Source organism: Rhodococcus jostii RHA1, from assembly GCF_000014565.1.
GTDB classification, from domain to species: domain Bacteria; phylum Actinomycetota; class Actinomycetes; order Mycobacteriales; family Mycobacteriaceae; genus Rhodococcus_F; species Rhodococcus_F jostii_A.
Map to the genome: position 1 here is coordinate 2,120,515 of NC_008268.1, position 55,029 is coordinate 2,175,543.

The window sequence follows — 55,029 nt, forward strand, 5'->3', positions numbered from 1 at the left end:
CGCGGCGCCGTTGCCGCCGAGGTGGTAGCGCCGGAACATGCCCGCGCTGCGCACCCCCTCGGGCCCGAACTTCTCGATATTCCACGGCGGCATGAGGAGACTCCCCCGGCCCGGCAACTCGATCGTGCGGCCCGCCGGCGACCGCCCCTCGGGAACGACGTACGGTCCGAGCAGTTCGGCCAGCTTCTCCACCTGGTCCGCGGCCTGCGTGAGCACGTCGTCCGGGGCGTCGACCGACACCGCGAGGTCCTGCAACGTGCGCATTCCCTCGACGAACCGCGGCCAGTCCGGGCCGGGTGTCACCGGCTCGTACTTGGGGAACCCGCCGTGGTGCTCGTACTGGTCGTCGCCTTTGCCGTCGAGACGGGTGACGTCGGCAGCCTGTTCGCTCATACCTGCACGGTAAACCCGGGCAAACTCGTGCGCGCGCGGACACCCACCAACGGCACCCGATAACCTCGGAGCCGTGACTTTCAACCCGCAGCACTGGCGACCGGTTCCCGGTTTCGAGAACCTGACCGACATCACCTACCACCGGCATGTCACCCAGGGAATCGTCCGGGTGGCGTTCGACCGTCCCGAAGTGCGCAACGCCTTCCGCCCGCACACCGTCGACGAGTTGTACAAGGCGCTCGACCACGCCCGGATGACGTCCGACGTGGGCGCCGTGCTGCTCACCGGCAACGGTCCGAGCCCCAAGGACGAGGGCTGGGCGTTCTGCTCCGGCGGCGACCAGCGCATCCGCGGACGCAGCGGATACCAGTACGCGGAAGGCGAAACCGCGGACACCGTCGACAAGGCCCGCGCCGGACGTCTCCACATCCTCGAGGTCCAGCGACTGATCCGGTTCATGCCGAAGGTGGTCATCTGCCTCGTCAACGGCTGGGCCGCAGGCGGCGGTCACAGCCTGCACGTGGTCTGCGACCTGACCCTCGCCAGCCGCGAACACGCCCGTTTCAAGCAGACCGACGCCGACGTCGGCAGCTTCGACGGCGGCTACGGCAGCGCCTACCTCGCCAAGATGGTCGGCCAGAAGTTCGCCCGCGAGATCTTCTTCCTCGGTGAGACGTACACCGCGGAGGAGATGCACCAGATGGGCGCCGTCAACAAGGTCGTCGACCACGCCGAACTCGAGGACGTGGCCATCGACTGGGCCACCAAGATCAACGGCAAGTCCCCGCAGGCCCAGCGCATGCTCAAATACGCATTCAACCTGCAGGACGACGGCCTCGTCGGTCAGCAACTGTTCGCCGGCGAGGCGACCCGCATGGCGTACATGACGGACGAGGCCGTCGAGGGCCGCGATTCCTTCCTCGAAAAGCGCGAACCCGACTGGAAGCCCTACCCCTGGTATTTCTGACGCGACCCGCATCCCGTATTTCTGAGCGCCTACGTGTACTCGACCGCCATCCGGTCGATGGTGCCGTTGAACGGGAACGGCGCCTTGTCGTAGTAGTCCAGCGACACCGGGGAACCGAGGCAGGTGCCGACGTCGAGACAGTCGTTGGCTGTGAACAGCAACGGCACGCTCACCGGCACCTGCCCCTCCCCGACGACATCGCCGTCGACACAGAGCTTCACGTTCAGCGGTCCACCGGGCCGCGCCTCGACGAACTCCGTGACCACCTGCACCGTGCGGGTGCCCGGCGGGATCGGCACCGTCGAACGAATCTTGGTGCGCATCAGGATGAACAGGTTGTACTCGTAACAGAGGTAGCCGTCGTCGACGAAACACGTGAGTCCGCCGGCGTTGCTCCCCAGCGCGTAGAGCACTCCGCTCGGATTGTCCGGCGCGGAGAGGTCGAGGGTGACCCGGTTGTTCTTGTTCCCCAGCGCGGGAGCGCAGAACTCGGGCATGCGGATCGTGTCGCCGGAGAACTCCCAGCTCGTGTACGGCGTCGTGATCCGCTGCTCGGGATGCAGCGCGATGACCCACAGCCCGCCGCCGACGGGGAGCGCGTTGTTCTTCGCAGCCTCGATCGCGAACAGTTCCCGCAATTGCGCCAGCTTCTGCGGATACTGCTCGGCGAGATCCCGGTTCTGGGTCCAGTCCTCGTCCAGGTTGTAGAGCTCCCACACGTCGTCGTCCGGGCTCCAGTCGCGGATGCCGCCCGGCACACCCGCCGCCCAGGGTGCGCGTGGCCCGAACGCGGACGCCATCCAACCGTCGTGGTAAATCGCCCGGCTGCCCATGATCTCGAAGTACTGGGTGAGCTTTCCCCCGGTGGCGTCGCGTTCGACGAGCGTCTGCGCGAAGCTGGTGCCGTCCACCGGGTCCTGCGGAACACCGTTCACCGTCCGCGGCGGGGTGATTCCGACGATGTCGTACAGCGTCGGTACCACGTCGTTGCAGTGCAGGAAATGCGTGCGAGGCGTCGGGTCCGGTGTCACCTTCGCCGGCCACCGCACGACCATCGGGTTGCGGGTGCCACCGAGATGGGACGCCAGCAGCTTCATCCCCTTGTACGGCGCGCTGCCCGCCCACGCCCAGCCCGCGTGATACATGTTGTCGGTCTTCGGCGACCCCAGGACGTCGAGGCCACCGAGTTCCTCGAGGGCCGCGATGTGCTGGGCCGTTGTGGTGGGAATGCCGTTCTGCGCCAACAGTTCACTGATCGTTCCGTTCTGACCCTCACCCGACGAGCCGTTGTCGCCCCAGATGTACAGGACCAGTGTGTCGTCCCTGTAGCCCAGACGGTCGAGCTCGTCGAACAACCTGCCCACCTGGACGTCGCAGTGCTCGGCATACCCGGCCGCGACCTCCATCAGCCGGCGCTGGAAGGGTTTCTCGTCCTCGGGAATGTCGTCCCATGCGGCCATCGTCGGGTCCCGGTCGGTCAGCTCCGCTTCGGGGGGAATCCAGCCCTTCTCCTTCGCCCTCGTGAAGACCCGCTCCCGGTAGGCATCCCAGCCGTCGTCGAACTTCCCGGCGTACTTGTCGGCCCACGGCTTCATGATGTGGTGCGGTCCGTGCAGACAGCCGCTGGCCCAGTACATGAAGAACGGTTTGTCGGCGTCGAACGCCTTGTGCCTGCGCAGCCAGCCGATGGCATCGTCGGCGAGATCCTCACTGAGGTGGTATCCCTGCTCCGGGGTCTTCGGAGGCAGCACCACCGTCGTGTTCCGCACCAGGTTCGGCTCGTACTGCGACGCCTCGCCGGCGAGGAAGCCGTAGAAGTACTCGAACCCGAGACCCGTCGGCCAGTTGTCGAACGGGCCCGCGGCAGTGGTCTCCTCGGCCGGTGTGTTGTGCCATTTCCCGAAAGCGGCAGTGCTGTACCCGTAGTGGCGCAGCACCTCGGGCCCCGTCGCACTCGACCTCGGGATGCGGCCGGAGTAGCCGTCCCAGTCGTTGGCCAGTTCGGCGATCTGCCCGTTGCCGACGCGATGGTGGTTGCGTCCGGTCAGCAGCGACGCCCGGGTCGGCGAACACATTGCGGTCGTATGGAATCGGTTGTACCCGAGACCGTCCTGCAACATCGCGTCGAGCGTCGGGGTGTTCACCTCACCGCCGAGGCCGCTCGGCAGGCCCGGCCCGGCGTCGTCGATGAGGACGATCAGAATGTTCGGGGCGTCGTCGGGAAGCCGCCGCTCCTTCGGACGAGGGCTGTACACCGACTCCTGCATGGTCCGGCCGGCGATGCTTCCCGACGGTGTCGGCGGGAACGGTAACGATTCGCCGCCCGCTATCGGCTTGCCTGTCACGCTCGATGTCATGGCCCGGTCCCCTCGTCGTCCGATGCTGTCGATCCAGTCCAACATCGGGCGGTCGCGCACGAGTAGACCCACGGAGGGTGAAATACGCGGGCCGATTCGTCGCCTCGGCAGGAGAGGACACGCGGGGTCTCCGATTCGGGCACACTGACCCACATGAGCATCGACCGCGAGCTCCCCGCACCGGAACATCGCCGTCCCCCCGGAGTGAGCGACGACACCGTCGCCGCGCTCGGGAAGTTGTCGGAGGCCCTCGAAACGGTCGAGCGTGCCCGCGGGCACCTCTACTCGTTCCATCAGCTGATCGGACACGCCGATCTTCAGCTCGGCGAAGCCGTCGAAGCGCTCCGCGCCGCGGGACACGCGGCCGTCGCGGACCGGGTGGAGACCGAACTCGTGGGACGCAACGTCGTCGAGGGCCGGTGGACGTTCCAGATCGTCGAGGAGTTCGACGATCACTACTGGTCGCCGCTGCGCGAGCACGAGCGTGACGCACGTCACGAACTCGCCGACGGACGGCGGCACCTGTTCGAGGCGGAGATGAAGGAAGATCGACGGACACACGGCCGGACGGGGCACGAAGCCCGTCCCGGCGAAGGAGGGTGAGGCGTGGAGATCCTCAGCAGCAGGACGATTCTGCGGCCCCGCGACTACACGACGACGCTGAGCTTCTACCGCGACATCCTCGGACTCGCGACCGCCCGCGAATACCCCGGCGGCACGGTGTTCTTCGCCGGTCAGGGCCTGATCGAGGTTGCCGCGCACGGGGGAACCGGCGAGTCGTCCTCCTTCGACGGCGCCCTGTGGCTGCAGGTTCGCGATCTCACGGCGGTGCAGACCGAGCTGGTTCTGGCCGGGGTGAAGATCGACCGCGAAGCCCGGCAGGAACCGTGGGGGCTGTTCGAGATGTGGATCGCGGACCCCGACGGAATCCCGATCGTTCTGGTGCAGATCCCAGAGGATCACCCCATCCGCCGCGACACCCGTCCGAAGGGTGAGAACTGACGGAAGGCCATACGCAGGAGTGATCCTGTACACCGGACGTCAGCTGTACATTCTCGGTTGAAATCCGCACAATCTGGGTGTGACCGCAGAGCTCGTAGTTCTCCTGGTGGTGGTCGTCACCGCCCTCGCTTTCGATTTCACGAACGGCTTTCACGACACCGGCAATGCAATGGCCACCTCGATCGCGACGGGAGCTCTGCGACCCAAGGCCGCTGTCGCGCTCTCCGCATCGTTGAATCTGGTCGGCGCGTTCCTGTCCGTGGAGGTTGCGGCGACCGTCGCCAAGGGCGTGGTGAACCTGGGAGAAGTCGGCGGCGAGGATCTGCTGCTCATCGTGTTCGCCGGGCTGGTCGGCGGGATCATCTGGAATCTGGCGACGTGGCTGCTGGGCCTGCCGTCGAGCTCGTCCCACGCACTGTTCGGCGGACTGATCGGTGCGGCCATCGCGTCCATCGGCATGAGCGGTGTCGAGTGGGGCGGCGTGCTCAGCAAGGTCGTCGTTCCCGCCGTCCTCGCCCCCGTGGTCGCAGCGCTGGTCGCCACCGCGGGCACCAAGCTGGTCTACCGGATCACCTCCGGCGTGCCGGAGGACACCAAGGAGCACGGGTTCCGCATCGGCCAGATCGGTTCCGCATCCCTGGTATCGCTTGCCCACGGAACCAACGACGCCCAGAAGACGATGGGCGTGATCTTCCTCGCACTCGTCGCGCACGGAAGCCTGTCAGCAGACGACGAGATGCCGTTCTGGGTGAAGCTCAGTTGCGCCATCGCCATCGCGCTCGGCACCTACCTCGGCGGCTGGCGCATCATCCGCACGCTCGGCAAGGGACTCGTCGAGATCGCCGCTCCCCAGGGCATGGCCGCGGAGTCGTCGTCCGCCGCAATCATCCTGACGTCCAGCCACCTCGGACTGCCGCTGTCCACCACGCACGTCGCGACCGGCTCCATCCTCGGCACCGGCCTCGGCCGCAAGGGCGCCGAGGTCCGCTGGGGCATCGCCGGACGTATGGCCGTCGCGTGGCTCGTCACGCTGCCGTCCGCGGCGATCGTGGGAGCCGTGTGCTGGGTCATCGCCCACATGATCGGCGGCCTGCCCGGTGTTCTCGTCGTGTTCGCCGCCCTGATCGTGCTCGCCGGGTTCATGTACCTGCGCTCCCGCCTGCAGCCGGTGACGTCCGGCAACGTCAACGCGGAGTGGGAGTCGGGCGGTGCCGACGTTCCCGCCGAACCCACCGAGCCGGGTGTGGCCGAGACCGCGGACTCCGCCGGTCCCGCCACGAGCCGCTGAGGGGCTCGCCATGACACTGCTGACCACCACCGTCAACTCGCTCTGGCAGGTCATCCTCGTCGGTCTGCTGTTCGGTGCCGGCCTACCCGCGATCTTCGCGCTCGGACTGCGCTCGCTCGGCGGCACGGACACCGGCGAGGGCGTCTCGCAGCCGACCGCCGCAGGCCGGATCGGCGCCTGGGCCTGCTTCGCCGTGGTGCTGATCGCGATCATCACTGGGATACTTCTCTTGATGCAGGGCTTTTTGGCCAGCAGCTTCGGTATCCACATCTTCTGAGCGGCGACCACGAGTCCCGTTCCATCGACGAAAGAAGCCGAACGCGTGCCCAAGAATTCACTTCGCTCCGTGCTCGACTGGCTACGCGCCGGGTACCCCGAGGGAATCCCGGCGAAGGACCATTTCGCGTTGCTGGCCGTGCTGCGTCGCCGTCTCACCGACGAGGAAATCGAACAGGTCGTCGCACTGTCCATCGAGACGGCCCACGAGACACCCGAACGCCACGTCGACTACGACAACATCCGCCGCCTCATCAGCGAGATCACCCACGAGGAACCCTCCGAGGAGGACGTCGCCCGGGTGACGGAGAACCTCGAGGCCGGAGGGTGGCCGGTCGGAACCGACGCCGAATGCGGCGAAGGCTCCGGCGACGGGGAAGAAACCCGCGACGCAGGCTAGCCATGAGCCTTCCACCGTTTCTCTCCTCCATCATCGGCTGGCTGCGAGCCGGCTACCCCAACGGCGTGCCCGAGCAGGACTACATTCCGTTGTTCGCGCTGCTCACCCGCCGCCTGTCGGAAGACGAGGTGGACGCCGTCGCCGACGCGCTCGTCGAGGAGGGTGACATTCCCATCGAGAAGACCGACATCCAGGTGCTCATCACCAAGGTCACCGACGAGTTGCCGCTGGAATCGGACGTCGACCGGGTGCGCAGCAACCTCGCCGCCGGCGGCTGGCCGCTGGCCGGGCCCGCCCAGTGAGCGAACTGCAGGTCCTGCCCGTCCCGTCGGGCGTCGGGGTTCTCGGCATCCTGCCGCAGCTGTCGGCGATCCTCGACGGAACCGCCCCCGCCACGCTCCCCGTCCCCGCCTCGGACGAGCGGGAGACCCGCCGACTGACGGACGCACTGCGCCCCGGGGAGCCGATCGACGACGGTGTCGCCCTCGTGGTCGCGACGTCCGGGACGACGGGAGTGCCGAAGGGGGCCATGCTGTCCGCGTCCGCCCTCCGCGCCAGCGGTGACGCGACACACGCGCGGCTCGGCGGTCCGGGCTCCTGGCTGCTGACCCTTCCCGCCCACCACATCGCGGGCATGCAGGTATTGCTGCGCAGTGTCCTCGCGGGCACCGAGCCGGTGGTGATCGACGTGACCGACGGCTTCGACCCCGGTGCGCTGCCTGCCGCAGTCGCGTCGATGAGCGGCCCCCGCCGCTACACCTCGCTCGTTCCGACCCAGCTGGTCAAGGCCCTCGACCACCCCGGCGCCGTCGGGTCGCTGGCCGCACTCGACGCCGTCCTCCTCGGCGGAGCCGCCACCCCCGCTCCGGTTCTCCGGCGCGCCGTCGACGCCGGCATCACCGTCGTCCGTACGTATGGCATGAGCGAGACGTGCGGTGGATGCGTGTACGACGGGGTGCCCCTCGACGGCGCCCGCGTGCGGATCGACGGTGGCGGCCGCGTCCTCCTCGGCGGGCCCATGCTCGCGTCCGGTTACCGCGGACTCCCCGACCATCCCGCGTTCGCCGAACCCGGCTGGTTCCGCACCGACGACGCCGGCGCCGTCACCGACGGCGTCCTCGGCATCTCCGGCAGACTCGACGAAGCCATCTCCACCGGCGGTCTCACCGTCGTCCCGCAAGTGGTCGAGGCGGCTCTCGTCGCGCACCCCGCCGTCCGGGAATGCGCGGTGATCGGCCTCCCCGACGAGCGACTGGGACGCCGCGTCACCGCTGTCGTCGTCGCCGAGCCCGGCACCGCACCGACACTCGCCGAACTCCGCTCCTTCGTCGAACGCACCCTCGACCCCACCGCCGCACCCCGCGAACTGCACCTCGTCGACACCCTCCCCCTCAGAGGCCCGGGAAAGGTCGACCGGCGCGCCCTGGAATCGCGGTTCGGCTAGCAGGTCCGCCTGTCCGCGGAGACATTGGCCAGATGCGCCCGCAATTTCCGCGCGTCTGGCCAAAATCCACGCGGATGCTGTTGTCCACAAGCCGACCTCTATCCACAGGCTCCGCGAAAGCCCAGGTGAGCGAACCGATCACCGCTGTGGGGTGGGGCACGATGTCGCCATGAGCGACCACGTGATCTTCCGACGCCAAGCCCTGGCCGACGGTTTCACCGACTCCGAGATCCGGCGTGCACGCGATTCCGGGCGTCTCGTGCGAATCGCGGCGGGTGCGTACGTTCCCGACGAGCACTTCGCCGCACTCGATGCGCCTGCGCTGCACCGGGCCCGCATTGCGGCGGCCGTGCAGTCGCGCCCACCCGGCGTCGTGGTGAGCCACACCTCTGCGGCACTGCTGCACGGCATGGACCTCGGCGACCTCCCATTGGAACGGGTGCATCTGACGAGGAACCACGCCTCCGGCGGTGGCCGAACCACGGGAGTCCACGTCCACGCCACACCGTTGGACGCGCCCGACGTCGTCACCCTGGGCGGGCTGGCGGTCACCTCCCCCGCCCGGACCGTGGTCGACACCGCACGCATCTCGACGTTCGACCAGGCCGTCGTCGTCGGCGATTCGGCCCTGCACCGTCGACTCGTCGCGCTCGACGAGATTCTGGACGAGGTCGGCCGAGCGGGACCTCGCAAGGGCCTCGCGACGGCGCGGCGGGCGGCGAGCTTCCTCGACGGTCGCAGCGAGAGCCCTGGGGAATCGCTGAGCCGCATCCGGATCCGCCAGCACGACCTGCCGTCTCCCGAACTCCAGAACGTGCTCCACGACGGCACCGGTACCTTCCTCGGCCGAGTCGATTTCTTCTGGAGAGAATTCGGCGCGGTCGGGGAGTTCGATGGCCTGGGAAAATACGGCGTCGACGGTGGCCAGGCGGCAGTCGCGGTCCACCGCGAGAAGCTCCGGGAGGACGCGATTCGCGACGCGAGGTCGTCCGGTGGACGTGGCGGGACCTGTTCGACTTCGCTGCCGTCAAGGTGCGCTTCGACAGGGCTTGCGCGCGTGCCGAGCACCGGCGCTGACAGACGTTTGGCGAGACATTCGCCAGATTCCGGCGCAATCGCCCCTGATTCAGGACGACGGTGTCCGCAAGCCCGTGCAAGAGGCGTGCAAGCCCGCTGCAAGGGGTGGGCTGCATCGTCTACGGCATGAACCTCACTGCAACTCCCCCAGCTATCGAGGCCGACGGGCTCGTGAAGCTCTTCGGCCGTCAGCGCGCCGTCGACGGCGTGAGCCTGTCCGTTCCGACCGGGTCGGTGTACGGAGTGCTCGGCCCGAACGGCGCCGGCAAGACCACGACGGTGCGGATGCTTGCGACGCTGTTGCGTCCGGACGGCGGCGAGGCCCGCATCTTCGGTCACGATGTGGTGCGCGAACCGAACGCGGTGCGCTCGCTGGTCGGGGTCACGGGCCAGTATGCGTCCGTCGACGAGGACCTGTCGGCGGTCGAGAATCTGGTGATCTTCGCCCGGTTGCTGGGCCTGAGCCGGGGTGATGCCCGCCGGAAGTGCACGGCACTGCTCGAGGAGTTCGACCTCACCGAGGCGGCGACGAAGCCGCTCAAGAATTTCTCGGGCGGCATGCGTCGACGTCTGGACCTGGCGGCCAGCCTGATCGCCCACCCTCCGCTGTTGTTCCTGGACGAGCCGACGACGGGTCTGGACCCTCGGACGCGCGCCCAGATGTGGGACACCATCCGCAGGCTGGTCGCGGACGGGTCGACGGTGCTGCTCACCACGCAGTATCTCGACGAGGCGGATCAGCTGGCCGATCGGATCGCCGTCATCGACCGCGGGAAGGTGATCGCGGACGGCACGGCCGACGAGTTGAAGGCGTCCGTCGGCGTCTCCTCGCTGCAGTTGACCCTGGTCGATCGCGGGCAGACCGACGACGCGCGGTCGGTGATCGCACACACTCTCGGTGTGGAGGTGGCGATCACCCCGGAGATCGGCCGCCTCACCGCACCGATGACCGATCCGTCGCTCACCGTGGAACTGTTGATCCGACTGCGCGACCACGGGATCGCCGTCGACGAGATCACCGTCCAGAAGCCGAGTCTCGACGAGGTCTTCCTCACCATCACCGGCCACGGCGCAGACGCCACCGAGGCCGACACCGAACGGAGCGTCGCATGACCACCACCCTCGAATCCCGCACTCACGCGGGTCCCCAACCGATTCCGGAGGCCCGGAACCGGATCAGCCTCGAGCAGTCCGTCGCGAACACGCTGACGATGGCGTACCGGGGACTGCTCAAGATCAAGCACAACCCCGAGCAGCTGTTCGACGTCGTCGTCCAGCCGATCATCTTCACGTTGATGTTCACATACATCTTCGGTGGCGCCATCTCCGGCGACGTGGCGTCGTATCTGCCGATCATCATCCCGGGCATCCTGGTCCAGACGGTGATCACCACGTCGATCGTGACGGGCACCCAGTTGCGGGAAGACATGGACAAGGGCGTCTTCGACCGCTTCAAGTCCCTGCCGATCGCCCGCATCGCGCCGCTGTCCGGTGCGCTCCTCGCCGACGTCGTGCGGTACGGCATCGCCACGACCATCACGTTCGCCGTCGGTATAGCGATGGGTTACCGGCCCGGCGGCGGTGTCGTCGGGGTGGTGTCGGCCGGCGCGCTCGTCATCGTCTGCGCCTTCTCGATCAGCTGGATCTTCGCCCTGATGGGTGTCCTGATGAGCAAAGCGTCTTCGGTGCAGGGCATTTCGATGCTCATTCTGTTCCCGCTGACGTTCATGTCGACCGCGTTCGTGCCCGCCGACACGATGCCGGGCTGGATGCAGGCGTTCGTGAACGTCAACCCCGTGTCGCACGTCGTGACCGCGGTGCGTGAACTCGTCAACGACGGCCACTTCGGTGTCCACGTCGTGTGGTCGCTGCTCGGCGCCGCCGTGATCGTCGCGATCATGGCTCCGCTGACGGTCCGGACGTACATGCGTAAGGCCTGACAACCGAAGAAGGAGCGAGCCGGTGGACGCGGGGTCCACCGGCTCGCTTCGTCTATTTCTCCAGTTCGGGGGCGTCCGCCTGCAACTCCCCCACCTCGGTCTTGAGGATCCGCATGGAGCGGCCCAGGCCGCGGGCGGCGTCAGGGAGTTTCTTCGACCCGAACAGCACCACGAGCACGATCGCGATGATCGCCCAGTGGCTCGGGCTCAGCGCCCCCACTACTGGGGCTCCTCACCGTCGGGGTACACGGCGTCCACCTCGACCTCGACGAGCCAGCCCGCGGCGGGCAGGCTCGCGACCTCGAGCGCGAACCGGCTGGGACGCGCGGAGTTCCGTTCCATCGGCGCGGCCGGTTCCGCGGTGCCGAGCGGGACCAGTTCGGTGTCCCCGGTGTCGAGGTTGGTGTTCGCGAAGAACTGCCGGTAGGCGCGGTTCCAGCCGGCGTAGTCGGCGCGGTCGGTGCCGGGGGCGTTGTCGAGGAACACCCGCATGGTCACGACGTCCTCGAGCGTCAGTCCCTGTGCCTCGAGATTGTCGCGAATCCGCTTCAGCGCGTTGATGCCCTGCGCCTCGGTGATCGTGACTCCGGCCGGGAGTGCGCCGCCCGCGAACACGTCGGTGTCGATGTACGACTCGGGGGTGCCCTCGGGTGCGGTCTTGTTCGACGCGCCCGGGCCGATGCCGCTCGACTTGTAGACGGCGGTGCCGCCGCCGATGGCCACACCCTGCGCGATCATCGGATTCGCCTCGCCGGCTTCGAGAACGGACTTCGACACGAAGGTGCTGCCGGGCGCCTCCGCCGCCGCCTCCTCGGAGGAGCACGATGTCGCCCCGGCGATCAGAGCGGATGCTGCGAGCGCGGCGGTCACGGCCTTGGTACGAAAAGACTTCACAGTTCACAACTCCTTGTTCGAGGGGAAGGTCAGGCTTCCTGGGCCACGCGCTCGTGGATGTGGGTGACGACGTCGCGGGCGGACGTCAGGGCGCCGTGCTGCCACGCGATCGCGTTGGACAGGTGGTCGCCGGCGAAGTAGATCTTGTCGACGGGTTCGAGCAGCTTCTCGTACTCGGGAGTGGCCGCCCCGCCGTGCGAGCCGCCGCTGCCCGCCCAGTTGGCCCAGGCACTCTCGGAGTACTTGGTGCGACGCCAGCTGCCCGAGAACGACGACGAGATGTCGCGGGTGTACTTCTCGCCGTGGATCTCCGAGCCCTCCGCGATCGCCTTGGCGAGCCGCTGGCGGTGGGTGAGGGATTCGAACGCTTCCTGACGCTTGCCGCTGCTGTAGTAGGCGACGACCACGCCTCGGTCGGAGTTGTAGTGGTCGTACGGGAACATGATCTGCGAGATGTCCTTGTCGGTGTTGGATGCGCCGCCGTAGATGCGGTCCTCCGTCTCCCACCACCGGCGCGAGTACTCGATGCCGAGCTTTCCGGACGACGACGGCTTGGCCGCCTTCAGTGCGGTGAGCACGTCGGCGGGCAGATTGTTCTGCAGTCGTCCGACGAGGTGCGGCGGGATCGTGCAGATCGCGTAGTCGGCGGTGATCGACTTCTTCGCGCCGCCCGCGGTGTATTCGACGGTGACGCCCTCGGACACGTTCTTCATCGACGTCACCTCGGCGCCGAAGACGATGTTGTCGGTGCCGATCCTGTCCTGGAAGGCGTAGTAGATCCGGTCCATGCCGCCGACCGGGGTGAACATCATCATCGCCTGGTCGTAGCCGAAGTCGAAGCTGAAGTTGCGGCCGATGCCGCTGCGGATCACTTCCTGCATCGCGAACGGCTTCTTCTCGGTGCCGAAGTTCAGGCCGGCCCCGGGCTCGGAATCGTAACCGCGACGGGAGGATCCGAGATAGCGGCCGTCGTCGGACAGGTCACCGAAGTCGCTGAGGAACTCCGACAGCGCATCCTTGTCCTCCCGGCTCAGCACCTGGTCGAGGGCGCCCTGATCGGTGGCCTTCTTCAGCAGCTCCGACATGTAGCCGAACGTGTCGGCCTTCGCGGCGCGGTAGGTGACGGACTGGCCCGACAGCGACGTGTCGCTCTGGTAGTTCACGAACGTGTTGGCGTTCTGGTTTCCGAAGCCCTGGATCTCGACGCCGAGTTCGCGGCAGTAGTCGAGCGTGATGTGGCTCTGCGGGATGCGGGTGGCGCCGACGTTGTAGAAGTGCCCCTCGGAGAACGTGCATTTCTGCGTCTCGCCGTTCAGGTCGGTCTCCTCGGTGCCGCCCCGGGCCGTCCAGACGCGGCCGCCGGGCCGGGTGCGGGCCTCGAGGACCGTCACCGTGTACCCGGCCTTCTGCAGTTCGAACGCCGAACACAGACCGGCGGGGCCGCCGCCGAGCACGACCACGGAGTGACTGCCCTTCACCTTCCCGATCAGGTCGCCGGCCGCGAGCGGCTGGAACGCGCGGGCGGGAGCGGCGGTCGACGGTGCGAGCCCGAGCGTCGACATCGCGCCGTACGCGAGTCCCGCGCCCCCGGTGGCCCCGAGGCCCTTCATGAAAGATCTACGTGTGAATGCCAATTCGCGCTCCCATTCTTGCGCCCGGCGACCCGGGTAACTTGTCCGGATTCATCCTGGGAGGAACGCGAGTCGGGAAGTTGTCGGCGGCGAAACAGTCTGAGGCCGGCGAGCGAGAACGGGCGCGGGCCGTTCTCACTCCCGAAGCGCAGTTCGACCCGAAACCGAAACTTTCCGGCAACACGACCCGGCTAGTTTCACGCGCATGTCAGCCCTTTCCGACGCCATCGCGCGTTCGTTCGCCACCGGCGAGCCCGAACGTCAGGCCGTGTCGCCGCTGCGTGCGCTGGGCCGGCGGCAGTTGTCGGGCTTCGAGGTTCTCGCCCAGTCGGTGGCCACGACGGCTCCGGCGGTGTCGATGGTGGTCCTGCCCGTCACCATGTTCACCCACCAGATGCTGCTGAGTGGTCTGATCACGATCGTCATCGCCACGGTGGTGGTCTCCCTGATCGCGGTGTGCGTCTCGCAGTTCACGCGACGTATGGCGGCCGCGGGCGGCCTCTACAGCTTCGTGTTCCAGGGCCTCGGCACGCGTGCCGCGCTGACCGCCGGGGTCGCCATGCTGACCAAGTACGTGGGCAGTGCGGTGATGACGCTGTACCACGGTGGCCAGGCCGTGATCGCGACGCTCGGCTTCTTCGGGCTGGAATTGCGCGAACCCGCCGAACGTCTCCTCGTGTACGCCGGGATCGCGATCGTGATCCTCGGCTGCCTGGTCCGCGGAGTGCGGTTCGCGGCCCTCGCCATCCTCGCCGTGGAATCGTGCTCGTTGCTCTTCATCGTCGGTCTGATGATCGTGACCGGCGCGGGCGGCCAGCACGCCGCAGTGCCGCCGTCCGATTCCGCGTACGGGCCGCTACTCATGACGCTGGCCGCGGTGTTCGCCCTGGCCGGCTTCGAGAGCGCGACGTTCTTCGGCCCGGAGGCCAAGCGCCCGCTCGCCACCGTCACCCGCACCGTGATGCTCACGCCGATGATCTGCGGCGGCCTGTTCATCTTCTCGGCGTGGGCCGCCTGGTCCGGTCGCACGGACACCCTGGTCAACGCGTACCTGCACGGCACCGGCACCGGGGTCGACCCGGCCGTGGTGATCGCCCTGAACCTCGGGTTGGGCACGTCGTGGCTGGCGTCGGCGATGGCGTCGTCGAATGCCGCGTCGCGCCTGCTGTATTCGATGGGGATCGAACGGGTCGTCCCGCGTCTGTTCGCCCGCGTGCACCGCAGCTACCGCACCCCGTACGCGGCACTGGCGGTCATCGTGTGCGCCGTCTGTGTCGGTGCCGCGACGTTCGGCATCGTCGGCAAATCGACCGGATTTTCTCACGTGCAGTTGATCGCCAGGACCGCGGTGGTCGCGGCGTACGTGCTGGTGGCCGTGGCATCGGTGCGGTTCCTCAGTCGCATCGGGGAACACACCCCTCTCGTCCTTGCGGCGGGAGTGGCGGGCAGCGCCGCCGGCGGAATCGTCCTGGCCTACATGCTGTTCGTCAACGTGGCCCACGGCTTCGCGATGGTCCCCACCGTGGTGCTGACCCTGTTGCTGTCGGGTTCGGCGTGGCAGCTGTACCTGCGATGGCGCCACCCGGCGAGTCTGCGGTCGATGGGTGTGTTCGACACGGCGGAAACGGACGATGTGCTGCCGGGAGCCGGGGTGTTCGCCACGGACGCCGCCGGAAACCTCGCGTTGACGGCGGCTGGACGCACCCCCGGGTCTCGGTGATGGGCGCCCGAGCCGGGGAGATCGCGGGCCACGAACCACGCGCCGTGCAGAAGGCGCTCGCCCTGCTCGAGGCCGTGGCTCAGCTCGGGTCCGGGGCGACCGCGCGAGACATCGCCGCGCACGCGGGGATCCCCCAGGCCACGGCGTACCGGTTGCTCAATCTCCTGACCGCCGACGGCTATCTGGTGCGGATCGCCGACCTGTCCGGGTTCGCGCTGGGCCGGCGGACCAGGCAGCTCGCGGGGGCGGAGGCGCCGGATCCGGTCGACCACCACGCCGTGCTCGAGGAACTGCGGGGGCAGGTGCGTTTCGGGATCCATCTGGCGTCGTTCGCGGGCGGCCGGGTACGACTGATCGATCGGGACCCCGACCACGAACTCAGCGGCGAGAACACGATTGCCGCGCACCTGCACGCGTCCGCCATCGGCAAGATCCTCCTCGCGTCCCGTCCGGACCTGGTGCCGCCGAGTCTGCGCCGGGTCACGTCGCGGACCATCACCGACATCGCCGTGCTGCAGGGCGAACTCGACGCCGTCCGCCACACGGGTTCGGCCCGAGAAGTCGACGAGGTGCGGGTGGGCCGCAGCGCGGTCGCCGTCCCGGTGCACGATGCGCAGAACGCGGTGGCCGGTTGTCTTGCGGCGATCGGCAAGACCGGACGCCTGGCCGTCGACGATCCCGAACTCACCGACCTCCTGCGCTCGTGCGCGGCCAGGGTGAGCGGCCGGGTCCCCGCCTGAGGCCGCCACTCACCTCGAACCGGCGAGCATGTCCAGGATTTCGGCGCGCACCGCGCGACGCGACCAGTTGCCGAACCGCTCCTGCGCCGACTCCCAGCGGTCCTGGCCCACGCGCTCGAGCACGAACGCGACGTGCCGGGGGTGTCGCAGCGACGCGATGTCCTGCCGGGCACGGGCTTTCGCGGAGAGCGCCAGCAGCGCGAGGCCCCGATCCTGATCACCGTGCGCGAGCTCGAAGCACCCCACCCCGGCCGCGACGGTTCCGGTGACCGGCAGATCCTGGTAGGCACCCTGTCCCAGCCTCGACAGCGCCGCCTCCGCGAGCTTCGGCACGAACTCCACCATCATCTCGGACCGGCCGTGCAGCACGTGGGCGCACACCACCGACGCCGCCAGCATCATTCCGAACGGATCGGCGTGCGGCTCGGTCAACATCCGGGGATACACCATGTCCAGCGCCTCGCGGTAGCGGGCGAGCCCGCGTTCGACGTCGCCGTCCGCGAGATCGATTTCCGCGAGACTGCCGGTGGCGGCGGCCCGCCATTCGTCCGGCCGATGGTCGTCGGTCCCGGTCCCGGTGCCCGCGCCGCGATGCTCGAGTACCGTCTCGGCCAGCACCTTCCGGCCGGCCTCCACGTCACCGGCGGCGATCAGCGCTGAGGCCTGGAAGCCCCACAGCTGATCGGCCTCCTCCTGCGCACCCAGCTTCCGCATGCCGTCGACAGCATCCTGATAGTGCCGCACCGCGTCCCGGTACTCACCGGACTGGCTCTGCAGCGAACCGAGGAACTGCGACGCCATCGCCGTGCCCCACACGTCACCGATCGCCCCGCACAGTTCGGACACGGTCGTGGCATCCTTCATCGCGCCGCGGAAGTCGCCGAGGTTCTCCCGCATACTGGCCCGCGCGGAGACGGCGGCCGCGCGGGTCTCCGGATCCTCGGACCGCACGCCTTCCGCGACGATCCTCGCCAGGCGCCGACCCGAACCCAGAGACAGGATGAGTCGCACCGCGAACCCGGTGACCGACGGTAGGTCGGGGCGCTCCCGGAGCACGTGACGCAGCCGGATCCGGGCACGGGCGAGCGTGCGTGTCTGGCCACCGAACACCAGGTGCATCGCCGCGAGAAGGAACGTGTACGCCACCAGTTCCGAACCGACGTCCGTCAGGTCGGCGTCCGCCGTCGACCCGAGAATCCTTGGGGTCCAGTTCATCACTTCCGAGTGCGCGCCCCGAATGGCCCACAGTCCGCCCAGCACCGGGAACACGGTCGCCACCGTCTCGGCGTCGTCGCGCTCGACCGCCCACCGGAGGACCGCGAGCAGGTTGTCGTGGTCGGCGTCGATGTCGTCCGCGAGCGCGACCTGGTCGGCACGGCACCGGCGGAGCGCATCGGAAGCGAATCGGCTTGCCCAGACCCCTTGGCGAGCAAACACTTCCGTTCCCTCGCCGGCCGCCGCGAGTTGTTCCTCGCCGTATTCACGCACCGTCTCGAGCATGTAGTAGCGCAGTGTGTCCGACGTCTCCGACACGGACAGCAGCGATTGGTTGACGAGGCCCTCGACGGCGTCCACGACGTCGTCGACGCCGTCCCACTCCGCGATCGTCCGGGCGGCGTCGAGAGTGAACCCGGCCGGGAACCGGCAGAGTCTGCGCAGCGCGATCTGCTGTTGCTCACCCAGAAGCTGCCAGCTCCAGTCGATGACGGCGTGCAGGGTGCGGTGCCGTTCGGGCGACGTCGGGTCGTGGGATCGCAGTAGCGCGAACCGGTGCTCGAGCCGTCGGCCGATGTCCTCGACGCTCATGCTGCGCACCCGGGCCGCGGCGAGTTCGATCGCGAGCGGGAGACCGTCGAGGGTGCGGCAGACGCTGCGCACCGTTTCCGGGTCGAGGCGCGCGGTGGGCCGCACGGCGCGAGCCCGCGCCGTGAACAGTTGCACGGCCGGCGCGTCGTCGTCGTCGATCGCCAGCGGCGGCAGCGGGTACACGGCCTCGGACGCGAGCATGAGAGGGGACCGGCTGGTGGCGAGGACGGTCAGCTGGTCGCCGGCGGCCACCAGGTCGGCCACGACCTCGGAGCAGGCGCCGATGACGTGCTCACAGTTGTCGAGGATCAGGAGCATGGGCCCTGCCGACAGCGCTTCCCGGAGCCGTTCCCGCGCCGAATGGACGCGGCTGACCGTGAGCCGGCCCGGCGCGATGTCGACCTCGCTGAGCCCGAGCGTGCTGCTGATCGCCGCCACGACGTCCTCGCTGCTGCGCAGCGACGCGAGTTCCACCAGAGCCACGGACGTTCCCGCGGCTGCCCGCGCGCCCAGTTCGTGGGCGAGTCGCGTCTTGCCGGCACCGCCGGGCCCGAGGACGGTCACCACCCGCGAGGATGTGAGCAGCTTCTCGATCTCCGCGATGTCCGAGTCGCGTCCCAGGAGCGCGTTGGGTGCCGCGCGGAGCCCGATCGCCGTCCGATCCGGCGACGCGAGGTGCGGAGCCGCCACGTCATCGGAACGTCCGCCCCGCAGGATCTCGGTGTGCAGGGCGACGAGCGCCTGCGACGGATCGGACCCCAGCCGGGACACCATCCGCTTGCGGAACGTCGCGAACACGTCCAGCGCCTCGTTGTCCCGTCCGAGCCCGGCGAGCGCCCGCATCAGGTGCGCGTGCGCCTGCTCGTCGAGAGGTTCGGCGGCGACGTGGGCCAGCGCCTTCGGGAGGGCGGCGTCCCAGTCCTCCACCTTCACCAGCGCAGCAAGTTCCGCGGCCTCGAGTTGCGCCCGGATCACGGCGGCGTCGGCAGCGAGTTCCGTTGCGGCGGCACTGCCGGGAAGGTCGGCGCCGGGGTCGCCGCGCCACAGCGCGAGGACGTCGCGGATCTCGTCGGGCCCGACGCTGCGACCGTTCCCCCGGCCCCGCAGCCGACGTGCCACGTCTTCTGCGCGCGCCAGATCGACGGCATCCCTGGGCACCGCCAGCCGGTAACCGGCCGGGCCGATCTCCAGTGCTCCGTCCGGCAACGCCGCACGCAGACGGGAGACCTGCGTGTGCAGCGCGTTCATCGGGGACCGCGGCGGATCGTCGCCCCACACCTCGTCGATGAGGGCCTGCGCCGACCGACTCCGGCCGGGATCGCGGGCGAGCGCCACCAGCAGACTGCGCGCGCGGGTGCCGGGCAGCGGTGCGAGCACGCCCGATCGCCACGTCGATACCTCACCCAACAAGGCGACCTGGATCGGTGTGCTCGCCGGCGCCACCCTCTCGTCCACGCTCATGTGCTGGTCCACCGCGTTCGATGGTATTGCACGGCGTGGGTGCGGGCGTCTTCTCGCTCGGTGCAAAGATCGGTACATGGCAACGGCTGCTCAATGGATCGAAGGCGCTCGACCGCGCACCCTCCCGAACGCGATCGCCCCGGTGCTCGTGGGCACCGGCGCCGCGGCGTCGCTCGGCGGCGCGGTGTGGTGGAAGGCAGTGTTGGCACTGGTGGTCTCTCTCGCGTTGATCGTGGGCGTCAATTTCGCCAACGACTACTCGGACGGGATCCGCGGCACCGACGACGAGCGGGTGGGGCCGCTGCGGCTCGTCGGGTCGAAGCTGGTGAAACCGTCGGCGGTGAAGGCTGCGGCCATCGCCTGCTTCGGCGTCGCCGCGGTGGCCGGTCTGGCCCTCGCCGTCACCACCGCCTGGTGGCTCGTGCTGATCGGCGCCCTCTGCATCGTGGGCGCCTGGTTCTACACCGGCGGCAAGAAGCCGTACGGGTACAGCGGCTTCGGCGAGGTCGCCGTCTTCGTGTTCTTCGGTCTCGTCGCCGTGCTGGGCACCCAGTACGTGCAGGCCGAGACGGTGGACTGGGCCGGTCTCGTGTCCGCGATCGCAGTCGGTTCGTTCTCGAGCGCGGTTCTCGTCGCCAACAATCTGCGGGACATTCCCACCGACACCGAGTCCGGCAAGCGCACGCTCGCCGTCCGGCTCGGCGACTCGCGTACCCGCATCCTGCATCTCGTCACGCTGACGGTTCCGTTCGTGGTGACTCTCGTCCTGGTGCTGCGCACCCCCTGGTCGCTCGTCGGGCTGCTCGCGCTGCCTCTCGCGGTCCGGGCGAACGCGCCGGTCCGCTCCGGCGGCCTGGGCCTCGCACTGATTCCCGCGCTTCGGGATTCGGGGCTGGCGATGCTGATCTGGGGCGCCGCCACCGCCGTGGCCCTGTCGGCCGCCTGAGCGGCCCGCCGGGTCAGTCGCCGTCCGGGAGGACGATACCGAGGATGAAGTTGACGATCGAGATGATCAGGCCTCCCCACACGGCGGTCCAGAAGCCGTCGACGGTCAGTCCGTAATCGGTCTGGGAGCTCAACCATGCGGTGAGCAGCAGCATCAGGGCGTTGATCACCAGGGTGAACAGGCCGAGCGTCAGGATCAGCAACGGCAGCGACAGCAGCTTCACCAGTGGTTTGACGAAGATGTTGACGACGGTGAACACCGCCGCGATGCCGAGCAGCACCACGATGTCCCATCCGGTTCCGTTGCCCGAACTGGAGATGTCGATGCCCGACACCCAGGCTGCCGCCAGCCAGATCGCGAACGCGTTGATGACGAGGCGTACCAAGAAGGTCATGGGTGCATGCTGGCACACCGTTCGGACAAACGGGAACCGGATAACCCGGGACCGGACGGTCAGGCGGCGCGGTCGTCGAGTGCCGCGTGGACGCGACGGCGGAGTTCGCCGACACCGATCTGGACCTCGAGGATATCCCGCGTCGTGCCGTCGGCCATTCGCAGCACTCCGAGGAGAATGTGCTCGGCGCCGATGTGATCGTCCTTGCGCGCCAGCGCCTCCCGCAGTGACAGTTCGATCGCCTTCTTGGCGTCGCGGGTGAACCCGATGTGCCCCGACTTCCGGCCGAACCAGCCGCGCTTCTCCGACGGCTCCTCGGGATCGAGGACGCCCTTGCCGAAGTTCTGCTCGAGGCTCTGACGCACCGCGTCGAGGTCGATGCCGATCGATTCGAGCGCTTCCGCGTCGGCGGCACTCAAGGCCGTGCCGCGCGTCGCGACGGTCGATCGCGACTTCTCCTCCTCGATGCCGGCGTCGGCGAGGATGCCGTGGACGGGTTCGGTTTTGACGGACAGCAGCGCGAGCACGAGGTGTTCGGGCCCGATCTGTGGCGACTTCAGTACGCGCGCTTCCTGTTGCGCGCCGATCACCACGGCCCGAGCGTCCGTCGAGAATCGTTCGAACATGCGCCGTTACCTCCCTCTCCGATTGTGCTTCTGATGGACGGCCTGCCTGCTCACCTCGAGGGAGTCGGCGATCGCCTGCCAGGACCAGCCCTGGGCGCGGGCGTTGGCGACCTGGATGGCCTCGAGCCGTTCGAGGAGACGCCGCAGCGCACGCACGGCCCGCAACCCCTCGGCGGGGTCTGGGCTGCCCGCTGCTGCGGCGAGTGTGGTTGCTTCGGTCATGCATGTCAATCTAGGTTGACACCGATCGGGTGTCAACCCTCCTTGACAGATCCCCGGGGGGCGGTCGTCAGTACGCCGCGACCGCCCCGTCGACGGCGATCTGCAGGTCCTTCTGCACGACGTGGGCGATGTCCATCGGTTTCGCCGGAAGGTCGAACAGCGGCTCGCCGACGAAGACGCTGGCCGACTTCACGTTCTCGGTATCGGGCCCATCGGCGTCCGGCCCGTAACTGAGGCCGATGGACAGCAGCACGGGTGAGACTCCGCGATCTGCCGCACGTTTCGCGATGTGACCGATGCCGCTGTTGATGTGCTGCAGGCGGGTCGGGTCGTCCTCGTTGCACGTGCCCTCGGGAAAGATCGCCAGGTTGTCACCGCGGCACAGCCGTTCGGCGGAGATGTCCATCATGAGCCTGCCTGCATCGGCGACCGCCCGCAGACCGTAGTTCTTGCTGCGGAACACCGGGATACCGCCCATCATGTCGACCTTCTTGTGCAGGTCGGGATCGACGAACAATTCGTCCTTCGCGAGCACCCGGGTGCGTCCGATCGCGCGGCGCAGCGGCGTCTTCCAGGCCGTGGCCGCGAGCGTGTACTGATCGCTGTGGGTGATGTGATTGGCGGCGACGATCAGCACCCTGCCGGACTTCACCAGCCCGGCCAGCTGCGCCTTCGCGTCGTCGGCGTACGTGATCCGCGGCCGGTACTTCGCATACAGCGACGCGTACGCCAGCTTGGCGAGCGCCCGATTCTGCTGATGGTCGCGGTAGTACGCGTACACCGCTTCGTAGTTCTCGAGAGTTACCTCGGGCTTGTCCATCCTCGTCCCCGATCCGTCGTCCTATCGCCAGGCTACCAACCTACGGTTGCGTAGCCTACGGTGGAGTAAGTTTGGGAAAGTGCAGGGAAACTGTGCGAACAGCACGATTTCGGGTAAAAAAGACCTGTGATCCGCCCGGCCATTTCCACCGACCTGCCCGCTCTGCAAGACATCGAAATCGCGGCGGGTGCGCCGTTTCGTGACATCGGAATGGACGCCGTCGCCGACGATCCCCCGTTCACACTCGACGAGCTGACCGAATACCTCCAGCTGGAATGCATTTGGGTCGCCGTCGACGTAGACGACGCACCGGTCGCATACGCACTCGTCGCCGTGGTCGACGGAGCCGCCCACATCGAGCAGGTGTCGGTCCACCCCGGCCACGCCCGCCAGGGGCTCGGCGCCCTGCTCCTCGACGAGATCTCGTCGTGGGCGGCGGTCCGCGGACTGCCCGCCCTCACCCTCACCACGTTCGTCGACGTCCCGTGGAACGCCCCCTACTACGAGCGACTGGGTTTCCGTCCCCTGCCGGAAGACACCCTGACCCCGGGCCTGTCGCGTATCCGCGCCGACGAGGCCCGGCACGGCCTCGCCGCGTGGCCGCGGGTCACGATGTCCCGCCCGGTGACGGCGCCGGTGCGGACCGCCGCGACCGCGCCTCAGCCGGGCTGACCCGGCCACTCCCCCGTCGCAGCGAAGCGGTCGAGCACCGCGGCCGGACCCGTGAGGTCGATACCCTCCCCGGCCACCCAGTCGTCGTCGAAGTAGGTGTCCGCGTAGCGTTCGCCGCCGTCGCACAGGATCGTGACCACACTGCCGGACCGTCCGGCCGCGAGCATCTCGGCGACGACGGCGAACGCACCCCACAGGTTCGTTCCCGTGGAGCCGCCGACCCGGCGGCCCAGCACCGAACTGGCGTGCCGAGCCGTGGCGATGGACGCGGCGTCGGGCACCCGCATCATCCGGTCGATGACCTGCCCGACGAACGACGGCTCGACCCGCGGCCTGCCGATGCCCTCGATGCGCGAGGGCATCCCCGTCGCGTAGTCGCAGGAGTTGGAGTCGTAGCCGCCGAAGAACGCCGAGTTCTCCGGATCGACCACGAGCAGACGGGTCGCGTGCCTGCGGTAGCGGATGTACCGGCCCAGCGTCGCGCTGGTGCCGCCGGTTCCGGCGCTCATGACGAGCCACTCCGGCACCGGATGCTCTTCACGAATCATCTGGTGGTAGATCGACTCGGCGATATTGTTGTTGCCCCGCCAGTCGGTGGCCCGCTCCGCGTGCGTGAACTGGTCCATGAAGTGACCGTTCGTTTCCGCGGCGAGCCGCCGGGCCTCGCTGTAGATCTCCGGCGGCCGGTCGATGAAGTGGCAGCGACCGCCCTGCGCCTCGATGAGCGCGATCTTCGCGCCGCTCGTGCTGCGCGGCACGACGGCCACGAAGTCGAGACCGAGCATCTTCGCGAAGTACGCCTCGCTGACGGCCGTGGACCCCGAGGACGCCTCGATGACCGTCGTCCCCTCGGTGATCCATCCGTTGCAGATCGCGTAAAGGAACAGCGACCGGGCCAGGCGATGCTTGAGGCTGCCCGTGATGTGGGTCGACTCGTCCTTCAGATAGAGCTGCACACCCCATTCGACGGGCAGCGGGTACCGCAGCAGGTGCGTGTCGGCGCTGCGCTGCGCATCGGCGTCGATGAGGCGGACGGCGTTGTCCACCCAGTCACGCGGAAAGCTCCGGTCGATGACGACGCAGTCGCCGTCCGTCACCGGGACGTGCCCTCACCGCGGAGCCTGGCACGCAGGTCGGCCTGGTCGGCGCGACGCTGCGCGTCGAACGCGGCGATCCCCTCGTTGACCCGCCGACGGAGTTTCGCGAACAGGAGCAGCGACAGCGGGAGCGCGATGAGGACCGCGAAGATGGCCGCGACGAGCAGCGGCACGGCGACTCCGACGAGTGCGGCCACCCCGAGGATGATGGCGCCGATGACGACGACCAGCAGTAGCCGGGCGATCGAATAGATCGCGACGTCGCGCGCCAGCTGCCCCTTGGTCACCCGCCCGTCCGGCTTCGCCGGTGCGCTCGAATCGGCTGCGACGGGGCGCTCGACCTGGTCTTCTGGCTTCTCGGATGACTCACTCACGCTCCCAGGTTACCCATCGCCGAGGCCACTCCTCACACGTCCGACTTATCCGATTTGTCTATTACCTCCCCTTTACCAACATTAGATCGTTCGAGTACCCGGGGTGCCAGATGCCACGATGACCGAGATCAGTCGCAACAGCGGCCGGCTTCAGCACAGACCAGTCGAAAGCAGTGGAGGACCGTCGATGAGCGCACCCACCTACAACGGACCCGGATTCAGCGGATCCAACGAAGCCCTCATGACCCCGGGCCAGGTGGCTGCCCTGTTCCATGTCGACCCGAAGACCGTGACGCGATGGGCGCACGCGGGCCGGCTCGGATCGCTGCGCACCCCCGGCGGGCACCGCCGCTTCCGCGAGGCCGAGGTCATGCAGCTGCTCCGCTCCCTCACGACGGAGGCAGGCCGACCCTGACGCTGGGCGGGCAGCCGCAGGGCTGACCGCGACCGCACTACCCGGGACGCACTGCGACCGGGCAGGTGCCCTCTGCCGCCGACGCGGCTACGCTCAGGGATACCGGCTACCCTCGAGCGGTGTAAGGAGGTGCGCGGTGATCTATCTGTTGGCACTCATCGGGCTCGTGACAGTGGCGGTCCTGCTCTGGAAGGCATTCGGCCCGAACACGAGGCCCGTGCTCAGCAATCGGGTGCAGGGACCCGACGACGACCCGGATTTCCTCTGGAAGGTGGATCGGGAGACCCGTCGGAAGAAGTCCGACGAACCCGAGGCCGGTCCGGCGGACCCCGCCGGGTGAGCCGAAGCCGGGGTGCCGGTCGACCCGGCACCCTCGGCGTCATTGCCTCAGCGACGATCCTGTAGCGCGAAACTGGACGCAGGGAAGTCCGACGCGACCGCGGCGGCCAGTTCGAGAAGAGCGGTGCGCGTCTTGGGACGCAGCCGCTCGAGTTCGATTTCGGCTCCCTCTTCGAGGTGCGGATCGAACGGAATCAGCCGGACGAGGCGGCACCGCTGCTCGAAGTGCTCGACGACCTTCGGCAGGTCCACCTTGCCCGACCGTGGTCGCACCGCGTTCACGACGGCCACCGACCGGGACACCAGTTCGCGGTATCCGTGGGCGTCGAGCCAGTCGAGGGTCGCGGAGGCGCTGCGGGCGCCGTCGACGGAGCCCGAGCTGACCACCACGAGCGCGTCGGCCTCTTCGAGGATGGTCTGCATGGCGGAATGCATCAGCCCGGTGCCGCAGTCGGTGAGGACGATGCTGTAGAACTTCTCGAGCATCGTGACGGTCCGCGAGTAGTCGTCCGCGCTGAACGCCTCCGACACCGCCGGGTCGCTGTCGGATGCGAGCACCTCGAGCCGGTGCCTGCTCTGGGACGTGTAACTGCGGACGTCGCTGTACTTTTCGATGCTCTGCTCGTCGCGCAGCAGGTTGCGCACCGTGGCCGGGGTCTCGAGGGGAATCTTCTGACTGAGCGTGCCCCGGTCGGGGTTGGCGTCGACGGCGATGACGCGGTCGCCGCGCAGTGACGCGAACGTGGAGCCGAGGGTCGCGGTGGTGGTGGTCTTGCCCACTCCGCCCTTGAGGCTCAGCAACGCGATCTTGTAGCAACCCTGCAGCGGCTGGTTGACCTGCTTGGTCAGCTCGATCCGACGCTGTTCCTTCGCACTGTTGCCGACATTGATGTAGCGGCCGGACAGTTGGTACAGCGCCTTGCGCCACCCCGTGGTGGGGGCCGGCTTGACCTGCTTGAGGAGCAGCGACGTCGACAGGTCACGCGCCGACACCGCGTACTGCTGATCGGCATTCGTGTCGTGGGGGCGGGGATGCTGGGGTGTGTGCTGGATCGGCGCCTGCTGCGGCGGCGTGAACGCTCCCTGCGCGGGAGCCTGCTGCGGAGCCGGGGCCTGCTGCGGGGCAGGCGCCTGTTGCGGGACGGGTGCGGCGGCCGGGGCCTGGGTCTGCGGCCGCCCGGGTGCGGCGGAGGGGGCCTGGACACCGGGCTGCGCGAACGGGTTGGGACCCTGCGGCTGGACGTACGGGGCCTGCCGCGCGGCGTTCCATGCGGCGGCCGATGCGCGGTCGTCCAAGGGCGGATTCGATGCAGGCCGTACCGGCTCCCACATGCCGGCGTTGTTTTCGGACATGGCTGAACATCCCCCTCGTGAAGTCTCCATCGTCCCCACCGGTTTCACACCGGTCGGAGACGTCGCGGCGGAAGGATATCAGTCGGTGACTACCGTCAGTTGAGGCCCGCGTACGAGTGCAATCCCGACACCACCATGTTGATGATGAACAGGTTGAACAGCATCGCGACGAAGCCCGCCACGTTGATCCATGCGGCCTTGGTGTCGCGCCAGCCCGACGTCGCGCGGGCGTGGAGGTAGGCGGCGTAGATCACCCAGGCGATGAACGACACCGTTTCCTTGGGGTCCCAGCCCCAGAATCGGCCCCAGGCGGCCTCGGCCCAGATGGCGCCGAGGATGACGCCCGCACCGAACAGCGGGAACCCGATGATGGTGGTCTTGTACGCCAGCCGGTCCAGGGTCTGCGCGTCGGGCAGCCGCTCCGCGATCCGCGCGAACACGCCCGTTCCCTCCTCGCCGCGCGGGTACCGCATGCGCAGCAGGAACAGCAGGCTCGCGATGCCCGACACCAGGAACACACCGGAACCGACGCTCACGATGGTGACGTGGATGGGCAGCCAGTACGACCGCAGTGCGGGCACCACGGGCGCCGCGTCCGCGTACAGCACGGTGGCGGCGAGGAACATCAGGATCAGGACGGGGACGAGCAGGAACACCCACATCGACCGGTACGCCGGCTTCGACAGGAGTGCGAGACCGACGACTAGTGCGGCCGCGCAGGCCATGGTCACGAACTCGTACATGTTGCCGAGCGGGAACCGTTCGGTGGCGAATCCGCGCAGCACGATCGACGCGAAGATCAGCACCGTGCCGACGACGAGCACGGCCGCGCCCATCCCGCCGAAGCGCTCGGACATGGGCTTCTTCGGCTGCTCGACCACTCGGCCGGGAACCGAGGGCGCATCGGCCGGGCGGGTGCCGGAGCCTGCCGACACGAGTTCCCGGTCCTGCACGGCCTGCGCCCGGGTGGACGCGTACTGCACGATGAGCAGCACGAGTGCCAGCACCAGCACGGTGAAGGCTGATCGGAAGGCCCAGTCGCTGTACTGCGCCAGTGTCTCGTTGGTCGTCATCGTTGGCTCTCCTGCGCGTCAGGCTTCGTGTCGTCCGTGAGCAGACGGGTGCAGAGTCGGCCGAACTCGTCGCCCCAGCCGGCCTGATCGGTCCGGGCGAGTCCACCAAGCTCTACTACAGTACGTCGTGGGTCAAGATCGGAAGCGCCCGCGGGGTAGATGCGAGCCCAGACGCGGCGACGCTTGACCAGCAGCGAGACGAGCAATCCGGCCATCATCGTCAGCGCCGACACCAGCACCCACTGCTGCGCCGGGTCGTGCGACACCTGCAGGTTCACGAAGTCCACGGCACCGTCGAACCGCACCTGGGTTCCGTCGGCCAGCGTCGAACTCTCCCCCGGTTTCAGATTCACCCGGTCCTGCTTCACGAGCCGGCCCTGGTTGATCAGTTCGGTGTTCAGCGAGAACAACGACTGCGGATTGCCGGTGTCGAGGCCGGTGTCGCCCTTGTAGATGTCGATGGCCACGGCCGGGTCGTTCATGGCGGGGTAACTCGACGCCAGCAGATTGCCGTGGAACAGCGCGGTCGGGGCGAACAGTCCCTCGATCGCGATCTGATTCTTCCGGCGCTCGTCGGTGTCCGTGTACAAGCCGCCGGGCGGGTCGAACCGCATCGCGCCGCTGCTGAGGAACGTCGTCGCGTCGTCGGGCCGCCACTGCAGCGTCTCCGTGCGGGTTTCCCCGTTCGGGAACGTGACGGTGAACGTCGGCGCGTACCCGTGCCCCTGCAGGTAGACGCGGTCACCCTCGACGCGCAGCGGGTGGTTGACCTGCAACTGTCCGTCCCGCCACGTGTTCGTCTCGAGGTCGTCGCCGGCCTGGTAGGCGATGTTGGACGTGAACATCTCGGCCTGACCGCTGTCGAGGTAGTCGGCCGCGAAGTCCTTGACCTTGACGCACAGCGGCGTCATGCCGGTGCCGTCCTGCGTGTTGCCCGCCTTGAAGGAGTCGAAGACCGCGGGCGACGTGGTGCAGAAGCCGGGACCGTTGTTGGCGACCACGATGACGTTGCCCTCGTAGCCGAACAGCTTGCCGACGGCGATCGCGACCAGCAACGCGACGAGCGACAGGTGGAAGACGAGGTTGCCGAGTTCGCGGAAGTACCCCTTCTCCGCCGAGATGGTGATCTCGCCGGTGTGTGCGGCGCGTTCCCCGCCCTCGCGGGTCTCGACCCGCCACCCCTTCAGGTGAGCGCGGATGCGGGTGGCGAGTTCCTCCGGTGTCTCGTCGACGCGGTCCTCGTGGTGGTGCGGAAGTCGCGCGAGGTTCCGCGGGGCAGGCACCGGACGGGTGCGCAGCGCCTTGGCGTGGTCGACGCAGCGCGGAAGGATGCAGCCGACGAGGGAGATGAAGAGCAGGACGTAGATCGCGGTGAACCAGAAGCTGCCGAACACGTCGAACAGCTCGAGCTTGTCCATCCACGGGCCGAGGGTCGGCCGGTTCGAGATGTACTCGTCGACCTTGCCCGCGTTGAGGCTGCGCTGCGGGAGCAGGGCGCCCGGAATGGCCGCGAGGGCCAGCAGGAACAGCAGCACCAGCGCGGTGCGCATGGACGTGAGGCCACGCCAGGTGTTGCGGACGAGCGCGAACGCGCGACCCGGCAGCGATTGACGGGGCACCGGTGCGGCTTCCGGGGCCTCGGGGGTCTGGGTGTCGCTCATATGGGGAGAGTCACTTCCGAGATGAAGGCGTCGCGAACCCAGCCGACGAACTGGTCCCACGCGCCGGTGACGAGGGCGATGCCCACGGCCACCAGCATGATTCCGCCGAAGATTTGAATGGTGCGCGCGTTGCGGCGCAGCCAGCCGACACCGCGCAGCGCGCGGGACGAGCCGAGCGCCAGGATCACGAACGGCAGCCCGAGGCCGAGGCAGTACGCGACGATCAGGGCCACTCCGCGGGCGGCGGTGGCACCGTCGGTGCCTGCGGCCAGGGAGATGACACCCGCCAGGGTGGGGCCGAGGCACGGGGTCCAGCCCAGTGCGAACACGGCACCGAGGAGAGGCGCCCCGGCCAGGCTGGAGATCCGGCGCGGCTCGAGCCTCGTGTCCCGCTGCAGGGCCGGGATCAGACCGATGAACACCAGGCCCATGGCGATGGTGACCACCCCACCGACCCGCATCAGGACGTCGCGGTTGATCGCGAGGGCCGAGATGGCGCCGAACACGGACGCGGTGGCCAGCACGAATACCACGGTGAAACCGGCGACGAACAGGGCCGCGGCGCCCGCGACCCGCAGCCGTCCGTCGGCGGCAGTCTTCGTGCGGGTGGCCGCCTCCTCCGCGGTGACGGCCGGTGCGTCCGCGCCGACCACACCTGCGAGGTAGGACAGGTATCCCGGAACGAGAGGCACGACGCACGGCGACGCGAACGACACCAGACCGGCGAGGACGCATGCACCGAGCGCGAGCAGCAGCGGTCCGGATGCCGCGGTGGACTGGAAGGCGTCGCCGACGCCGCCGGCGAGAAGGGTGGTGCTGGTGCTCACGATTCCTGTGCCACCCGTTCGACCACCGGCTTCAGGTCCTCGGCGAGCAGTTCCTTCAGGAACACGGCGGCCACGCGGTGTTCCCGGTCGAGCACGATCGTGGTGGGGATGACGCTCGTGGGGTAGTTCTGCCCCAGCGCGATCATCGTCCGCATGGCGGGGTCGTAGATCGACGGATACGACACCTTGTTGTCGATCACGAAGTCCTGCGCCTTGTCCTGCTGGTTGTCCCGCACATTGATCCCGAGGAACGACACTCCCTGATCCTTGGTCTCCTCGTACACCTGCTCGAGGTCGTTCGCCTCACCCCGGCACGGGCCGCACCACTGCCCCCACACGTTGAGGACAACCACCTGCCCCTCGAAATCGTCGAGCGAGGTGGTCTTGCCCTCGGTCATCAGGTCGGGTCCGGACACCGTGCCGATGGTGCCGCGGTCGGCAGGCGGGTCGTAGAAGATCTCCGTCTGCCCGCCCGGCGACACGAAGTCGAACGTGCCGCCCTGGGCCACGGCGTCGTCGCCGGACGCACACGCCGTCAGCGACACCGCGGCCGTACAGATCACCGCGAGAAGCCCGGCGAAGCGCCCCCGACTCATGCCCCGGTCACCCTCGGATCCGACGCGCCCGCGGGCTCCGAGTACACGATGTCGATGAGGGTGTCGCCCTCGTAGACGAGGGAGGTCAGCGACGCGAGACCGCACTGACGGTGCCGCGGGTCGTGCCACAGCCGCTCCCCCTGCAGGAACCGGCGGAGGGTCCAGACGGGGAGTTGGTGGCTGACGACGACGGCCTCGTGACCCACCGCCGACACGCGGGCGCTGTTGACGGCGGCCAGCATGCGGTGCGCGATCTGCAGGTACGGCTCGCCCCACGACGGGGTGAACGGGTCGCGGAGTTTCCACCAGTGCCGGGGGCGAGACAGCGCGCCGTCGCCGACGGACACCTTGAGGCCCTCGAATTCGTTGCCCGCCTCGATGAGGTTCTCGTCGGTCGCGAGCTCGACGCCGTGTGCGTCGGCGATCGGGGCGGCCGTCTCCTGCGCCCGCTGCAGCGGCGAGGACACCACGTGGGTGATGTCGTGCTTGGCCAGTACCGACGCCACCGCGCGGGCCTGCGCCTCACCCGTCACCGACAGCCGGAACCCGGGGAGCCTGCCGTAGAGGATTCCCCGCGGGTTGTGCACCTCGCCGTGCCGGAGCACGTGCACGATGGTGCGGGTCTGTGTGTGGTCGGGATGATCGGCTTCGGTCACGTTGCGGTTCCTCGGGTCGGGACGGGAGGGCGGGTGGGTGTCGGCGGCAAGGCTGCCGGCCGCGAGGGGAGACGTCACGTCAGGGCTGGACGGCCGCGGCGGCGGCCTTCGCGGCGTGCGGCAGGGCGTCGGCGATGATCGAGAAGGCTCTGTCGTCCATGGCGGCGGAGACGAACCACGCCTCGAACGCGCTCGGCGGCGGGTACACCCCGCGCGAGAGCAGCCCGTGGAAGAACGCGGGGAAGCGCCAGGTCTGGGCGGCCTTGGCCTCGGCGTAGTTGGTCACCGGGTCTTCGCTGAAGAACACGCTGAGCATCGTGCCTGCGGTCTGCACCCGGTGCGGCACGCTCTCGGCGGTCAGCGCGTCGGACAGCAGGGTCCGCAGCGTGGCGCTGTTGCGCTCGAGTGCGTCGTACACGCCCTGGTCCGCGGCGCGCAGGCTGGCGAGCCCGGCGGCGACGGCGACGGGGTTCCCGGACAGGGTGCCCGCCTGGTAGACGGGTCCGGCCGGGGCGAGATGGGCCATGACGTCGGCGCGGCCACCGAATGCGGCGGCGGGCAGACCGCCGCTCATCACCTTGCCGAACGTGTAGAGGTCACCGGCGACGCCGTCGAGTCCGAACCAGCCGGCGGAGCTGACGCGGAATCCGGTCATCACCTCGTCCATGATGAGCAGCGCGCCGTTGTCGCTGGTCAGCTTCCGCAGGCCCTCGTTGAATCCGGGCTGCGGCGCCACTGCGCCCATGTTGCCGGCGGCGGCCTCGGTGATGACGCACGCGATCCGGCCCTCGTTCGCGGCGAAGGCCTGGGCGACGGCGTCGAGGTCGTTGTAGGGAACGACGATGGTGTCCTCGGCCTGCGCGCCCGTCACGCCGGGTGATGTCGGGAGGCCGAACGTGGCGAGCCCCGAACCGGCATCGGCCAGCAGGGCGTCGACGTGCCCGTGGTAGCAGCCGGAGAACTTGAGGACCTTGGTTCGGCCGGTGAATCCGCGGGCCAGGCGGACGGCGCTCATGGTGGCTTCGGTGCCGGAGTTGACCAGGCGCACCTTCTCCACCGGCGCGACCCGGCCGACGATCTCCTCGGCCAGTTCGATCTCGCCCTCGGTGGGCGCGCCGAACGACAGGCCGGTGGCGGCCGCCTTCTGCACGGCCTCGACGACGGCGGGGTGCGCGTGCCCGAGGATCATCGGTCCCCAGGAGCAGATGAGGTCGACGTAGTCGTTGCCGTCGACGTCGGTGAGCGTGTAACCGGACGCTTCCTTGATGAACCGCGGGGTGCCGCCGACCGAGTGGAAGGCTCGCACCGGGGAGTTGACGCCGCCGGGAATGACCAGATCAGCCCTCTCGAAGAGCTGGGCGGAGCGGGATGCGTGCACGTCGGGGTCACCGGAGGAAACAGTCACGGCCTCCAGTGTCCCAGTTCTGTCGAATTTGCCAACGACAGGGTGTAGTGGGTGGCCAGGATCACTCTGCCCGATCCGCCGCACCGGGTGGTTCCGGGACGAGCGAGGCGAACATCGCGCGCATCTCCTCGGAGAGTTTCATCAGTTCCACGTATCCGCCGAGCGGGCCGCCCTCGAGGTACGCGAACTCCATCCCGACGCCCTCGAACCGGCCCCGCTGCACCACCGGCAGTCCCCGGCACCCGGCCTCGGCGAGGGTGGCCTCGAAGTCGTCGGGGACCCAGGCCACATGATGGACGCCGGGACCGCTCGTCTCCAGTTGTTCTGTGTAGAGGTTGCGTCCCGACACCGGCTGGATCAGCTCGAGCTGCTGTCCGCCTGCGTATCCGAGCGACACGTGGACCACGTAGTCGGCGGGCTGCCCGCGGTACGTGCAGTGCTCGGGTCCGAAGTGCACGTCCGGGAGCCGCAACCATCGCGCGACGCCGAGCTGATCGGTGAAGTACCGCTCCGCCGACTCGATGTCGTCGACGACCCAGCAGATCTGGAAGATCGGGCCTGCGACGAGGCTCATGCCATCTTCCCGTTGTCCACCGAGTACACGGCGCCGTGGATGGCGGACGCGTCGTCGGATGCGAGGAAGGCCACCGTCTTCGCTACGTCCTCTGGTTCCATCAGCCCTCGCGGGGAGGCCGACTTCAGGACGAGCTCGAAATCGACGCCGTCGGGGAAGGCGAAATTCGAGACCTGCGGCGTCATCATCCCGCCCGGGCAGACGGCGTTGATCCGCAGCGGTGTGCCGGTGAACTCGAGTGCCATCGCGCGGGTGAGACCCACCAGTCCGTGTTTGGCGGCGCAGTAGCCGGCCGAGTACGCCTGCCCCTGCAATCCGGCGACGGACGCGACGTTGACGATGTTGCCTCCGCGTTCGAGCAGATGCGGCAGTGCTGCCCGTGACAGGTAGAACGGCCCGTTCAGGTTCACGGCGAGATCGTGTGCCCAGTCCTCGTCCGTGACGTCGGCGGTGTGCCGGAGGGTGTGCGAACCGGCGACGTTGATCAGGACGTCGAGACCGCCGAGCCCGGCGACGCAGGCTGCCACGGCCCCGCTGCATGCTTCCGGCGACGCCACGTCCGCCGGCGCACAGTGCCCCGCGGCCTCCGGTCCGGCGATCTCGATCATGGCCTGCCGCAGCGCATCCCCGTCCCGCGCGACCCCGAAGACGCGGGCTCCCCGCTCGGTGAGGAGCCGGGCCACGGCGTGCCCGAGCCCCGAGGAGGCCCCGGTGACGAGAGCGACTTTCCCTGCGAACGTTCCCCGATCCCTGTCATCCATCAGTCGATGATGCACTGCGTGCCGATCGGAGGTTCACAGATTGCCGCGCGCCGCCTGCTCACGCTCGATGGATTCGAACAGGGCCTGGAAGTTACCCGCCCCGAACCCGAGCGAACCGTGCCGTTCGATCACCTCGAAGAACACGGTCGGCCGGTCGCCGAGCGGTTTGGTGAAGATCTGCAGGAGGTATCCGTCCTCGTCGCGGTCGACGAGGATTCCGCGCTTCTGCAGTTCCTCCACCGGCACCCGCACCCTGCCGATCCGGGCGCGCAGCTGTGGGTCCTCGTAGTACGCGTCGGGTGTGTTCAGGAATTCGACACCCTCGGCCCGCAACGCGTCCACCGTCGCGAGGATGTCTCCGGTCGCGAGGGCCAGATGCTGGCAGCCCGGCTCACCGTAGAACTCGAGATATTCGTCGATCTGCGACTTCTTCTTTCCCACCGCGGGTTCGTTGAGCGGGAACTTCACCCGGTGATTGCCGTTCGCCACGACCTTCGACATCAGCGCCGAGTACTCCGTGGCGATGTCGTCGCCGACGAATTCGGCCATGTTCGTGAAGCCCATGACGCGGTTGTAGAACCGGACCCAGTGATCCATCCGGCCCATCTCGACGTTGCCGACGGCGTGGTCGAGCGCCTGGAACAATCGCGGGGGTTTACCCGGTCGCGCCGCGAAACCGCTGGAGCGCGCGACGAATCCGGGGAGGTAGGGGCCGTCGTATCGGCTTCGGTCGACGATGGTGTGCCGGGTGCTGCCGTACGTGGCGATCGCCGCGAGCCGCACGGTGCCGAACTGATCCGTGACGTCGCGCGGCTCCTCGAGAATGGTGGCCCCCTGCGAGCGTGCATGCGCGATGCAGCGGTCGACGTCGAGAACTTCCATCGCCAGGTCCACCACGCCGTCGCCGTGCGCCCGGTGATGGTCCGCGAGCGGGCTCTTCGGATCGACGGCGCCGTGCAGCACGAACCGTGCCGACCCCGACTCGAGGACGAAGGACTTGTGCGAGCGCTGACCGGTCTCCGGCCCGGCGTAGGCGACGAGGGTCATGCCCCACGTGGAGACGAAGTACTGCGTGCTCTGCGTCGCGTTGCCGCACACGAACACCACGGCATCCATCGCGACCACGGGAAACGGATCCGACGCGTCGTCGTGTTCGACGAGCCCGACCAACTGCCGGAGCTCGTCGGTCTCCAGATGTGCGGCCACCTCGCGGGGCGTCAGGCGAATGTCGGCGGTAGTCATACCTCACTGTGATCCAGCACACAGCACTGCGCAACGGTGCCTCTTGACGCTGTTCAATCTGTACAGAATGCTGGATCAAAAGACGGATCGACCCTACATATTGACCAGGGACGCCATGAGTATCGATAGCCTCGACGCCGCGCTACTCGACCTGCTCCATGCCGAGCCGAAAGTCGGCGTGCTCGAGGCGTCGAGACGCCTGGGCGTGGCGCGCGGCACCGTTCAGGCGCGTCTCGACCGGCTCGAACGCACCGGCGTGATCACCAGTTCGGCACCGACCCTCGACCCGGAGGCACTGGGGTTTCCGGTGGTCGCGTTCGCCACCCTCGAGATCGCCCAGGGCAACGGGCACGCCGCGGTCGTCGAGCATTTGACCGCCATCCCCGAAGTTCTCGAGGCGCACACGATCACCGGAGCCGGCGACGTCCTGGTCCGTGTGGTGGCGCGCACCCACGCCGACCTGCAGCGGGTGATCAACTCGATCGTGGACGGGCACAACGTCCTTCGCTCGTCGACCGTCATCGCGACGCAGACCCAGATCGCCCTGCGTCACGAGCAGCTCGTCCGGGCGGCGGTTCCTCCGCCCACAGTCAGCGATCCTCGGGACTCAGCTCGTCCAGCAGTGAACTGAGCACGTAGCAGGCGTCGTCGAACCGGTCGTGGCCGACGATGCCGCCCCAGCGGTGCTCGATCTCGGCGACCCGCACGGCGGCGTCCTGCAGCGCCCGCCGTCCCCGCGCGGTCGGGACGACCAGTTTCGCGCGCCGGTCCGTTGCGTCCGGAACCCGCTCGACGTACCCGAGATCCTCGAGATCATTGATCAGTTCGGACGCGGCGGACAAACTCAGTTCGGCACGGGAGGCGATCTCCGTCAACCGACGCCCGTCCCAGCCGATGTTGCCGAAGATCTGCAGATGCGGCGGGCGGATGTCGCCGTAACCGCGTTCTGCCATCGGCTCGCTCAACTCCCGGCGGAACTCGTGCAGCAAACGAACCAGCAACTGCCCCACCGCAGGGCGATCGGACGGCAGACCCCTTGACCGTTCCATGACACAGGAGAATACTACGGTTACCAAAGTTTCGGTTTCCGAAGCAATACTCGAGCACACGCACCTGGGGCATCCCATGGACACACAATCGATCACCCGGACCGTCCCGACGAGCGTCGGGAGCCTCGCCGTCCACGTCACCGGCAGCGGACCGCCGACCGTGCTCTGGCACAGCCTTTTCGTCGACTCGACGACGTGGGCGCCTCTGCGCAGCCACCTGGTCGGGCACCGGCAAGTGATATCGATCGACGGACCCGGCCACGGAGCGAGCACCGCCGTACAGCGGCGGTTCACGATGGAGGAGTGCGCGGAGGCGGCGATCACCGTCCTCGACGTGCTCGGCGTCATCGAGCCCGCCGACTGGGTGGGCAATGCCTGGGGTGGACACGTCGGGCTCGTCGCGGCCGCCCACACTCCCGACCGGTGCCGCACCCTGGTCACCATCGGGACACCGACCCAAGCCCTCACGCGCAGGGAACGCGCCAGGATCGTGCCGATGGTGTGGGCCTACCGCATCGCCGGGCCGATTCCACCGCTCACTACCGCGGTGATGAACGTCCTTCTCGGCAAGGAGCTTTCACGAACCCACCCGCAACAGTTCCAGGCCGTCGCCCGGACCTTCCGGCAGGTACCACGACGCGGCATGCACCAGGCGATGGAGTCGATCATGCTGCACCGCAAGGGCCTCGACCCTCTCCTCCCCCGGATCGAGGCGCCGACGCTGATGGTCGTCCCCCGCGCAGACACGATGATCTCCCTCGAGCAGGCACGGGCCGCCGCGGCGACGATGCCGCACGCCGGGGCCACCACGGTGGACGGCGCCGGCCACATCACACCACTGATCGCCGACCCGGCCGCACTCACCGACCTGATCACCGCCTTCTGGCGCGACCCCGTGGGATATCTCGCGATGATCAGCACGTCGGCCTGACTCGACTGGTCCACTCCTGGTTCCGGCATCGAAGGCCGCCCGGCTAACGAATCGGCTCTCGGCGCCGATGGACCGAGAGCATCCGCTGAACAAGATCGAACACACTGGGGAGGTAGTCGTGGGATCGGCTGATCTGGCCGCCGGGATCGGCCATTGGCTTCAGGCCGGGCTTCTGAGCGGAGATCCACTGGCGATCGCGGCCGGCTTCGTCGTCATGGTCGTGGGTGGACTGTTCATGGGATTGCCGTTCTGACAACGTCGGCGGGCCGCCGGTGACGAGCGGCCACTCGATCCCGGACCTCACCCACTACCCGTGCGACTCGTCCTTCTCCCACGGCGGCAGGTCGTCGACGATCAGGGCAACGAGCCACGGCAGGGGCAGCGACACACCGATGATCGCCACAGCCACCCACGGGTTGCCGGACAGACCGTAGACCACCGCGGACAGCAGGAAAGCGAGAAACCTGAACGACGCCACGATCACGTACTTGCGCACCCGTACCCGATGCTGTTGTTCGAGTGACACCGATGCCGTGGTGATACTGATCGGGTGGCGGGCGGTGCCACTCGGTGCGGAGGTCCACCGGAAGGCCGGGCCCGTGACGGCGGCGCGAAGTATGCGGGAAAAGTTCACCACACCGGAATACCCAGGACATTACAGAGTGCAACGCCCATCGCCGATGTTACGGTCGGCCAGAGGAAGGTGATCGCAGATGCGTAGAGTACGAATGCTTCTCGGAGGTATCGGTATCGCAACGGCGGTCGCCATGACCGGCACGGGCATCGCAGCCGCAGCCCCCGACGCTCCCCCGCCGGGTGAGCGCGTGACCACCCTGCAGGTTCCGCCCATCGGCATGAGCCCGGTTCTGGCCGCCTACTTCACGGTCGAGGCAGTCACGGGTCGTGCTCCCGGAGTCGTTCTGTTGCGGACCGTGAGCGAGTGCTACCTCCTGAACTCGATCAGTGCGCAGCAGACCTGCATACCCGGCCCGGGCAATTCCATGCGGGCGAACGCGGTGCGGGTGCACTGGCTGAACGTGAACACCGGAGCGAGTGGCGCGGCCACGATTCCCATCGGCACCGTCGGCTCGACCGACTCGCCTCGCCCGGAGGTCGATGTGGCCACCGGCGCCGGACGAATCGTCGTCAGCACGACGGCGCCGGCCGAGTACCCACAGTCGTTGCTCCCGGGCTTCGGCACGTTCGATGTGCCCTGATCGCCGGACCTGTTCCTCGACCGACATCACGCGCCTCGGAGCGACGGCTAGTGTCGAGTCATGGCCACCAAAGCTGACCACCTGAGAAGCACACTCGACGGACGCTGGCGGGAGGTACGCGAGCGCGTCAGGGCGGAATTGTCCGGCTCCCCCGACTTCGCACCGCACTACACCCCCGACCTCGACGAGGCCCGCGCCAAGACGCTGGCGCAGTTGCGTCTGCTCGCGAGCAACGGCTACGCCGCCGACGGATTCGCGAAAGACCACGGCGGCACCGGTGACGCGGGCGCCGCAGTCACGAGCATTGAGATGCTCGCGATGTCGGATCTGTCCCTGATGGTGAAGGCCGGCGTGCAGTGGGGACTGTTCGGTGGCGCGATCGAGAACCTCGGTACGGCGCGCCATCACGAGGCGTACGTGAAGCGTCTCGTCGACCTGGATCTGCTGGGTTGTTTCGCGATGACCGAGACGGGTCACGGCAGCGACGTGCAGGCGCTCGAGACCACCGCGACGTACGACGCGGACGCGGGCGAATTCGTCATCCACTCCCCCACGCCGTCCTCGCGCAAGGACTACATCGGCGGGGCGGCGCAGCACGCGACGATGGCGGCCGTGTTCGCGCAGTTGATCACGGGCGGCGAGTCGCAGGGCGTGCACTGCTTCGTGGTGCCGATCCGGGACGAGGACGGCAACGACCTCCCCGGCGTCCACACGTCGGACTGCGGTTACAAGGGCGGACTTCCCGGCGTCGACAACGGCCGGATCACGTTCGACCAGGTCAGAATTCCGCGGGAGAACCTGCTCAACAAGTACGCCGACGTCGAACCCGACGGCACGTACACCTCACCGATCGACAACGCGAACCGCCGATTCTTCACGATGGTGGGCACTCTCGTGCGGGGACGCGTCACGGTGGGCGGGTCCGCAGGCGCCGCAGCCCGCGTCGCATTGTCGATCGCCACCCGATATGCGTTGCAGCGCAGGCAGTTCAATGCCCCGCAGGCCGAGGACGAGGTGCTGCTCATGGACTACCTCGTCCACCAGCGCAGGCTGTTCCCGTTGATCGCACGCTCCTACGCTCTGCAGTTCGCCCAGAACGAGCTCGTCGCCAAGATGCACGAAATCCAGAGCAGCGCCGACGCCGACCCCCAGGAACAGCGTGAGCTCGAGGGCCGCGCCGCCGGGCTCAAGGTTGCGAACACATGGCACGCCACTCGTGCGATCCAGGAGGCCCGTGAAGCGTGTGGCGGCGCCGGGTACATGGCCGAGAACCGCCTCACGGCACTCAAGGCCGACACGGATGTGTTCACCACGTTCGAGGGCGACAACCACGTCCTGACGCAGCTCGTGGCCAAGGAACTGCTCACGTCCTACGCGGACGAGGTGCGCGGCATGAGCCCCGTCGAATGGATGCGCTTCGCTGCCACCACGGTCTCCGACGTCGTCAAGAAGCGCACCGCCGCGCAACAGATCATCCAGACGATCCTCGACACGAGGCAGGACAACGAGGAGGACGGCAGCCTCTTCAACCGCGGCACCCAGCTGACGATGTTCGAGGACCGCGAGCAGTACCTGCTCGCGACCGCCGCCCGTCGCCTCCAGGGTGCGCAGAAGCGCGAGGAGAACCCGTTCGACGCCTTCAATTTCGTGCAGGATCACGTGCTGCATGCCGCGCAGGCGCACATCGACCGGATCGTGCTCGAGGCGTTCGTCGCCGGCATCGACGAATGCGAGGACGATGACGCCCGCGACCTGCTGAGCGATGTCTGCGACCTCTACGCGCTGAGCGTGATCGAGGAAGACAAGGCGTGGTTCATGGAGCACCGGCAGCTGTCGGTGGAGCGGTCGAAGGCGGTGCAGCGGGGAATCAACGAGCGCTGCCGGTCGCTGCGGCCGCACGCGCAGACGTTGATCGAGGGACTCGGGGTTCCCGAGGCGCTACTCGGCTCCGCGATGCTCGACGGTCCCGGGACCGACACCGTCCGCAAGACCCAGATCTTCCGGTGACGAGGACGGCTCGGCGGGTTCGCCCGCCGAGCCGGACCGGAGCCGGCGCACCGAGTCGATCACCAGCAACCCCGCGACCGTCACCAGGCCGGCGGCGACGGCGATCCACGACCCCGAGTACTCGGTTCCGTCGAAGGACGGTGCACCCGGCGCCACGGGACCGAACTCCGATGTGACCTGGGCGTGGTTCCAGCACCACACCGCGGCCACGACACCGGCCACGGCGCCGATCCACTCCGCTGCCACCACCGCGGTCCGGCGGTTCATTCCGCCGACCCGCCCGCCGACTTCGCGAGCAGCGATTCGAGCTGCGCGCGCAGTGCCTCGTCGTCCTTCGCCCACGCCTGTACCAGGGCGCCGCCCCGCAGTCGCAGCCCGATGCCCGTCCGCCGGCGGGGAACCGCGGACAACTCCCCCAGACTCCGCGCGGTTTCCCACGGCTGCTGCTCGTACGACTCCGGGTCGGCGGGGGGCATGATCTTCAGGATCTCGGTGATCGGCAGGTCTTCGGTGCCCTGCCGCAACGATGACGTCGTGAGTTCGACGCTGGCATGCCTACGGGCGGCCACCACCTGCACGTAGACGAAACCGCTGAGCAGCACCGCGAACAGCGACAGCGCGAACCAGTGCACCACCGGGCCGGTCAGTAGTTCGATGATCAGGGCGATCAGGCAGAAGACCGGGCCGAACGCCACCATCCGCCAGCGGGCGCCGGGCTCACTGAACAGGACGGCTGGTTCGCTCACACGCTCATCCTGCGACATCGTGGCCCGCGAGGAAAACGTGGGGCACGTCAGGAGAGGGCGCCCGGGATCACGACGAGCAACAGAGTCAGCAGCACGAAGGCCACGATGATGGCGAACATCAGTGCTTCTTTACGAGACCCGTGTGCTCGATCGTCAGCGCGCATGGAGAAAAGTCCTTCGGTCGAAATGAAGTCTGCGGTCTGCCCTTGTGACGTACTTCACGGTACATCTTTATATTTCACGAGCAAATCGAAGCTACTCGTCGGAGGGGGGCAATCTCAGGAAGTAGCTGTTGGAATCCTTGCGGTGCATCAGCACGACGGCTCCGACGGCCACCACGGCCTGGAGGATCTGCACGCCGCCGAGAGCGAGCGCGGTGCCGCTTCCGTCGGATCCGATGCCGAAGAGCACCGGGACGGTCCACACCACCATCATCACGCACGCGATGGTGAGCAGCATCCTGGCCCAGTTCCGGCCCTTGCGCATGAAGTGCACGAACAGGAGGAACAGCCCGGTGAGGATCAGGATGAGGACGACCGTGAACCCGATACCCACGTAGAAGAGGGACTCCACGCTGTCGCGGCTCATGTCGACCTCGCCCGATGTGACGCTGGGGTTGTTCATCAGTTCGTCGACGAACGTCGACTTCTCCCCCACCACCAGAACCATCGCGGCCAGTGCCTGGATCAGACCGAGCCCGGCCACCGCCCACAGCAACTGGGCCGCCGTGCCCACATCGACCGGTGCCGGGCGTTCGGGCTTCGGCTGCGGCACCGGCGGGGGGTACGGGAAATCGTGCGGAGACGGGCTCTGCTGCTGCGGAGCCTGGTGCGGCGGTGTCGGTGGCCACTGCTGGGTCATGGCACTACCGTATCCGCCGACGAGACGATCACAACCAGCCGGCCGCTTCGGTCGCCCAGTACGTCAGCACGACGTCCGCGCCTGCGCGGCGGATACTGGTCAGCGATTCGAGGATCGCGGCGTCCCGGTCGATCCAGCCGTTCTGCGCGGCGGCCGTGATCATCGAGTACTCGCCCGAGATCTGATACGCCGCAACGGGGACGGGAGAGCGGTCCGCCGTCTCACGCAGGACGTCCAGGTAGGACATCGCCGGCTTCACCATCACCATGTCGGCGCCCTCGTCGATGTCGAGGTCCACCTCCCGCAGCGATTCCCGGCGATTGGCCGAATCCTGTTGATAGGTACGGCGATCACCCTGCAACGACGAACCGACGGCTTCCCGGAACGGGCCGTAGAACGCCGACGCGTACTTCGCCGAGTACGCGAGCTGCCCGACGTCGGTGTAGTCCGCGTCGTCGAGGGCCTTGCGGATGGCGGCGACCTGGCCGTCCATCATTCCGCTCGGACCGAGCAGATGCGCACCGGCCTCGGCCTGCGCGACCGCCATCTCGACGTACCGCTGCAGCGTGAGGTCGTTGTCGACAGCACCGCTCTCGTCGAGAACGCCGCAGTGACCATGGTCGGTGAACTCGTCCAGGCAGGTGTCCGCCATGATCACCGTCGCATCGCCGACTTCGTCTGCGAGCCAGCGCAATCCGCGGTTCAGGATACCGTCCGGGTCTGACGCGCCGGACCCCTCGGCGTCCTTGTCGTCGGGACGGGGCACCCCGAAGAGCATGAGTCCACCGAGTCCCGCCTCGACCGCTTCCGTCGCCGCCCGACGCAGCGAGTCGGGCGTGTGCTGGAAGACGCCGGGCATCGACGAGATCTCACGAGGCTCGTCGATACCGTCCGCCACGAACATCGGCAACACGAGATGCCGTGGCTCGAGCGAAGTCTCGGCGACGAGACGACGCAGGGCCGGTGTCCGGCGGAGCCGTCGCGGCCGGTGGGTCGGGAACAAGGACATGCCCTCCTTCGTCGGGCCCGTGAGGGGTTGAGGAGTGTCTGGACTCCTCAACCACTCACGGGCGCGTAGCGCCTATCGCCGAGCGCGGGACTTCTTGCGCGGCGGGGGCAGTGCGCCCTCGGCACGCAGGCGCGCGGCGTGCTCGGCGAGAGCCTCCACCAGCGGGCCGACCTGAGCGGTCTCCGGCTGCACGTCCACGCGCAGGCCGAACTCGATGGCCGTCTCGGCGGTCTTCGGACCGATGCAGGCGACGAGGGTGCGCGCGTGCGGCTTTCCGGCGATGCCGACGAGGTTGCGGACGGTCGAGGACGAGGTGAAGCAGACGGCGTCGAACCCACCGGTCTTGATCATCTCGCGGGTCTCGGCCGGCGGCGGCGCGGCCCGGACGGTGCGGTATGCGGTGACGTCGTCGATTTCCCAGCCACGTTCGCGCAGGCCCTCGGCCAGCGTCTCGGTGGCGATGTCGGCGCGGGGCAGCAGAACGCGGTTGACCGGGTCGAACACGTCGTCGTAGGGGGCGAACTCGGCCAGCAGGCCTTCGCTCGACTGCTCACCGGAGGGCACGAGTTCGGGGTTGATTCCGAACGAGCGGACCTTGGCGGCCGTGGCCTCGCCGATGCAGGCGATCTTGACGCCGGAGAACGCGCGGGCGTCGAGCCCGAATTCCTCGAACTTCTCCCACACCGCACGCACCGCGTTGGTGGAGGTGAAGACCACCCACTGGTAGCGGCCGTCGACGAGGCCCTTGACGGACCGTTCCATCTGCGCCGGGCTGCGGGGCGGCTCGACGGCGATGGTGGGCACCTCGATCGGGATGGCGCCGTGCGTGACGAGGCGGTCGCTCATCTCGCCTGCCTGATCCTTGGTGCGCGGCACCAGGACCTTCCAGCCGTACAGTGCGCGCGACTCCCACCAGGACATCTTGTTGCGCTGGGCGACGACCTTGCCGACCGTCACGACCAGCGAACCGACCAGTTCGGAACCGGCCTCGTTCAGGGTCGCGAGCGTGGCCTCGACGGTGCGCTGCTGCCGGGTGGTGCCGCGGACCGTGATGGCGGCCGGGGTCTGCGGAGCCAGGCCGTGCTCGACGAGGGCGCTCGCCGTCTCGGCGAGGTGACCCGACGTGGCGTGCAGGACCAGCGGTCCGGGTGCGGCGGCCAGGGCGGCCCAGTCGACCTCGCCGCGGACGTCGGCCTCGGTGTGCCCCGATCCCAGTGCCATACCGGCGTAGGAGGGGACGGCGGACGCGGACGGCAGGCCCGGCAGGACCTCGAACTGCACCTGGGTACGGGCGACGGCGGTGACCTCGGCGATCACGGAGTCGGTGGTCAGCGGGTCGCCGGACACCAGACGCACGACGTCGTGGCCGTTCCTCGCCTCGTGGACGAGGGTCTTCGCTACCTCCGCCGGCTCACCCAGCGCGGGACGGACCTCGGCGAGCGGCTCACCGGTCTCGGCGTCGACGCCCAGGTCGGTGCCCACCAGGACCGTGACGCCCTTGTCGACGTCGGGGTCGGTGAAGGCGAGGGTTGCTGCGGCAAGGACGTCCCGTGCGTGCACGGTGAGCAGTGCCGGATCGCCCGGTCCGGATCCCACGAACAGGATTCGTCCGGGGGTGTTCTTACGGACTCGGCTCATCGGTAATTCTCCAGTGCGATCATGTGTCGAGATGGGTACAGGAAGCGGATCGGCCGATCAGTCGGCCTTCGCACATCAAACATCGGCATCACCGGCCTCGGTGACATTCATCAGCTCCCGCGCACCGAGCTCGAGAAGCTCACGCGCGACGGAGCGGCCGAGTTCTTCGGCGTTCTCCGGGGAGCCCACGGCCCCCGTGCGTATGACGTCGGAACCGTCGATGGCTGCGGCGCAGCCCCGGACGGACAGTTCGTCGAAGATGCGGCCGTCGTCGTCGAGTGATTCGACGACCTCGGCGATGGCGCCGACGGGCGCGGTGCAGCCGGCCTCGAGCTCGGCGAGCAGTGCGCGTTCCGCGGTGACGGCGGCGCGGCTGTTCGGGTCGTCGAGCTCCGACAGGATCGCGACGAGTGCCGTGTTCGCGGACAGGCATTCGACGGCGAGCGCGCCCTGTGCGGGTGCGGGCAGCATCTGGACCGGTTCGATGGACTCGGTGATCAGGTCCAGACGTCCGATCCGCGCCAGGCCCGCGCGGGCCAGGACGACGGCGTCGAGTTCGCCGGACTCGACCTTGCCGAGGCGCCGCTGCAGGTTGCCGCGCAGCGGACGGATGTCGAGGCCGAGGCCCAGCGCCCGGAGCTGCGACGTGCGCCGCGGTGCGGACGTGCCGACCTTCGAACCGGCGGGCAGTTCACCGAGGACCAGTCCGTCGCGGGCCACGAGCGCGTCGCGGGGATCCTCGCGCGGCGGAATGGCGGCGATGGTGAACCGTTCGTCGGGGGCGGTCGGCAGGTCCTTGTAGGAGTGGACGGCCACGTCGACGCGGCCGTCGGCGAGCGCTTCCCGGAGTTCGGCGGTGAAGACGCCGACGCCGATCTTCTCCACCGATTCCATGGACTGGTCGCCCTTGGTCTTGATGATGACGAGCTCGGCGTCGTGTCCGGCCGAGATCAGTGCGTCGCGCACGGTCCCGGCCTGGGTGGTCGCGAGCTCACTCCCACGGGTTCCGATCCGCAGCGTACGGGTGCCGACGGCGCTCATGCCTGCGATTCCTTCCCATGGTTGTCGTCTGTGACGAAGCGGCGCAGGCGCGGGTCCTGGCCGGCGATGAAACCGTCCGTGATGTCGATGGCGCTCAGGTCGGTGGCGCCGCCGAGGTCGGTGGGCTTGGCGACGGCCTCGACGGATCCGGGGCTGAGTTCGAACAGCTCGCGCAGGGCGGCGGCGTAGGAGTCGCCACCGGGTGCGGAGGCGAGCTGCTTCACCCGGACGGTGGGCGCGTGGAGGAGCTTGTCGACCACTCGCCGCACGGTGCGTGCGACCTCGTCGCGCTCGGGGTCGTCGAGTCCGGGCAGACGCGAATCCAGTCGCATCAACTCCGCCTCGACCACGTCCGCAGCGCGCTGGCGCAGGGCGGTGACGGTCGGCGTGACCTCCGCCAGCCGCTGGCCGGCGAGGTAGTTGGCGAGTTCGGCGGCGACGATCGTCCGGGCGGCGTCGGCGTCGGATGCGGCGGCGCCTGCGGCGGGATCGCGCTGCAGCGATTCCATGTCGAGGACGGTGACCCCGGGCAGACCCGACACTGCGGGCTCGACGTCGCGGGGCAGACCGAGGTCGCAGATGACGAGGGGGCGTTCGGCGTCGCGGCCGGGCTGTGCCAGCGCGCGGTGGGTGTCCGCGAGCGTGACGACGGCGCCGACCGCGCCGGTACAGGTCACGAGGACATCCGCCTGGGCCATCGCGGCCGGGAGTTCGCTCAGTTCGAGGGCTTCCGCCTCGACGCCGTTGGCCCGGGCCGTGTCGGCGAGGTGTTCCGCGCGCTCCTTGGTGCGGTTCACGACGACTATGCGGCCGATCCCGGCACGGGTGAGGTGTGCGACCGACAGGCCGCCCATGGATCCGGCACCGACCACGACGGCGGTGCGTCCGGTCAGTCCGCCGTCGCCGACGATGCCGGCGGCCCGGTCGAGGGCCACGGACACGACGGAGGCGCCCGCCGAATCGATGCCGGTCTCCGAATGCACCCGCTTGCCGACGCGCAGCGCCTGCTGGGCGAGTTCGTGCAGCGTGCGGCCCGCGGCCTGCTGCGCGTCGGACGACGCGTAGGCGGTCCTGATCTGCCCCAGGATCTGCTGCTCGCCGATCACCATCGAGTCGAGGCCGCTGGCCACGGCGAACAGGTGCTCCGCCGCAGCCTCGCTATAGCGCACGTACGCGTGCCGGTGCAGATCGGTGAGATCCAGTCCGGAATGGTCGGCGAGCAATTCGCCGACCTCGGCCAGCGCACCGTGGAACGCATCGACGACGGCGTAGATCTCCACCCGGTTGCAGGTGGAGACGATCATCGCCTCCGAGATGTGCGACGACGCCAGAAGCTTGTCCGTCAACTTCGGGCGATCGGTGTCGGTGACAGCCACCCGCTCGAGAACCGGCACCGGGGCCGTCCTGTGCGAGACCCCGACAAGCAGAACACTCACGGCGCGATCACTGATCCGTTTCTTGGTGCGGTGGACGGGACAGCCGAATGTCCGATGCGGACGCGGGGAGCGGTGGGGACCGACTCCGTATTGCGTGCGCTGTTGAACGAGAGGACCTGCATTTCGACCGCGAGGTCGACGCGGCGCATCTCGACGTGATCGGGGACGTCGAGCGAAGTCGGCGAGAAGCTGAGGATGCACCGCAGTCCGGCGCGCACCAGGCGGTCGGCGACTTCCTGCGCCGCCTCGTCGGGCGTCGAGATGACGCCGATGGTGGCCTCGAGTTCGGCGCAGGCCTGCTCGAGTTCGTCGACGTGCCGCACGGTGAGGTCGCCCACCGGCGCACCGACCCGCGCCGGGTCGCTGTCGAACAGACCGACCATGGAGAACCCGCGACGGCCGAAGCCGCCGTAGCCGGCGAGCGCCTGGCCGAGGTTTCCGACGCCGACGAGCACCACCTTGTGTCCGCGGTCCAGGCCGAGTGCGCGTTCGATGCGGGCCCGCAGGCGCGTCACGTCGTAGCCGACGCCGCGCACACCGTTCGGCCCCAGAAAGGAAAGGTCCTTGCGGAGCTTCGCGGAGCCGACACCGGAAGCGGCGGCGAGTTCCTCGCTCGAGACGATGATCGTGCCTCGTTCCGTCAGCACTCCGAGGACCCGCAGGTACGTCGCGAGGCGCGTCACCGTAGCCTGGGGGATGTCCCGCGATTCGGGGAGCGGAGCCGCGCCGGCGACCGAGGGGGCCGGAGAACCGACCATCGACTGCCCGACCGCCCCCGTGACGCCAGGGGCCACAGACCCATGCGTCTGGTGCGTTTCGGTCACGTCGTTGGCTCCTCGTCCGACCGGCATTCGATGCCGTTCTTCACGATGCTCCGGGGAATTGTTCACACCACGGTAACTGCTTGTGAACCCATGCACAAAGTCGCTGCGACTGCGCGACATGCGGTCCTACCTGCACGGCATCGGAAGATCCCACTTTTAGGGTTCCCTTACTTGCGTAAATCCGAGCGAAGGCGCTCTTCGTCGACCTCCCAGTAACTGTGCTCACGTCCGTCGAGCAATACCACCGGCAATCGGTCGCCGAATTCGGCCCGCAATTCGGGGTCCGTTGCCGCCACCTCGTCGACGTCTATGCACGTCAGTTCCAGCCCGAACTCCTCGCACAGAACCAGCAGCAGCTCGCGGGCCGGCGCGCACGCACCGCACCCCGCCCTCGTGAGAAGCGTCACCTCGTGTCCGCCCGTGCTCATCCTCGTCACTTCCTTTCGACGCCTCCGGTGGAGTCACTGTGCCGTTTCGGGGTCCGCAGACGCCAATCGGCTCCGAGATGAACGTCACACAGTTCCCTCAGCGCGGCCATCCACCCGCCCCGTCCCCGATTCGGGGGATAGGCTGCTCCCAGAGGCTTCTGCGATACGGGAGGTGCGAGTGCCTGCGCGATCACTACCGAACGGCACGGGTTTCGGTTCAGGTCTGGCGGGGATCATCCTCCCGGGCCGACGCCAGTTCAGGAATCCGCTGGGACCCAGCGAAGCCGAGGTACGTGCCAATGTCGCAGGTGAGGCGAGTGCCGATGCGGCCCTCGCACTCCAAGTCGCGTCCGGCGAGGAAACCGAGCTGGTGGAACACGACGTTCCCCTCGACCTCACGGCGGCCGCGTTCTTCGACGTCGACAACACGATGGTCCAGGGCGCCTCGATCATCCACTTCGCCCGCGGACTCGCCGCCCGCAAGTACCTGAAGACGTCCGACCTCGTCGACTTCGCGTGGAAGCAGATCAAGTTCCGCGTCACCGGCAAGGAGAGCAGCGACGACGTCGCCTCCGGCCGGGAGAAGGCCCTCTCGTTCGTCTCCGGACGGTCGACGGCCGAGCTCGCCCGGCTCGGTGAGGAGATCTACGACGAGGTGATCGCCGACAAGATCTGGCCCGGCACCCGCGCGCTGGCGCAGATGCATCTCGACGCCGGGCAGCAGGTGTGGCTGGTCACCGCGACCCCGGTGGAGCTGGCCCAGGTCATCGCGAAGCGCCTCGGCCTCACCGGTGCCCTCGGCACGGTGGCCGAGAGCGAGGACGGGATGTTCACGGGACGTCTGGTCGGCGACATCCTGCACGGCCTCGGCAAGGCGCACGCCGTGCGCGCCCTGGCCGTCCGCGAGGGGCTCAACCTCAAGCGCTGCACCGCGTACTCGGACAGCCACAACGACGTGCCGATGCTGTCGCTGGTCGGCACGGCCGTCGCGATCAACCCCGACACCGATCTGCGCGAGCTCGCCAAGAACCGGGGCTGGGAGATCCGAGACTTCCGGACCGGACGCAAGGCCGCCAAGATCGGCGTCCCCACGGCGCTGCTCCTCGGCGCTGCCGGCGGCGCACTCGCCGCGATCGTCGCGCGCCGCCGCGAACAGGCGGCTTGAGCCGCGCGGCGGTCAGCGATTCAGCCGAGGAACACGTTCCGGCGTTTCGCGAGGAGCCGGTACAGCGTCTGCTGGATGGTCTCCCGGACGTGGTCGGTGACCTCGAAGAGTTCCATCGGGTCGTCAGCCGCCGCCGCGTCGTAGGTGTCGGTGACGATCGGCTTGCCGAATTCGATGTACCACTTCGACGGCAGCGGGACGAGGCCGAGCGGTCCGAAGTGCGGGAACAGCGGGGTCACCGGGAAGTACGGCATTCCCAGCAGCCGGGCGAGCGTCCCGAGTTCGCCGATCTTCGGGTAGATCTCCTCGGATCCGACGATCGAGCACGGAATGATGGGCGCACCGGTCCGCATGGCGGCGGACACGAAGCCGCCGCGGCCGAACCTCTGCAGCTTGTAGCGTTCGCTGAACGGTTTGCCGATGCCCTTGAAACCTTCGGGGAACACGGCGGCGACCTCGCCGTCCTGCAGGAGGCGCACGGCGTCCGGGTGGCACGCGAGGGTGTGCCCGGCCTTGCGGGCGACCCCGCCGACCAGTGGCATCTCGAAGGCCAGGTCGGCGGCCAGCATCCGCAGCGGGCGATGCGCGGGGTGATGGTCGTGGACGGCGACGGACGTCATCAGACCGTCGATGGGCAGGACACCGGCATGGTTGGCGACCACCAGCGCGCCACCGGTCGACGGGATGTTCTCCAGACCGCTGACCTCGACGCGGAACCACTTGTCGAACAGTGGCCGCAGGATGGGGAGCCACACGTTCTCGGCGAAGTGCGGGTCGTAGCCGAAGTCGTCGACGTGATAGTCGCCCGACAGCCGGCGTCGCACGAACTCGGCGGTGTTGACGATCTGCTCGGCCAGGGCGTTGCGGACGGCGTCGACGGCCGAAGTCTCGGTGACGGGCTCGGGTGGGGTGATCACGGCGGGTGGAGGCATTGCGGACGGATGTCGGCTCTCGCTCTGCTCACGCCTCGAACGTCCGATAGCGGCCCCGCGCGCGGCTGTCGCACCGTGCAGCGGAATGACCTTCGCCACTTCGTTCACCTCTCCCCTTTCGCCGTGCCGGTAAGAGCGAGTAGTGCGTTTTCTGCTGCGTCGACCCATTCGTTCTTGATGATCGCCTTGACGCCTGCCGCGCGAGCGAAGTCGTCGAGCGCCTGCATCGAGGTCCACCGTGGCTCGAAGGATAGTTCGCTTCGCATGCGGGTGGTGTCGAGTCCGCAACCGAAGTGGAAGTACTCGAGTTGCTCGGTGGTGTACGACCGCATCACCGGACCCATCAGCGCACGTCCGACGTTGCGGAACAACCCGAACGGCATCGGGACCTCGATCCGCCCGGCGCGGCGGATGGCCTGGGACATCATGACCACGCCGTCGCCGGCGACGTTGAAGGTGCCCGCCGGGCCCGACACCGTGGCCCGTTCCAGTGCGGCGAGCGCGTCTTCCTCGTGTAGCACCTGCAGGCGTGCGTCGCGTCCGAGGATGGTCGGCACCACCGGTGAGGTGAGGTACTGCGCGACGGTCGCGTTGAGGCGGGGCCCGACCAGCGGTGCGAGGCGGAGAATCGACACGGCGATGTCGGGGCGCCTGCGCCCCATTCCCCGCAGATAACCCTCGATCTCGATGCAGTCCCGTGCGTAGGCGCCCGCGGGACGCCGCCGGGCGCTCATCTCCTCGGTGAACTTGGCGGGGTCCTTGGCGCTGCAGCCGTACACCACGGAGGCCGAGCGCAGCACTACCTTCCGGACGGTCGGCGCCTTCTGGCAGACGGCGAACAACTGCATCGCACCGATGACGTTCATGTCCTTCATGGCCGCGCGACTGCCCGATTTCGGCGGGCGCGCCAGCGTCGAGGCGTGCACGACGGTATCGACCTCGGCATTGCGAATGACCTTGCCGATCAAAGGATTCCGGATGTCGGCGCGCACGAACTCGGCGCGGCCCATGCGGCGCAACATGTCCTTGCTCGGCGAGACCGCGTCCACCGCGATGACCCGCTCGATGTCCGGATTCTGAGCGAGCCGGGTGACCAGGTACCCACCCAGAAACCTGCTTGCCCCAGTGACCAGCACGACGCGCGGCACCGCCGTCCGCGTAGTACTGTCTCCGTCACTCACAACCACTAGAACCCCCGATCACGTAGCGAGTGACGTCAACGATACGTGCAGGAGGGGGATGGCGCTCCGCACAACGACAATTGGTCGGTCGCCCACTACGCGGAGGGCGCCGTGGAAACGACGGATGCCCGCCACCGGAGGTGACGGGCATCCAGACGCAACTCTTTTACTTACCGAGTTTCCTGCGCTGCACTCGGGTGCGGCGAAGCAGCTTGCGGTGCTTCTTCTTCGACATGCGCTTGCGTCGCTTCTTGATCACTGAACCCATAGCGGGTGTCCCTCACGTTCTTCTCTAGCGTTCCTGCGCACGCCGGTCACGTACGCCTGCGCCGCTCTGGCGCCTGGGCCTCGTTTTAACTAGCTCAGCGCCTTACGACACCAGCTGGCTGGTACGACAGTCGCTAATCGTACCGGTGCGGGTCCGCTCTCTGAAAACTAGGTCGCACCGTTACCGGCGAAACCGAGATGACCCTCTTCGTGCCGATCGGTCAACCGGCGTCGAAGTACGAGGTTTCGAGGTAGTCGTGCACTGCTTTCGCATGCACTCTGAACGAGCGGCCCACACGGACGGCGGGCAGTTCGCCGCTGTGCACCAACCGATACACAGTCATCTTGGACACTCTCATCAGCGTCGCTACCTCGGCGACGGTGAGAAATTGCGTTCCGGCCAGGGCCGGTTGTCCGTCCGGGGCCGAGCCCCTGGACGGCTTTTTTGCAGACGTCATCAACCACTTACCTCCGGCACGTCTCGCGCCGCCGGCTTCCCCTCCGGCGGAACAGACACGCACGTGCTACTTCGAGCTTAGCGGGACGGATGGGGTTACTGCGACGGGTGTGGGCAATCGAATATTCATTCGGTCGACGTACCGAGTTCGGCGGAACGAATCTTCGCGGCTTCGAGAGCGTCGAAAAAGGCTGTTCGGAGCCCGTTTCCCTCCAGCCGGCGGATCGCGGCCGCGGTGGTTCCGCCGGGCGAGGTCACGGCGGCACGGAGTTCGGTCGCACTCTCCCCCGACCTGTCGAGCATCGCCGCGGAGCCGACCATGGTCTGCACGACCAGTTCGGAAGCGGTCGCCCGGGTCAGTCCCAGCCCGACGCCCGCGTCGATCATGGCCTCGGCGACCAGGAAGAAATAGGCAGGACCGGAGCCGGAGACGGCGGTGACGGCGTCGATCTGCGATTCGGGGACGACGACGACCTTGCCGACCGACGACAGGACGCCGCGCACCAGTTCGAGGTGCTCCTTCTTCACATGCCTGCCGGGGGCGAGCACACTGACGCCCTCACCGACCAGCATGGGCGTGTTGGGCATGACCCGGACCACCGGGAACCCGGCGGGCAGTCTCGTCTCGTAGAAGGCAGTGGGGATACCGGCAGCGAGCGACACGAGCAGCTGCTCGCGCTCGCCGTCGAGTTCCACCTTGGACACCTCGGTGAGCGCGGCCTCGACGTCGCCCGGCTTGACGGCGATCACGATGACGTCGGCGCCTTCCGCGGCGTCGGAGGGGGTGGTGACCCGCACCGCGTACGCCGCGGCCAGCTCGTCGGCGCGCGCCGGATGCTGCTCGGCCACCACCAGATCCTTGACGGCGTGACCTGCCTGCAGAAGCCCCGAGATGAGGGCCTCGCCGATCTTGCCGCCTCCGATTACCGCAATTCTCGTCATGCCGAACAGCCTGCCACGACGCTCCGCGGCGCCTTCCTAGCGGGGGATCATCGCCAACTGCCGGCTCTGCACGACGATCGCCCCGGTCGAGTCGAGCACGGTGTGATCCTCCTCGAACCACGCACCGCCGAGCACCGTGCTGCTGGCCATCACGCGCAGCCACCCCGGCGCCGGCTGCCTACGCAGGTACGTGGTCAGCTGCACCGTGGGCGCCCAGCCGAACATGCCGCGGTTCATCGTCACGGGGGCGCTGATGTCTCCGGTCATGATCGCGAACAGGGCCGCCGTGTCGGGATCGTCCTCGTCGCCCGCGCGCGGTCGCACCCACATGCGCACCTCGGGTTCGCCCTGGTTGCCGGTGAGGAAGTGCGCCGACGTCCCGTCCACCCGCATGTCGCAGCCCTGCGACACGTGAACGATCTTCGCCATCGGATGGTCGGCCGTGAGCACGACGGCGTCGGCGGGCGGTTCCACCGGGAGCTGGGACAGGGCGTGGTCTCCGCTGTACTGCGGCTCCCCGGCGTCGGGGACGCCGAGCGTGACCGACGCATGCACGGCGACGCGGTCGCCCTGCTTCAGCTCCACGTCGACGAACGACACCTGCTTGCCCTGCTTGCGGACCGTCGTCGACAGCGTCACCTCGCCGGGGTCGGGAGCAGACAGGTAGTTGGCCCCGACCGCGAGGGGCTGCACCCGGGACAGCTCGGCGTCGCTGTTCTCGTCGAGCAGCCGCCTGCGGGCCGCGGCCGCGCACAGCGACATCATCGAGCCGCCGTGCACCTTGGGGCCGATCGTCCAGATCGGGTCGATCGATGCCTGATAGGTCCCGTCACCGGCAGCGGTGAGGACGTTGAGGTCGCGGAAGGGAGTTGAGCTCACTGCTGATCCTGTTCTTCGGGGTTCCGGAGGCGCTTCTGCGCGACGTCCTGGTGTGCGAGCCGGCGCATCGCGGCGATCACCGGCTCGTAGATGGCGGTGCCGAGCACCGCGTAGCGGATCGCGTCCTCGGCCGATTCGGTGGGCATGAGCCCGATGTCGATCTCGGCGATCCCGCGCACGTGCCGACCGTAGGCGTCGAGCCGCTCCTCGGTCATCGGGATGCCGGCCTCTTCGAGCCCCTCGAGCGCACGTTCGAGCTGGCCGACCGCGACGTACCGCGGGTCGTACACCTGCCCGAGCCTGTCGAGGACTGCGCGTGCCCGCGGGAACTCGTCCCCGTCGTCGACGGCGGCGTCGAGGTAGGGCGGGAGTTGCGCGATGGCCTCGCCGAGCACCTCGAACAGCGAGCCGTCGGGATGGTCGACGAGCCGGAGGATCTCCCGGATGCGCGGAATCGGGAGTCCGGCCCCGGCCAGCGCCTTGACGAGGCCGAGTCGCTCGACGTGCTTCTCGCCGTACCGGGCCTGGGTGGCGCTCGTCGCCTCGCCGGGCATCAGCAGACCTTCGCGC

Annotated in this window: 62 protein-coding genes and 1 pseudogene (2 of these 63 cut by a window edge); 23 read left to right on the forward strand and 40 right to left on the reverse strand. The window is 68.4% G+C overall.

Going from position 1 to position 55,029, the window contains the following annotated elements; genetic code table 11:
* On the reverse strand, positions 1-393 hold the 5' portion of the coding sequence (locus RHA1_RS09750; protein WP_009474682.1) for a PaaI family thioesterase. 261 nt of this gene lie to the left of the window's left edge; the window shows 393 of its 654 coding nt (coding positions 1-393); it begins with the start codon at positions 391-393; the stop codon falls past the left edge of the window.
* Positions 394-466: 73 nt separating this feature from the next.
* On the opposite strand from RHA1_RS09750, the gene RHA1_RS09755 reads away from it, so the two are divergent.
* Positions 467-1,360: a 1,4-dihydroxy-2-naphthoyl-CoA synthase gene (locus tag RHA1_RS09755; protein WP_009474683.1), complete on the forward strand. Its 894-nt coding sequence runs from the start codon at positions 467-469 to the stop codon at positions 1,358-1,360.
* Positions 1,361-1,389: 29 nt separating this feature from the next.
* Here the strand turns inward: RHA1_RS09755 and RHA1_RS09760 are convergent, their stop codons facing one another.
* Positions 1,390-3,717 carry an arylsulfatase gene (locus RHA1_RS09760; RefSeq protein WP_041812363.1) on the reverse strand — a complete coding sequence of 776 codons (2,328 nt, stop codon included), beginning with the start codon at positions 3,715-3,717 and terminating at the stop codon, positions 1,390-1,392.
* A gap of 153 nt (positions 3,718-3,870) precedes the next feature.
* Between RHA1_RS09760 and RHA1_RS09765 the strand changes: the two genes are divergently transcribed.
* The 10 genes and pseudogenes from RHA1_RS09765 to RHA1_RS09810 all read left to right on the forward strand — a co-directional run bounded on the left by RHA1_RS09765 (position 3,871) and on the right by RHA1_RS09810 (position 11,144).
* Complete coding sequence (locus tag RHA1_RS09765) at positions 3,871-4,320, forward strand: hypothetical protein (RefSeq protein ID WP_011594874.1); 450 nt, start codon at positions 3,871-3,873, stop codon at positions 4,318-4,320.
* Positions 4,321-4,323: 3 nt separating this feature from the next.
* Positions 4,324-4,719, forward strand: coding sequence for a VOC family protein (locus RHA1_RS09770; protein ID WP_009474686.1), 396 nt, complete (start codon positions 4,324-4,326; stop codon positions 4,717-4,719).
* Positions 4,720-4,798: 79 nt separating this feature from the next.
* The gene (locus tag RHA1_RS09775) at positions 4,799-6,007 is read left to right on the forward strand and encodes an inorganic phosphate transporter (RefSeq protein ID WP_009474687.1); all 1,209 of its coding nucleotides are present in this window, start codon (positions 4,799-4,801) and stop codon (positions 6,005-6,007) included.
* 10 nt (positions 6,008-6,017) lie between these two features.
* Positions 6,018-6,284 carry a hypothetical protein gene (locus tag RHA1_RS09780; RefSeq protein WP_009474688.1) on the forward strand — a complete coding sequence of 89 codons (267 nt, stop codon included), beginning with the start codon at positions 6,018-6,020 and terminating at the stop codon, positions 6,282-6,284.
* Between the two features lie 45 nt (positions 6,285-6,329).
* Positions 6,330-6,683, forward strand: a complete 354-nt coding sequence (locus RHA1_RS09785; RefSeq protein ID WP_011594875.1) for a DUF3349 domain-containing protein — start codon at positions 6,330-6,332, stop codon at positions 6,681-6,683.
* A 2-nt stretch (positions 6,684-6,685) separates the two neighbouring features.
* On the forward strand, positions 6,686-6,985 hold the full coding sequence (locus RHA1_RS09790; RefSeq protein WP_009474690.1) for a DUF3349 domain-containing protein: 300 nt from the start codon (positions 6,686-6,688) through the stop codon (positions 6,983-6,985).
* Complete coding sequence (menE, locus tag RHA1_RS09795; RefSeq protein ID WP_011594876.1) at positions 6,982-8,127, forward strand: o-succinylbenzoate--CoA ligase; 1,146 nt, start codon at positions 6,982-6,984, stop codon at positions 8,125-8,127. Before RHA1_RS09790 ends, menE begins: the two co-directional genes overlap by 4 nt.
* Before the next feature lie 169 nt (positions 8,128-8,296).
* Positions 8,297-9,204 (forward strand): annotated as a pseudogene (locus RHA1_RS09800) (hypothetical protein).
* Positions 9,205-9,330: 126 nt separating this feature from the next.
* The gene (locus tag RHA1_RS09805; protein WP_011594878.1) at positions 9,331-10,317 is read left to right on the forward strand and encodes a daunorubicin resistance protein DrrA family ABC transporter ATP-binding protein; all 987 of its coding nucleotides are present in this window, start codon (positions 9,331-9,333) and stop codon (positions 10,315-10,317) included.
* A complete protein-coding gene (locus RHA1_RS09810) occupies positions 10,314-11,144 on the forward strand; it encodes an ABC transporter permease (protein WP_011594879.1) in 831 nt (276 codons plus the stop codon). Before RHA1_RS09805 ends, RHA1_RS09810 begins: the two co-directional genes overlap by 4 nt.
* A gap of 52 nt (positions 11,145-11,196) precedes the next feature.
* On the opposite strand, the gene tatA is transcribed toward RHA1_RS09810, so the two are convergent.
* Genes tatA through RHA1_RS09825 form a run of 3 tightly spaced genes read right to left on the reverse strand, consistent with a single transcriptional unit; the run spans position 11,197 to position 13,648 of the window.
* Complete coding sequence (gene tatA / locus RHA1_RS09815) at positions 11,197-11,364, reverse strand: Sec-independent protein translocase subunit TatA (RefSeq protein WP_011594880.1); 168 nt, start codon at positions 11,362-11,364, stop codon at positions 11,197-11,199.
* Positions 11,364-12,038 carry a Rid family hydrolase gene (locus RHA1_RS09820; protein WP_011594881.1) on the reverse strand — a complete coding sequence of 225 codons (675 nt, stop codon included), beginning with the start codon at positions 12,036-12,038 and terminating at the stop codon, positions 11,364-11,366. Before RHA1_RS09820 ends, tatA begins: the two co-directional genes overlap by 1 nt.
* A 29-nt stretch (positions 12,039-12,067) precedes the next feature.
* Entirely contained in the window at positions 12,068-13,648 is a 1,581-nt protein-coding gene (locus RHA1_RS09825; RefSeq protein ID WP_009474696.1) for a flavin monoamine oxidase family protein, read from the reverse strand.
* A 226-nt stretch (positions 13,649-13,874) separates the two neighbouring features.
* Between RHA1_RS09825 and RHA1_RS09830 the strand changes: the two genes are divergently transcribed.
* Complete coding sequence (locus tag RHA1_RS09830) at positions 13,875-15,389, forward strand: APC family permease (protein WP_011594883.1); 1,515 nt, start codon at positions 13,875-13,877, stop codon at positions 15,387-15,389.
* A complete protein-coding gene (locus RHA1_RS09835) occupies positions 15,389-16,129 on the forward strand; it encodes an IclR family transcriptional regulator (RefSeq protein ID WP_011594884.1) in 741 nt (246 codons plus the stop codon). The genes RHA1_RS09830 and RHA1_RS09835 overlap by 1 nt, the downstream gene beginning before the upstream one ends.
* A gap of 9 nt (positions 16,130-16,138) precedes the next feature.
* Here RHA1_RS09835 and RHA1_RS44525 read toward each other — a convergent pair whose 3' ends face one another.
* Positions 16,139-19,396, reverse strand: coding sequence for an AfsR/SARP family transcriptional regulator (locus RHA1_RS44525; protein WP_050787275.1), 3,258 nt, complete (start codon positions 19,394-19,396; stop codon positions 16,139-16,141).
* 76 nt (positions 19,397-19,472) lie between these two features.
* Here RHA1_RS44525 and RHA1_RS09845 point away from each other — a divergent pair, with 76 nt between their 5' ends.
* Entirely contained in the window at positions 19,473-20,342 is an 870-nt protein-coding gene (locus RHA1_RS09845; protein ID WP_011594886.1) for a 1,4-dihydroxy-2-naphthoate polyprenyltransferase, read from the forward strand.
* 13 nt (positions 20,343-20,355) lie between these two features.
* On the opposite strand, the gene RHA1_RS09850 is transcribed toward RHA1_RS09845, so the two are convergent.
* The 4 genes from RHA1_RS09850 to RHA1_RS09865 form a co-directional block, all read right to left on the reverse strand.
* A complete protein-coding gene (locus tag RHA1_RS09850; RefSeq protein ID WP_009474702.1) occupies positions 20,356-20,736 on the reverse strand; it encodes a phage holin family protein in 381 nt (126 codons plus the stop codon).
* 59 nt (positions 20,737-20,795) lie between these two features.
* Positions 20,796-21,362 (reverse strand): Clp protease N-terminal domain-containing protein, encoded by a 567-nt coding sequence (locus RHA1_RS09855; protein WP_011594887.1) that lies wholly within the window; start codon positions 21,360-21,362, stop codon positions 20,796-20,798.
* Positions 21,363-21,368: 6 nt separating this feature from the next.
* Positions 21,369-21,584, reverse strand: coding sequence for a hypothetical protein (locus RHA1_RS09860; protein ID WP_005258323.1), 216 nt, complete (start codon positions 21,582-21,584; stop codon positions 21,369-21,371).
* A gap of 67 nt (positions 21,585-21,651) precedes the next feature.
* A complete protein-coding gene (locus RHA1_RS09865; RefSeq protein ID WP_009474704.1) occupies positions 21,652-22,404 on the reverse strand; it encodes a lysophospholipid acyltransferase family protein in 753 nt (250 codons plus the stop codon).
* A 126-nt stretch (positions 22,405-22,530) separates the two neighbouring features.
* Between RHA1_RS09865 and RHA1_RS09870 the strand changes: the two genes are divergently transcribed.
* The gene (locus RHA1_RS09870; RefSeq protein ID WP_011594889.1) at positions 22,531-23,076 is read left to right on the forward strand and encodes a GNAT family N-acetyltransferase; all 546 of its coding nucleotides are present in this window, start codon (positions 22,531-22,533) and stop codon (positions 23,074-23,076) included.
* On the opposite strand, the gene cds1 is transcribed toward RHA1_RS09870, so the two are convergent.
* Both cds1 and RHA1_RS09880 read right to left on the reverse strand, forming a co-directional pair.
* Positions 23,064-24,173 carry an L-cysteine desulfhydrase Cds1 gene (cds1, locus tag RHA1_RS09875; RefSeq protein ID WP_011594890.1) on the reverse strand — a complete coding sequence of 370 codons (1,110 nt, stop codon included), beginning with the start codon at positions 24,171-24,173 and terminating at the stop codon, positions 23,064-23,066. The genes RHA1_RS09870 and cds1 overlap by 13 nt on opposite strands.
* Complete coding sequence (locus RHA1_RS09880) at positions 24,170-24,547, reverse strand: DUF4229 domain-containing protein (RefSeq protein ID WP_009474707.1); 378 nt, start codon at positions 24,545-24,547, stop codon at positions 24,170-24,172. Before RHA1_RS09880 ends, cds1 begins: the two co-directional genes overlap by 4 nt.
* A 187-nt stretch (positions 24,548-24,734) precedes the next feature.
* Between RHA1_RS09880 and RHA1_RS09885 the strand changes: the two genes are divergently transcribed.
* Both RHA1_RS09885 and RHA1_RS09890 read left to right on the forward strand, forming a co-directional pair.
* The gene (locus tag RHA1_RS09885) at positions 24,735-24,962 is read left to right on the forward strand and encodes a BldC family transcriptional regulator (protein WP_005252019.1); all 228 of its coding nucleotides are present in this window, start codon (positions 24,735-24,737) and stop codon (positions 24,960-24,962) included.
* A 136-nt stretch (positions 24,963-25,098) separates the two neighbouring features.
* Entirely contained in the window at positions 25,099-25,302 is a 204-nt protein-coding gene (locus RHA1_RS09890; protein ID WP_009474708.1) for a hypothetical protein, read from the forward strand.
* A gap of 47 nt (positions 25,303-25,349) precedes the next feature.
* Here the strand turns inward: RHA1_RS09890 and RHA1_RS09895 are convergent, their stop codons facing one another.
* The 10 genes from RHA1_RS09895 to hppD all read right to left on the reverse strand — a co-directional run bounded on the left by RHA1_RS09895 (position 25,350) and on the right by hppD (position 35,449).
* Entirely contained in the window at positions 25,350-26,654 is a 1,305-nt protein-coding gene (locus RHA1_RS09895) for a MinD/ParA family ATP-binding protein (protein WP_011594892.1), read from the reverse strand.
* A gap of 95 nt (positions 26,655-26,749) precedes the next feature.
* Positions 26,750-27,727 carry a c-type cytochrome biogenesis protein CcsB gene (ccsB, locus tag RHA1_RS09900; protein WP_009474711.1) on the reverse strand — a complete coding sequence of 326 codons (978 nt, stop codon included), beginning with the start codon at positions 27,725-27,727 and terminating at the stop codon, positions 26,750-26,752.
* Complete coding sequence (resB, locus tag RHA1_RS09905) at positions 27,724-29,388, reverse strand: cytochrome c biogenesis protein ResB (RefSeq protein WP_011594893.1); 1,665 nt, start codon at positions 29,386-29,388, stop codon at positions 27,724-27,726. Before resB ends, ccsB begins: the two co-directional genes overlap by 4 nt.
* Positions 29,385-30,215 (reverse strand): cytochrome c biogenesis CcdA family protein, encoded by an 831-nt coding sequence (locus RHA1_RS09910; RefSeq protein ID WP_009474713.1) that lies wholly within the window; start codon positions 30,213-30,215, stop codon positions 29,385-29,387. The genes resB and RHA1_RS09910 overlap by 4 nt, the downstream gene beginning before the upstream one ends.
* Entirely contained in the window at positions 30,212-30,811 is a 600-nt protein-coding gene (locus RHA1_RS09915; RefSeq protein ID WP_009474714.1) for a TlpA disulfide reductase family protein, read from the reverse strand. Before RHA1_RS09915 ends, RHA1_RS09910 begins: the two co-directional genes overlap by 4 nt.
* Complete coding sequence (locus RHA1_RS09920) at positions 30,808-31,467, reverse strand: histidine phosphatase family protein (protein WP_009474715.1); 660 nt, start codon at positions 31,465-31,467, stop codon at positions 30,808-30,810. The genes RHA1_RS09915 and RHA1_RS09920 overlap by 4 nt, the downstream gene beginning before the upstream one ends.
* 79 nt (positions 31,468-31,546) lie before the next feature.
* Positions 31,547-32,872 carry a glutamate-1-semialdehyde 2,1-aminomutase gene (gene hemL, locus RHA1_RS09925; protein WP_011594894.1) on the reverse strand — a complete coding sequence of 442 codons (1,326 nt, stop codon included), beginning with the start codon at positions 32,870-32,872 and terminating at the stop codon, positions 31,547-31,549.
* A gap of 61 nt (positions 32,873-32,933) precedes the next feature.
* Positions 32,934-33,446, reverse strand: coding sequence for a VOC family protein (locus RHA1_RS09930; protein ID WP_009474717.1), 513 nt, complete (start codon positions 33,444-33,446; stop codon positions 32,934-32,936).
* Positions 33,443-34,207 carry an SDR family NAD(P)-dependent oxidoreductase gene (locus tag RHA1_RS09935; protein ID WP_011594895.1) on the reverse strand — a complete coding sequence of 255 codons (765 nt, stop codon included), beginning with the start codon at positions 34,205-34,207 and terminating at the stop codon, positions 33,443-33,445. Before RHA1_RS09935 ends, RHA1_RS09930 begins: the two co-directional genes overlap by 4 nt.
* Before the next feature lie 33 nt (positions 34,208-34,240).
* A complete protein-coding gene (hppD, locus tag RHA1_RS09940) occupies positions 34,241-35,449 on the reverse strand; it encodes a 4-hydroxyphenylpyruvate dioxygenase (RefSeq protein ID WP_009474719.1) in 1,209 nt (402 codons plus the stop codon).
* 115 nt (positions 35,450-35,564) lie between these two features.
* Here hppD and RHA1_RS09945 point away from each other — a divergent pair, with 115 nt between their 5' ends.
* Positions 35,565-36,080, forward strand: a complete 516-nt coding sequence (locus tag RHA1_RS09945; protein ID WP_009474720.1) for an Lrp/AsnC family transcriptional regulator — start codon at positions 35,565-35,567, stop codon at positions 36,078-36,080.
* On the opposite strand, the gene RHA1_RS09950 is transcribed toward RHA1_RS09945, so the two are convergent.
* Positions 36,040-36,498, reverse strand: a complete 459-nt coding sequence (locus RHA1_RS09950; RefSeq protein WP_029539324.1) for a MarR family winged helix-turn-helix transcriptional regulator — start codon at positions 36,496-36,498, stop codon at positions 36,040-36,042. The genes RHA1_RS09945 and RHA1_RS09950 overlap by 41 nt on opposite strands.
* A 76-nt stretch (positions 36,499-36,574) precedes the next feature.
* Here RHA1_RS09950 and RHA1_RS09955 point away from each other — a divergent pair, with 76 nt between their 5' ends.
* Together RHA1_RS09955 and RHA1_RS52870 are read left to right on the forward strand one after the other, a co-directional pair.
* Complete coding sequence (locus tag RHA1_RS09955; protein WP_011594898.1) at positions 36,575-37,429, forward strand: alpha/beta fold hydrolase; 855 nt, start codon at positions 36,575-36,577, stop codon at positions 37,427-37,429.
* Positions 37,430-37,547: 118 nt separating this feature from the next.
* Complete coding sequence (locus RHA1_RS52870; protein WP_272942753.1) at positions 37,548-37,682, forward strand: hypothetical protein; 135 nt, start codon at positions 37,548-37,550, stop codon at positions 37,680-37,682.
* A 54-nt stretch (positions 37,683-37,736) separates the two neighbouring features.
* Here the strand turns inward: RHA1_RS52870 and RHA1_RS09965 are convergent, their stop codons facing one another.
* On the reverse strand, positions 37,737-38,063 hold the full coding sequence (locus RHA1_RS09965) for a DUF3099 domain-containing protein (RefSeq protein WP_237724095.1): 327 nt from the start codon (positions 38,061-38,063) through the stop codon (positions 37,737-37,739).
* 79 nt (positions 38,064-38,142) lie between these two features.
* Between RHA1_RS09965 and RHA1_RS09970 the strand changes: the two genes are divergently transcribed.
* Both RHA1_RS09970 and RHA1_RS09975 read left to right on the forward strand, forming a co-directional pair.
* Positions 38,143-38,646 (forward strand): hypothetical protein, encoded by a 504-nt coding sequence (locus RHA1_RS09970; protein WP_011594900.1) that lies wholly within the window; start codon positions 38,143-38,145, stop codon positions 38,644-38,646.
* A gap of 60 nt (positions 38,647-38,706) precedes the next feature.
* Positions 38,707-40,653 carry an acyl-CoA dehydrogenase family protein gene (locus tag RHA1_RS09975; RefSeq protein ID WP_009474726.1) on the forward strand — a complete coding sequence of 649 codons (1,947 nt, stop codon included), beginning with the start codon at positions 38,707-38,709 and terminating at the stop codon, positions 40,651-40,653.
* Here the strand turns inward: RHA1_RS09975 and RHA1_RS09980 are convergent.
* The 9 genes from RHA1_RS09980 to RHA1_RS10025 all read right to left on the reverse strand — a co-directional run bounded on the left by RHA1_RS09980 (position 40,585) and on the right by RHA1_RS10025 (position 48,636).
* A complete protein-coding gene (locus RHA1_RS09980) occupies positions 40,585-40,920 on the reverse strand; it encodes a hypothetical protein (RefSeq protein ID WP_016882768.1) in 336 nt (111 codons plus the stop codon). The two genes, RHA1_RS09975 and RHA1_RS09980, sit on opposite strands and share 69 nt — an antisense overlap.
* Positions 40,917-41,399: a transport-regulating membrane protein Mce1N gene (mce1N, locus tag RHA1_RS09985; protein WP_009474727.1), complete on the reverse strand. Its 483-nt coding sequence runs from the start codon at positions 41,397-41,399 to the stop codon at positions 40,917-40,919. Before mce1N ends, RHA1_RS09980 begins: the two co-directional genes overlap by 4 nt.
* Positions 41,400-41,654: 255 nt before the next feature.
* Entirely contained in the window at positions 41,655-42,260 is a 606-nt protein-coding gene (locus tag RHA1_RS09995) for a hypothetical protein (RefSeq protein ID WP_009474729.1), read from the reverse strand.
* Positions 42,261-42,288: 28 nt separating this feature from the next.
* Positions 42,289-43,263 carry a porphobilinogen synthase gene (gene hemB, locus RHA1_RS10000; protein ID WP_029539323.1) on the reverse strand — a complete coding sequence of 325 codons (975 nt, stop codon included), beginning with the start codon at positions 43,261-43,263 and terminating at the stop codon, positions 42,289-42,291.
* Between the two features lie 78 nt (positions 43,264-43,341).
* Positions 43,342-44,907, reverse strand: a complete 1,566-nt coding sequence (locus tag RHA1_RS10005) for a bifunctional uroporphyrinogen-III C-methyltransferase/uroporphyrinogen-III synthase (RefSeq protein WP_005251986.1) — start codon at positions 44,905-44,907, stop codon at positions 43,342-43,344.
* 75 nt (positions 44,908-44,982) lie between these two features.
* Complete coding sequence (hemC, locus tag RHA1_RS10010) at positions 44,983-45,948, reverse strand: hydroxymethylbilane synthase (RefSeq protein ID WP_007300748.1); 966 nt, start codon at positions 45,946-45,948, stop codon at positions 44,983-44,985.
* Entirely contained in the window at positions 45,945-47,384 is a 1,440-nt protein-coding gene (locus tag RHA1_RS10015; RefSeq protein WP_011594902.1) for a glutamyl-tRNA reductase, read from the reverse strand. The genes hemC and RHA1_RS10015 overlap by 4 nt, the downstream gene beginning before the upstream one ends.
* Entirely contained in the window at positions 47,381-48,235 is an 855-nt protein-coding gene (locus RHA1_RS10020) for a redox-sensing transcriptional repressor Rex (protein ID WP_029539322.1), read from the reverse strand. Before RHA1_RS10020 ends, RHA1_RS10015 begins: the two co-directional genes overlap by 4 nt.
* 140 nt (positions 48,236-48,375) lie before the next feature.
* Complete coding sequence (locus RHA1_RS10025; protein ID WP_011594904.1) at positions 48,376-48,636, reverse strand: glutaredoxin family protein; 261 nt, start codon at positions 48,634-48,636, stop codon at positions 48,376-48,378.
* Between the two features lie 178 nt (positions 48,637-48,814).
* On the opposite strand from RHA1_RS10025, the gene RHA1_RS10030 reads away from it, so the two are divergent.
* A complete protein-coding gene (locus RHA1_RS10030; RefSeq protein ID WP_009474735.1) occupies positions 48,815-49,801 on the forward strand; it encodes an HAD family hydrolase in 987 nt (328 codons plus the stop codon).
* Between the two features lie 20 nt (positions 49,802-49,821).
* Here the strand turns inward: RHA1_RS10030 and RHA1_RS10035 are convergent, their stop codons facing one another.
* The 7 genes from RHA1_RS10035 to RHA1_RS10060 all read right to left on the reverse strand — a co-directional run.
* On the reverse strand, positions 49,822-50,841 hold the full coding sequence (locus tag RHA1_RS10035) for a lysophospholipid acyltransferase family protein (protein WP_016882763.1): 1,020 nt from the start codon (positions 50,839-50,841) through the stop codon (positions 49,822-49,824).
* On the reverse strand, positions 50,838-51,881 hold the full coding sequence (locus RHA1_RS10040; protein WP_009474737.1) for an NAD-dependent epimerase/dehydratase family protein: 1,044 nt from the start codon (positions 51,879-51,881) through the stop codon (positions 50,838-50,840). The genes RHA1_RS10035 and RHA1_RS10040 overlap by 4 nt, the downstream gene beginning before the upstream one ends.
* Positions 51,882-52,080: 199 nt before the next feature.
* Positions 52,081-52,182, reverse strand: coding sequence for a 30S ribosomal protein bS22 (locus RHA1_RS45885; RefSeq protein ID WP_003402602.1), 102 nt, complete (start codon positions 52,180-52,182; stop codon positions 52,081-52,083).
* Between the two features lie 220 nt (positions 52,183-52,402).
* On the reverse strand, positions 52,403-52,639 hold the full coding sequence (locus RHA1_RS10045) for a helix-turn-helix domain-containing protein (protein WP_011594908.1): 237 nt from the start codon (positions 52,637-52,639) through the stop codon (positions 52,403-52,405).
* Between the two features lie 125 nt (positions 52,640-52,764).
* Complete coding sequence (gene proC / locus RHA1_RS10050) at positions 52,765-53,580, reverse strand: pyrroline-5-carboxylate reductase (protein WP_009474738.1); 816 nt, start codon at positions 53,578-53,580, stop codon at positions 52,765-52,767.
* Between the two features lie 36 nt (positions 53,581-53,616).
* A complete protein-coding gene (locus RHA1_RS10055) occupies positions 53,617-54,459 on the reverse strand; it encodes a thioesterase family protein (RefSeq protein ID WP_016882762.1) in 843 nt (280 codons plus the stop codon).
* Positions 54,456-55,029 carry the 3' portion of a MerR family transcriptional regulator gene (locus RHA1_RS10060; RefSeq protein WP_009474740.1) on the reverse strand. Its footprint extends 62 nt past the window's final position, so only the last 574 of its 636 coding nucleotides appear in the window; the start codon falls outside the window, past its right edge; it ends in the stop codon at positions 54,456-54,458. The genes RHA1_RS10055 and RHA1_RS10060 overlap by 4 nt, the downstream gene beginning before the upstream one ends.

Excerpts from the sequence above, each read along its gene's own strand:
- ccsB (WP_009474711.1), bottom strand. The coding sequence starts at position 27,727 with ATGACGACCAACGAGACACTGGCGCAGTACAGCGACTGGGCCTTCCGA.
- proC (WP_009474738.1), bottom strand. The coding sequence starts at position 53,580 with ATGACGAGAATTGCGGTAATCGGAGGCGGCAAGATCGGCGAGGCCCTC.
- RHA1_RS09885 (WP_005252019.1), top strand. The coding sequence starts at position 24,735 with ATGAGCGCACCCACCTACAACGGACCCGGATTCAGCGGATCCAACGAA.
- RHA1_RS09950 (WP_029539324.1), bottom strand. The coding sequence starts at position 36,498 with ATGGAACGGTCAAGGGGTCTGCCGTCCGATCGCCCTGCGGTGGGGCAG.
- RHA1_RS09980 (WP_016882768.1), bottom strand. The coding sequence starts at position 40,920 with ATGAACCGCCGGACCGCGGTGGTGGCAGCGGAGTGGATCGGCGCCGTG.
- RHA1_RS09760 (WP_041812363.1), bottom strand. The coding sequence starts at position 3,717 with ATGACATCGAGCGTGACAGGCAAGCCGATAGCGGGCGGCGAATCGTTA.
- RHA1_RS09930 (WP_009474717.1), bottom strand. The coding sequence starts at position 33,446 with ATGAGCCTCGTCGCAGGCCCGATCTTCCAGATCTGCTGGGTCGTCGAC.
- RHA1_RS09845 (WP_011594886.1), top strand. The coding sequence starts at position 19,473 with ATGGCAACGGCTGCTCAATGGATCGAAGGCGCTCGACCGCGCACCCTC.
- RHA1_RS09825 (WP_009474696.1), bottom strand. The coding sequence starts at position 13,648 with ATGAAGGGCCTCGGGGCCACCGGGGGCGCGGGACTCGCGTACGGCGCG.
- RHA1_RS09850 (WP_009474702.1), bottom strand. The coding sequence starts at position 20,736 with ATGACCTTCTTGGTACGCCTCGTCATCAACGCGTTCGCGATCTGGCTG.
- resB (WP_011594893.1), bottom strand. The coding sequence starts at position 29,388 with ATGAGCGACACCCAGACCCCCGAGGCCCCGGAAGCCGCACCGGTGCCC.
- RHA1_RS09895 (WP_011594892.1), bottom strand. The coding sequence starts at position 26,654 with ATGTCCGAAAACAACGCCGGCATGTGGGAGCCGGTACGGCCTGCATCG.
- RHA1_RS09975 (WP_009474726.1), top strand. The coding sequence starts at position 38,707 with ATGGCCACCAAAGCTGACCACCTGAGAAGCACACTCGACGGACGCTGG.
- RHA1_RS09995 (WP_009474729.1), bottom strand. The coding sequence starts at position 42,260 with ATGACCCAGCAGTGGCCACCGACACCGCCGCACCAGGCTCCGCAGCAG.
- RHA1_RS09955 (WP_011594898.1), top strand. The coding sequence starts at position 36,575 with ATGGACACACAATCGATCACCCGGACCGTCCCGACGAGCGTCGGGAGC.
- RHA1_RS09855 (WP_011594887.1), bottom strand. The coding sequence starts at position 21,362 with ATGTTCGAACGATTCTCGACGGACGCTCGGGCCGTGGTGATCGGCGCG.
- RHA1_RS10025 (WP_011594904.1), bottom strand. The coding sequence starts at position 48,636 with ATGAGCACGGGCGGACACGAGGTGACGCTTCTCACGAGGGCGGGGTGC.
- RHA1_RS09970 (WP_011594900.1), top strand. The coding sequence starts at position 38,143 with ATGCGTAGAGTACGAATGCTTCTCGGAGGTATCGGTATCGCAACGGCG.
- RHA1_RS09860 (WP_005258323.1), bottom strand. The coding sequence starts at position 21,584 with ATGACCGAAGCAACCACACTCGCCGCAGCAGCGGGCAGCCCAGACCCC.
- RHA1_RS45885 (WP_003402602.1), bottom strand. The coding sequence starts at position 52,182 with ATGGGTTCAGTGATCAAGAAGCGACGCAAGCGCATGTCGAAGAAGAAG.
- RHA1_RS09810 (WP_011594879.1), top strand. The coding sequence starts at position 10,314 with ATGACCACCACCCTCGAATCCCGCACTCACGCGGGTCCCCAACCGATT.
- RHA1_RS10005 (WP_005251986.1), bottom strand. The coding sequence starts at position 44,907 with ATGAGCCGAGTCCGTAAGAACACCCCCGGACGAATCCTGTTCGTGGGA.
- RHA1_RS10020 (WP_029539322.1), bottom strand. The coding sequence starts at position 48,235 with ATGCCGGTCGGACGAGGAGCCAACGACGTGACCGAAACGCACCAGACG.
- RHA1_RS09830 (WP_011594883.1), top strand. The coding sequence starts at position 13,875 with ATGTCAGCCCTTTCCGACGCCATCGCGCGTTCGTTCGCCACCGGCGAG.
- RHA1_RS09780 (WP_009474688.1), top strand. The coding sequence starts at position 6,018 with ATGACACTGCTGACCACCACCGTCAACTCGCTCTGGCAGGTCATCCTC.
- RHA1_RS09805 (WP_011594878.1), top strand. The coding sequence starts at position 9,331 with ATGAACCTCACTGCAACTCCCCCAGCTATCGAGGCCGACGGGCTCGTG.
- RHA1_RS09835 (WP_011594884.1), top strand. The coding sequence starts at position 15,389 with ATGGGCGCCCGAGCCGGGGAGATCGCGGGCCACGAACCACGCGCCGTG.
- RHA1_RS44525 (WP_050787275.1), bottom strand. The coding sequence starts at position 19,396 with ATGAGCGTGGACGAGAGGGTGGCGCCGGCGAGCACACCGATCCAGGTC.
- RHA1_RS10045 (WP_011594908.1), bottom strand. The coding sequence starts at position 52,639 with ATGACGTCTGCAAAAAAGCCGTCCAGGGGCTCGGCCCCGGACGGACAA.
- RHA1_RS09765 (WP_011594874.1), top strand. The coding sequence starts at position 3,871 with ATGAGCATCGACCGCGAGCTCCCCGCACCGGAACATCGCCGTCCCCCC.
- RHA1_RS09915 (WP_009474714.1), bottom strand. The coding sequence starts at position 30,811 with ATGAGTCGGGGGCGCTTCGCCGGGCTTCTCGCGGTGATCTGTACGGCC.
- RHA1_RS09865 (WP_009474704.1), bottom strand. The coding sequence starts at position 22,404 with ATGGACAAGCCCGAGGTAACTCTCGAGAACTACGAAGCGGTGTACGCG.
- hemC (WP_007300748.1), bottom strand. The coding sequence starts at position 45,948 with ATGAGCGCCGTCGGCACCCGTACGCTGCGGATCGGAACCCGTGGGAGT.
- RHA1_RS09935 (WP_011594895.1), bottom strand. The coding sequence starts at position 34,207 with ATGGATGACAGGGATCGGGGAACGTTCGCAGGGAAAGTCGCTCTCGTC.
- RHA1_RS09945 (WP_009474720.1), top strand. The coding sequence starts at position 35,565 with ATGAGTATCGATAGCCTCGACGCCGCGCTACTCGACCTGCTCCATGCC.
- hppD (WP_009474719.1), bottom strand. The coding sequence starts at position 35,449 with ATGACTACCGCCGACATTCGCCTGACGCCCCGCGAGGTGGCCGCACAT.
- RHA1_RS09790 (WP_009474690.1), top strand. The coding sequence starts at position 6,686 with ATGAGCCTTCCACCGTTTCTCTCCTCCATCATCGGCTGGCTGCGAGCC.